Genomic DNA, 54,910 nt, shown 5'->3' with positions numbered 1-54,910 from the left:
ACCGGGAAGGCCGCTTGCCGAGGCGTCCGGAGCACTGGCGGATGGGGAACACCTCGTGCAGCGCCGCCAGGCAGCTCTCGGCCGCACCGCGCGACGAGAACGGACCCACGTAGTCGGCGTCGTCGTCGAGGACCCGGTTGACCAGGGACAGTCGGGGCCAGGGCTCGCGGGTGAGCTTGAGGAACGTCATCTTCTCCGGGTGGCGGGACCGGCGGTTGTAGCTCGGCTTGTGCTCCGCGATCAGCCGCAGCTCGCGCACCTCCGCCTCGAGCGCGGTCGCACAGGTGATCCCGGTGACCGACGCGGCGATCTGCACCATCTCGCCGATCCGGGAACGGGTCTCCGACGCGGTGAAGTAGGACCGGACCCGACGTCGCAGGTCCTTGGACGTGCCGACGTAGAGCACGCGGGAGCGCTCGTCGCAGAACATGTAGACACCGGGCGCATGGGGGAGCCGGTCGGCGAGGTGCCGCTTGCGGCGCTGTGCGGCGGCGACCTTGGAGGAGTAGGTCTGCAGCTCCTCGAGGGTGTGCACGCCGAGGCCGCCGAGCCGCTCCATCATCCCGTGCAGCACGTCGACGGTGGCGCGCGCGTCGGCGAGCGCGCGGTGGTTGGGCGTGGTGCCCGAGCGGAACACCCGCGCCAGCGAGGAGAGCTTGTGGTTGGGCGCCTCGTCGCGGGTGACCACCCGCCGGGCGACCTTGACCGTGTCGAGCACCTCGAAGCCGGGCCACGGGATGTCCTGCTGCTGGGCGAAGTGGCGCAGGAAGCCGACGTCGAACTTCGCGTTGTGCGCGACCAGGACCGAACCTGCGGCGAACTCGAGGAACGCCGGCAGCGCGGCCGTGATCGGCGGTGCGTCGGCGACCATGCCGTTGGTGATGCCGGTCAGCACGGCGATGAACGGCGGGATCGCCGTGTGCGGGTTGACCAGGGTCTGGAACTCGCCGAGCACCTCGCCGCCGCGCACCTTCACCGCGCCGATCTCGGTGATCATCGAGCCGTCGAGCGGGGTGCCCCCGGTGGTCTCCAGGTCGACCACGCAGAACGTGACGTCGCGCAGCGGACGGCCGAGCTCGTCGAAGCTGCGCTGCTGCTCCCACTGCGTGGTCGTCGTGCCGGCCATGTCGCTGACGGTAGGCACCCGGCCCGACACATCGGCGGCGGCGCGCCCGAGGAGCGGGTGGGCCCCCTACACTCGCCGACCGTGCCCGCTCTTCCTGACGACAGCCACCGGTGGCGCTGCGGCGGCTGTGGCAACCTCACGCGGTTCGACGTGACGCGGAACCGCCGGACGACGGAGTACTGGCACTTCGACCTCGCGGGCGAGCGCCGGGTCGAGGACACCGAGCTGCTGGCCGAGACCGTGGACACCGTCCGGTGCCGGTGGTGCGGCCGCGACGACGCGATCGAGCTGATCAGGCGACAGGACGTCTAGGCAGCGGCCGTCCGAGGAGATCAGCCCCTCTCGAAGAGCAGCCAGTCGCCCTGGCGATCGGTGATCGTGAAACCCGGGGCGTCCGCCATGCGCTCGGCAGCCTCGCCGTCGGCGTCGACGATGACGACGTCGACGTGGGAAAGGGCGCCGGACGGGTCGTCGTGGTCGATGAACTCGAGGTAGGCGCGCTGGTCGGACCGGTCGAACGCGTCGATGGGGTCCAGGACCCACAGCGTGGCGCCGTCCGCGGCCAGGGCCTCGGCCAAGGGCTCCGGCGCCAGGACGACCTTGTCGCCGGCCGCGTTCGCGAGGGACCCGACAACGTCGGCGTCCACGCCGAGCAGCGCACCGCTGCGGGGGAGCACGACCGCCGTCGCGCCCGCCGCGGCGCAGGCCAGAGCGACCGCCGCGAGCCGGCCCTGCTGCCCGGCCCGGGCCGCGGGTCCCCGCGAGGCGCCGAGCGCCGCCGGAGCGACCGTCCACATCAACAGCCAGATGCCGTTCCGGGCCGCTCCGATCGTCGCGACCGTCAGGCCGGCGAGCACCACCCACTCCCAGAGCGGCAGGCCGCGCCGTACGGCGAGCCAGAGGAGCACGACCCCGGCGAGGACCAGGGCCACGTCGAACGGCGCCGTCGGGCTCAGCCGCGCCCACAGGCCGGTGTGCTGGCGCGCGGCCTCGTTGGTGGCGACGCCGACGTAGTAGCTGACGGTGCCCAGTCCTTCCGGTGTCGCGAGCACCGCGACGGCGGTCGCGCAGCCCACCGCGAGGGTCTCGACCGGTCGCGTCCGCAGGCGGGAGAAGAGCAGGTAGGCGCCCGACACCGCGACCCCCAGCAGGACGGCGCCGTGCAGGTTCGTCCAGACCGCGACCACCAGCGGGAGCAGCAACACGCCCCGGGTCGGCCTTCGGTGCTGGGAGCGCAGCAGCCAGAACAGTCCGGCGAAGGGGACGAGCGAGAAGAGCTGGAGCCGAACGATGGCAAGACCGGCGACCGAGCCCAGGGCGAAGAGCGGCAGGACGCGTGCCGTGGCGACGTCGGTCGCGCCGTCTGCGCGGGCTCCGAGGGCCAGCAGGACGAGCGCGCCGCCGGCCGCCACCAGCTGCGCGAGCACCAGGACAGGGAGGCCGGCGGAGTGGGTGAGGGACAGCGCGACCTCGGCGGCGACGACGGCGTTCGGCCATCCGCGGGTGTCGGCGGCGGCGAACGGTATGCCGTCCGGCACGGCGCCGTGCTCCCGGATGCGATCGCCCAGCGCGACCAGCCAGAGGCAGTCGGCACCGACCCTGGCGAAGCAGGCGAGGGTGACGACGATCAGGACCACGGAGGCGAGGCACCAGCGGTAGCCCTGAGCAGGCTGCGTCCGTCCTGCCTCGTCGTCGTCCCCCTGAGCGCCCACGTGCAGGGAGCATAGGCGCCCGTGGCCGGGTTGCGGGTTGTGTCGGCACCCCCTGCGACGGTCCTTCACATGACGACGAGGATCGACTGCGATACCTGCGTGGTGCGTGGCCTGGCGTGCCACGACTGCGTGGTGACCGTCCTGCTGGGACCCCCACCTGAGCTGACGATCGACGACGAGGAGCTGCGCGCCCTGGACGTCCTGGCCGACTCGGGGCTCGTGCCGCCGCTGCGGCTCGTCCGGCCGATGAGCGGACCCGAGGTGGAGTCCGCCTGAGCGTCGTCGACTGTCCCGCGCCCGGCCCTAGTCCCGATGGACTAGCCGCGGGCCGTCGAACGGCTCGATTGTCCGCGAGGCCATGTCGCAGCAGAACGCACCGCCCTAGCCTCGGTGAGGAGTGGAGGGTGGATCCGTGGACAAGACCGTCGTGGTCGTGCCGATGTACAACGAGGGCCCGGTCGTCGCTGAGGTCCTTGCCGCCCTGCGTGCCTCGTTCACCCGCATCGTGTGCGTCGACGACGGTTCGGCCGACGACTCTGCCGCCGTCGCCCGGTCCGCCGGCGTTCTCGTGCTCCGTCACTCCGTGAACCTGGGGCAGGGCGCCGCGCTCCAGACCGGTTTCGACTACGTGCTCCGCCACACCGACGCGACGCACGCCGTCACCTTCGACGCCGACGGCCAGTACCGCGTCGACGACGCCGTGGCGATGGTCGAGGTCGCCGCCGCAACGGGCGTCGACATCGTGCTCGGCTCCCGCAACCTGGGTCGCACGGAGGGCCAGCCCGTCGCTCGTCGGATCCTCATGCGGTCGGCGCTCGCCTTCAGCCGCCGCTCCACCGGCCTCGAGCTCACCGACACCCACAACGGCCTCCGGGTGCTGAACCGGAGGGCGCTGGCCGCGATGTGCCTCCGCCAGCGGGGGATGGCCCACGCGTCGGAGATCGAGTCGCGGATCAGGTCCGCGGACCTGTCCTGGCGGGAGCACCCGATCACCATGACCTACACCGACTACACGCGGCGCAAGGGTCAGTCGAACATCAACGCGCTCAACGTGGTGTTCGACCTCGCGGCGGAGCGGATCGGAGCCACGCTGTGATCATCCGGGTCTTCCTGATCGCCAGCATCGGTGCGGCGAGCTGGTGGCTGCTGCAGGGGCGCGCGACCGGGCATCGGCTCGCCGTCACCCGCGTCGGCGCGCTCCTCGTCGCCGCGGCTGCCGTCGTCGCCGTGCTCGTGCCCAGCCTGGTGACCGACGTGGCCAACCTGGTCGGGGTGCGGGAGGGCCCGAACCTGCTCCTCTACGTCCTCATCGTGGTGTTCGCCTTCACCTCGATCGTCCAGGCGGCGCGGCTCCGCGACCTGGACAGTCGCATCGCCCGGCTGACCCGGGCGCAGGCGCTTCTCGAGGTGGAGATGGGCGCGAAGGCGGAGTCGTCCGTCGATGGCTGACCAGACGATCGAGTTCTTCATCCCCTTCTACGGCGATCCGCGCTACCTGCTCGAGGCGGTCGAGAGCCTGCGCGCGATGCACGACCCGGACTGGCGCGTGACCGTGCTCGACGACTGCTACCCGCACGCGGACGTGGACTCGATGCTGGCGCAGCTGGGCGACGCGCGCGTGCGGGTCGCTCGGAACGACCGCAACCTGGGCGCGAACGGCAACTACCGGACCGCCTTGGAGGTCGCCACCGCCGACTACGTCGTCATTCTCGGCGCCGACGACCGCGTCCTGCCGAACTACCTGACCCGGATCCGGTCCGTCGTCGCGGCTCACGAGCCGGACATCGCGCAACCCGGTGCCTCGGTGATCGACGACTCCGGACACCCGCACCTGCCGCTGGGCGATCGTGTGAAGGGTTGGCTGACGCCGCGTCCGCCCGAGCCAAGGGCCTACCGGGGCCAGCTCATCGCGACGTCCCTGCTGACGGGGAACTGGGCCTACTTCCCCAGCCTGTGCTGGCGTCGCGAGACCGTGCAACGACTCGGCTTCCGGCCTTTCCACGTCGTCCAGGACCTTGCGCTCATCATCGACGTCCTGATGGAGGGCGGCACGATGGCCATCGACCCGACGGTCGCCTTCGAGTACCGCCGGCACCGGGCGTCCGACTCCTCCGTCAAGGCAACGACGGGCGAGCGCTTCGACGAGGAGCAGGCCTACCTGCGGGAGATCGCGGTCGAGCTGGACGCCCGTGGTTGGCGCCTCGCAGCCCTGGCGGCCCGCGCACGTCTGACCTCCCGGCTGCACGCCGGGCTCACTGCCGCGGCGGTCGTGCGGAACGACGGCACCGCGGCGCGTCGCCTCCTTCGCAACGCGCTGACATGAGCGACCTCCCACCTGACCAGGCGGGCGGCGGACGCCGGATGACGATCGTCCTCGCCTCGCTCGTCTTCGCGATCTTCGCGCTCACCGCCGCGCCGACGATCAACACCATCGACGTCGAGTCGGTCGACATCGGGGCGTGGACCCTCGCGACGACGGGACATCCCTGGATCGACGACCTCCGCGACGAGCAGCTGCCGCCCAAGCCCGCGCCGAGCGCGCTCTGGACGACGACCAACCCCCGGAACGGCCACGAGGTGATGGCCCGGAGCCTCGGTGCGGTGCTCGTCGGCGTGCCGGCCTACGCGATCGCCGACCGGGTGGTCCCGAACCCGGACGACCGGCTGCCGGTGCGTCCCGGCGGCGTGACGGCCGCGCTGCTCGCAGCGGTCTCGCTGGCGCTCCTCGTCCGGAGCCTCAGCGGGCTCGTGGCCGGCCGTACGCTCGCCTGCGCGGCGCTCGCACTCGCCTTCGCGACACCTTTCTGGTCGATCGTGGGGCACGACCTCTGGCCGCACGCCCTCACCGTGCTCGGCATCGCCGGCATGGCCTGGTCGAGCAGGAACCAGCGGTGGTTCCTGTGCGGCGTCTTCGGAGGGATCGGCGTCCTCGGACGACTTCACTTCGCGTTCCTGGTCGCGGTCTTCGGGCTCGTCCTCGCCTGGCGGCAGCGTGACCCACGGCTCGCCCTCCGCGTGGCCGCCGGGAGCCTGCCGTCCGTCGCGATCTCCGCCGTGCTCAGCCGGCTCTTCTACGGGACGTGGAACCCCAACGGCGGCTACCGCATGGGGGACCTCTCGGGGTGGGCCGGCGCGCAGAGCGCCGTGGACCGGCTGCTCTCGGTCCTAGGAGTGTTCGTGTCGCCGGGCGTCGGGATCCTCGTGTGGACACCTGCCCTGCTGCTGGTGGTCCCCGCTGTCGTGCGGTCCTGGCGGTCCCTCCCGGCGTGGAGCACCGCGCTCCTCGCGGGCGCAGCCGCCTATCTCGCGGTGCAGCTGTGGCTGAACCCGTTCGGTGGGGGCGCCGGCTTCTGGGGCTACCGGATCTCGATCGAGCTCGTGGTGGCGGCGTTCCCCGTCGTCGCGCTGAGCAGCGGCAGGATCGGCGCCGGGGCGCGCGCGGTCCTGCCCGGGCTCGTCGGCGCCCAGGCCGGGATCATCGCGCTCGGCGTGGTGGCCGACCTGGCGATCTACGACGAGGACGCGTGGCACACGAACGTCGTCCTGAGCGCCCTGAAGATCGCCCCCGTCGCCGTGGCGGGGGCCGTGGTGTGCGGGGTCGGTCTTGCCTACTGCGTGCGGGGGATGGCCGGTCAGCTGCCGCCGTCGTGGCTCGAGCGAGAAGGGTGTGACGAGGGCCTCCCTGACACCGCCGGGGCGGGGTTTGGCAGCCGGGAAGGACCCCGCTAAGGTGCTTCGCTAGGTGTCCGTGGAAGTGGGCCGACCGGCTCGCGCGGACACCGCGCTGAGTCCGGACCCGTCCGCGGGCCCGGAGCCGGGGACCCAACCAACCTCTGGGGTGTATCCCGCACGAGGCGCGTGCCGTCCGACCACCCGTCGGCCGGGACGCGAGGAGTGCGGGTAGGGCATGTCGTGCCCGAACCCGTCAGCTCACCCGGTAGGCGTACGACACAAGAGGGGACCGCCAGCACGTGCTGAACGGCCGCAAACGCACGACCGCAGGGCTCGCTGGACTCGCTGTGGCGAGCATCGCCGGACTGACGCTGAGCATCCCGTCGGCCCCCGCGTCCGCTGACCCCGACATCGACGACGTCAAGGCTCGCGTCGACCGCCTCTACCACCAGGCGGAGGTGGCCACCGAGCGCTACAACGACGCCAAGCTCGAGCTCCAGCAGCTCAACACCGAGCTCGGCTCGCTCCAGTCCGACGAGGACCGGCAGGACGACCGGCTCCAGCAGGTCCGCAGCGACGTGCGGGCCTCGATCCTGCAGAGCTACCAGGGCGATGACCTCGGAGCGGCCGGTGGCCTTCTCGACTCCGACCCCAACTCGTTCCTGAGCCAGGTGTCGACCATGTCCACGGTCAACGACATCCAGGACTCGCTGCTGTCGGACTACAACGACCAGCTGAAGGCCTACTCGATCCGGCACGAGGAGACCGAGGCGCGGCGCGACAAGATCGCCGACCTCGAGCAGCAGCTCTCCGACGACAAGGACCAGATCAACTCCAAGCTGGGCCAGGCGAAGTCGCTGCTGAGCCACCTGGAGGAGCAGGAGCGCCAGGAGATCCTCTCGCGCGGCGGCGACCGGCTGCCGTCCGAGGTCCCCGCGTCGGGCCGCGCGGCCGCTGCGGTGCGCTACGCGATGGCGCAGGTCGGCGACGCCTACGTCTGGGGCGCCGCGGGTCCGGACGCGTTCGACTGCTCCGGCCTGACGATGATGGCCTGGGCCCAGGCGGGCGTCTCGCTGCCCCACTCCTCCAGCGCCCAGTACGGCATGGGCACCCACATCGCCGAGAGTGACCTGCAGCCTGGCGACCTGGTCTTCTACTACAGCCCGATCAGCCACGTCGGCATGTACATCGGCAACGGCCTGATCGTCAACGCGGAGAACCCCAGCGTCGGTGTGAAGGTGACCAGCCTCCACGCGATGCCGTACGTCGGCGCGGTCCGCCCTGGCTGATCGCCACGACGCACGCGGAGCCCGGTGGCGTCTCGCCGCCGGGTTCCTCGCTCTGACGGGGCTGCTCGTCCCGCTCCTGTCGGGATGCTCCGGCGACGACCAGTACGTCGCCCCAACCGCGGCGCCGCACAGCGACGAGCCCAGCCCCTCGGCGGCCGCGGACACGCTGCGCTCGCTGGACCGGGCGATCCGCACGCAGGACGCCGGTCGTGCCTCGAGCCTCGGCGCCGACGACCGAGCCGGCGCGCTGCTCGCCGCTCTCGTGCACAACGCGAGCGACCTGCACCTGCGGGCGACCGGGTTCCACTACCTGGCGGAGACCGGCGAGGTCGCCCGCGACGGCGGCTGGACGGCCTCGGTCGAGGTGACCTGGCAGTACGGCGGGTTCGACCGCAGCGCGGGCCGCAGCAAGGTGGACGTCTCCTTCGGCCCCGAAGGCACGACCGTCGTGGGGATCGGCCCCGGTGAGGGCGCGTTCCCGCTCTGGCTGTCCGGCCGGGTCGCCGTGCGCCGTACCGACCGGACCCTCGTGGTCGCCGCGACGAGCGTCAAGGACCCCGACCGCTACGCCCGGCAGGCGCAGACCGCCGTCGCGTCCGTCGCCGACGTCCTCGGGCCGGGCCCCCGGCTGGTCGTCGAGGTGCCGGGCTCGGTCGATGCGCTCAACCAGGCCGTCGGGGCCGCGCCCGGGACCTACAACGGGATCGCCGCGGTCACGGCCGGGTCGGACGGCAGCCAGGCGCCCGGCAGCGCGGTCCACGTCTTCCTCAACCCGGCCGTCTACGGTGCGTTGGGCGCCGTCGCCGCCCAGGTGGTGATGACCCACGAGGCCACGCACGCTGCGACGTACGCCCCGCTGGTGCAGGGCGTCGCGCTCTGGCTGCTGGAGGGGTTCGCGGACTACGTCGCGCTGCACGACACGACGCTGCCGTTCTCCCGGACGGCCGCGCAGGCGATCGCGCTCGCCCGCAAGCACGGCGTGCCGGCATCGCTGCCGGCCGACACCGAGTTCGGCACGCATTCCTCGCAGCTCGGCACCGTCTACGAGGAGGCCTGGCTCGTGTGCGTGACCCTCGCCGACCACAGCGGCCAGCAGGCGCTCGTGGACCTCTACCGCGCCGCGCTCTCGGGACGCTCGCTGGACGCCGCGCTGCGCACCGACTTCGGCTGGACGGTCGGCGAGCTCACCCGAGCGTGGCAACAGCGCCTCGCGAATCTCGCCGGCGTGCCAGAATCGCCGCGTGGCTGAGGACGTGGGGCCGGCCTCGGGCGCCGAGGAGCTCAGCCGCCAGACGATGGTGGTCGCGGTCGGAACCGCACTCCTCGGGGCGGCTGCCTTCCTGCTGATCGCGACGTCGTACGTGCCGTGGCACCCGGTCGCGGGCGGCATGCCCGCCCCGGTCGACCCGTCGTCGGTGTTCACGCAGGCGCAGATCGACCGGGCCGAGGACTATGCCCACGCCGCGCGGTTCTGGAGCCGGAGCTCGCTCGCGGTCTCGCTCGCCGTCGCCCTGTGGCTCGGGCTCGGTCGCCGCGGCCGGGCCCTGGCGGACCGGCTCCGGGGGCCGTGGTGGCTGCGCGTGCTGGTCGTCGTCGCCGCGCTCGAGGTGATCGGACGGGTGGCCACGCTGCCGTTCGCGATCGGCTACCAGAGACGCTCGCTCGAGGCCGGGCTGAGCACGGAGGCGTGGTCGTCCTGGATCGTGGACCTCCTCAAGGGCGAGCTGGTCGCCATCGTCGCGATCGCCGTGCCGGTGCTCGTGGTGGTGGCCTGCGCCCGGCGCTGGACGCGGGCCTGGCCGGCCGTCGTCGGCTCGGTCCTGGCCGCGCTGGTGGTGCTCGGGTCGTTCGTCTACCCACTCGTCGTCGAGCCCCTGTTCAACCACTTCGAGCCGCTGCCGGACGGCCCGCTGCGCACAGCGGTGCTGCGCGTGGCCGCGGAGGAGCACGTGCACGTCGACGACGTCCTCGTCGCGGACGCGTCACGGCGCACGACGACCCTCAACGCCTACGTTTCGGGTTTCGGCAGCAGCAGGCGCGTCGTCCTCTACGACAACCTCGTCGACGACGTGCCGCGCAAGCAGGCGATCTCGGTCGTCGCCCACGAGCTGGGACATGCCGGGCACGACGACGTGCTCATCGGAACGGCTCTCGGTGCCGCCGGCGCGCTGCTGGGCGGCGGGCTGCTGGGCATCGCGATGGTGGTGTGCGAGCGGCGGGGGAGACCCGGAGCCGCGCAGGTCGCGGCCGTGCCGATGGTGCTCGCGCTGGCGGCCCTGGCGGCCGTCCTGTCGACGCCCGTCCAGAACGGCATCAGCCGTCAGCTCGAGACCCGGGCCGACCTGGTCGCGCTGCAGGCGACGAACGCCCCCCAGCCGTTCATCGCGCTGCAACGCAACCTGGCCATCCGCTCGCTGGCGGACCCCACGCCTCCGGCGTGGTCGCAGTGGTGGTTCGGGTCGCACCCCACGGTGCTCCAGCGGATCGCGCTCGCGCGCGGCTTCTGACCCTGGTGGTCACCAGCCCTGGGTGGCGGACTGGTAGAAGCTCACGACCTGCGGACCGAGCACCGCCACGGTGGCGACGATGACGCCTGCGATGAGTGCGATCAGCAGGGCGTACTCCACAGCGGTCGCGCCACGCTCCGCGCTGGACCCGACCGCGTACGAGCCGTCACTGTCGTCGAGATCCATGTCCACGCCCCTGAGCACGTTGCGTCGGCGGCAGCGCGCCGGCCGCGTCACCCAGGGGTACGCGGCCGGCGCGGCTCGCCCGGTTGATCGGTCAGACCGCGTTCGAGACGGTCGTGAACGCGTCGTTGATCTTGCCGCCGAGGGTGGCGACGATCGTGACGATGACCGCCGCGATGAGTGCGACCAGGAGGCCGTACTCGACGGCCGTGGCGCCGCGGGACTCGGCGTCCTGCGCCTTCTCGAGGCGGGCGCCCATCAGGATCTGCAGGTACTGGATCATGCGAATTCCTCCTACGAACGGGACGTGGTGCGTCCCCTGGACCTCGGCGGGCGGACGCCGTCCGGCCGCCGCGGATCGGTCGGGTCGCCCGACTGCGGACGACCCGCGGAAAAGGCGGAATGGCCGCACCCGCAGCTCACGGGGTGCGGCCAGCCGTGGATTCGCGCGACAGCTCAGACTGCGTTGCTGACCGTGGTGAACGCGGTGTTGATCTTGCCGCCGAGGGTGGCGACGATCGTCACGATGACGGCAGCGATGAGCGCAACGAGAAGGCCGTACTCGACGGCCGTGGCGCCGCGAGACTCGGCGCTCTGCGCCTTCTCGAGGCGGGCACCCATCAGGATCTGGAGGTACTGGATCATCGGGGTTTCTCCCTCTTGGTTGTTGTGAAATCTTCGTCCCCGGGGTGATGCCCCGATGGAGAAATCCTGCCTGAGGGAGGCACTCGCACGGATCGGGAGTTCGTGTCGAGCGGGCTAGTCAGTTGTGACTAACGAGCATCCGCGCGCGGTTCAGCGGGCTGAGGGTTGGACCGTCGACAGCAGACCGATGCGCATCGCGGTGACCAGGGCCTGGGCGCGGTTGGCCGCGCCGAGCTTCTGGTAGATCCGCGCGATGTGCGACTTCGTCGTCGACTCGGAGAGATAGAGCTTGCCGCCGATCGCGGCAGCGTTGAGGCCCTCTGCGAGCAGCAGCAGCACGTCGTGCTCACGCTCGGTGAGCGCGGTGGACTCGGCATTCTGGCGGCGCATCATCGCGCCGACCAGGCCGGCGCAGACGAAGGCCTTGGGCGAGACCGCAGCGTGCCGGGCGGTCTTGATGACCTCGGTCGACGGCGCGTCCTTGCCGACGAAGCCCGACGCCCCCGCCTGCATCGCCGCGAAGATCTGCTCGTCGCCGGCGTGCATGGTGAGGACCACGAGGCCCACCGTGTCGCTCTGCTTGCGGATCGTCCGCACGACGTCCAGGCCGGTGCCGTCCTGCATCTGCAGGTCGGTGATCACCACGTCGGGGCGCAGCTCGAGGTAGCGGTTCAGGCCCTCGGTGACGCTGGCAGCCGTGCCCACGACATCGAGGTCCTCCTCCATGTCGATCACCGCGCCCAGCCCGTCCCGGATCAGCTGATGGTCGTCGATCAGCAGGATCGAGATGGGTGCGTTGTCGGTCATCGGACCTCCTGGGTGGTCGTGGCACGCCGCTCGTGGTTGGTGCCGGCGGTACGAGGGGAACGCAGCGCGACCGAGACGGTGAGCCCGCGGCTCGCGTTGTCCCGGACGACGAGCTCGGCGCCGATCAGCTTGGCCCGCTCGTTCATGATCTTCAGGCCGTGGGAGTCGGTGCGCGCCTGCTGCAGGCCGACTCCGTCGTCGCTCACCGTGATCCGCGCCTCGGGGGCGTAGACCTGGCAGCGGACGTCGATCGACGTGGCGCGCGAGTGCTTGACGGCGTTGTTGATCGCCTCCTGGGCGATCCGGAACAACTCGGCCTCGACATCGGGCCGCAGCCGGGTGGGCTGCTCGTCGAGTCGGACGCGGATCGCGATGCCCGACGACTCCGAGAGGTGCCGCGCGATGGCCGAGATCGCACCACCGAGGCTCTCGCTCTCCCCGATGCTGGTGCGCAGGTTCATGACGGACTGGCGGACCTCTGCGACCACCTTGCTGACCCGGTCGCGGAGCATCGTCAGCTGCTTCGCCTGCTTCTCGTCGGCGGGCCGGGCGGCGATGGCGTCGACGAGGTAGCCGAGCGACGCGATGTCCTGCGCGACGCCGTCGTGGATCTCGCGGGCCAGCCGCTGCCGCTCGTCTGCGGTGGCCGCGTCGCGGAACTGCGCGAACAGCAGGGCGGCGTCGAGCTTGACGGCGTCCGCGGTCACGTGGGAGGCGAGCGCACGCAGGTCTGCCGTCGTCGACGCTCCTGCGGAGTCCGGGGGAAGCAGCCCGGCGACGATCGCCTGGTCGCTCACCCGGAACCCGAAGCCCTGGCCGACGCTCACCGGCGCGCGGCGGAGCCGGACGTCGCCGGCGAGCGTCTCGCACGCGGTGGCATCGGAGGGGTCGAGCTCCAGCGTCGACGCGACCGGCGTGAGCTCGCTGCCGCGCGGGACGTAGAGCACCAGTCCGCGGTTCGGTACCCGGTCGCTGATCTCGCTGAGCATCGCCCCGCCGAGTGCCGTCACGTCGAGGCCGGAGCTGAGGCTGCCGGACAGGTCGAGCAGCTGCTTGAGCAGGTGCTGGGCGTCGCGGTAGGGCGCCAGCGGGTCCGGGATGCGGTCACCGGAGAACGTCACACCGGCGATCAGGCTCAGGCCCACGGCCGCCATGGTCCACGTGAAGACCGCGACGCCCTCGTCGCCGTCGAGGTGCCGCCACCACATCAGGCCGATCGCGAGCACGGCCACCAGCTCGATCGCCACCGCTCGCACCATCAGCCGGTAGCCGGACATCGCCGTCGCATACAGGGGCGGGACGACGACGGCCGCGAGGATCGCGGGCGCGTAGCCGATCGTCACGCCGCAGATCACTCCGACGGCGGCGGCCTCGACCATCGGGCTGAGCGTGAGCTCGAGGTCCCGCCTGGTGGCGGTCACACCCTGGTAGATCCAGAGCAGCGCGATGGTGGCGACCCCGGCCAGCCCGTCGGAGTGCAGCCAGAGCATCGGCGCGCCGATGGCCACCAGCGCGAAGAGTCGCGCGGCTGCGACGACGGCGAAGATCTGGCTGCTGGGCATGGTCCCCTCTCCGCAACAACCCTAGCGGCCGTTGAAGGCGTCGATGGCGTTCAGCGCCGCGGGTCCCATGACGACGATGAACAGGCACGGAAGGATGAACAGCACGACCGGGATCATGATCTTCACCGGGACCTGCTGAGCCTTCTCCTCGGCGTACTGGCGGCGCTTGAGCCGCATCTCCGCGGACTGCACCCGGAGCACCTGTCCGATCGCGATCCCGAAGGCGTCTGCTTGCACCATCGCGCTCGTGAAGGCGTGCAGCTCCTCGACCGTGGTCCGCTCGGCCATCGACCGGAGAGCCTCCGACCGGCCCTTGCCGAGCTGCATCTCCTTGAGGACGCGGGTGAACTCCTCGGCGAGCGGGCCCGTGGTGTTGCGGGCGACCTGCTGGACCGCGGCGTCGAAGCCGAGGCCGGCCTCCACGCTGATCGTCAGCAGGTCGACGGCGTCGGCCAGGGTCTTCTTGATCTCCTCGGCACGCTTGGACGCCGTGTTGTAGAGGTAGATGTCCGGCGCGAAGAACCCGATGACCAGCCCCGCGGCACCGATCAGCAGGATCGTGCGGAACGACGCGCCGATCAGGGACGCGTACGCGACGCCGACCAGGGGCAGGACCACGGCCGCGGCGACCTTGAGCGAGACCACCCGGTCGACGGTCCACCCGTGCGGGTTGCCGGCCAGGTCGAGGCGTCGCCGGATCCGCTCGGCCTTGTCGGCGCCGGTGATCCGACGGCCGAGGGCGAGCGCACGCTCCTGCATCGGCTCGAGGATCCGGTCGGCGAACGGCGGGTCGGCCTCGGCGACCATGTTCGGGTCGGCGGCACCGTGGCGCTCGAGCGCCTCGAGCGCGCGGGCCACACCCGTCGACGCCTCGTTCTTCGCCAGGGCCGCGCTGACCGCAGCGATCGCGCCGATCAGCAGGAGGAACGCGAGGAACAGCACCATCACAGATCCACCTTCACGATGCGGAACATCAGGAACGTGCCGATACCCATCCAGAGGATCCCGAATCCGTCGAGCGCCCAGCCGCGCGGGTCGTGCATCAACGGGTCGAGGAACTTCCGGTTGGTCATGAACAGGTAGATCGCGAACAGCGGCGGCAGGCTGCACAGGAGGTAGGCGGAGAGCCGGCCCTCGGCCGAGAGCCCGCGCACGTGGCGGCGCAGCGACTGGCGCTCGCGCATCGTGGCTGCGACGGTGGTGAGCAGCTCGGCCAGGTTGCCGCCGACCTGGCGCTGGATCCTGATGGCCATCACGGCCCAGGCGAAGTCGCGGCTGTCGAACCGCTCGGCCACGCCCTCGAAGGAGTCCTCGAGGTCGACACCGATCCGCGCCTCGACCAGGACCCGCTTGAACTCCGACGCGATCGGCTCCGGGCCCTCCCGCGTGACGGTGTCGACGGCCTGGGCGAGGGAGAGGCCCGCGCTCAGCGCACCCGAGATCAGCTGCAGGACCTCCGGCAGGCTGTCCTGGAACTGCTTGCGCCGGCGGGCGGCGCGGAAGGTCAGGTAGAGGGGCGGGGCGAACGCGCCGAGCACGAGGAAGATCAGCCCCATGATGACGCTGCCGCCTCCGAACAGGAGACCGAGCAGCGCGAACCCGGCCATGACGCCGATGTGGACGAGCAGCCACTCCGAGGGCTTGAACTCGCTGCCCGCGGCACCGAGCCGCCTGGTCAGGCGCTCGTTGAGGCCGCTGTGCCGCTCGAGGATGTCGGCGGCCGCCGCCTTGGCCTGGTCGAGCACCGGCTCGGAGCTCGGTTCGGTCTGCGCGGCGTCCGGGCGCGTCACCCGGCTGTACGCCGCCACCCGGTCCGCGATGCTCATCGGGGCCGGCGGGCCGGGCACCAGCAGCACGGCGACGCCGATCAACCCGACGGCGAGCGCGGCCGTCGCGGCGTACAGCACCCAGGAGGGCACGTCCCAGCCGCCCGAACCGGAGTCGGGCACGGCGACCTGCGTCGAGGACGCGTCGGGCGCCGAGGAACGGTTGATCTGGGCGAGCGCCGTCGCGACGAGGGTCCGGTCACCGGCGGGCAGCCGGATCGAGATCGTCGCCTCCGACGCGTCGAAGCCGTCGGGCAGCGGCGCGGTCACGAGGATCTGGCTGGCCAGGATGTCCGCCTCGTGGGCGAAGGCCTGGGTCAGGGCGTCGCCGCTGGAGTCGATGACGCTCCCGTGCCCGGCGTCGGTCATCGAACGGAGCGCGTCCAGGGCGCTGCCCGTCTGACCGAGAGAGACGACGTCGACGAGGGCGTCGGCGTCGTCGATCGTCGAGGCGACGTCGTCGATGCTCGCGGAGCTGCCCGTGTCCGCGCCGTCGGAGAGCACCAGGATCGACCGCTGACCGGAGTCGCCCGCGGCGGTGACGGCGGCGTCGACGCCATCGTAGAGAAGCGTGCCCTTGCTCAGGTCGAGGCCCTTGACGACGTCCTCGGCGGCACCGCGGTCGGTCGTGGGCGCGAGCGCGGTGGTCACCTCGCTGTCGAAGGTCACGATGCCGACCTCGACGTCGGACGGCACCGCCGACAGGTACGCGAGGGCCGCGGCCTTGGCGGCGTCGAACCGGCCACCGCGCGCCATCGACGAGCTGGTGTCGATCGCGAGCACCGCGGTCCGGTCCACGACCCCACCCGTGCCGGCCGGCGTCGCGGTCGAGTCCAGGTGATCGCCCTCGAGCGAGGCGGAAACGCCGCCCAGGTCCACCTCGGTGCCCGGCGGCACGCTGACGAGAACCCGGATCTTGCCGCCCGAGCTCTCCACGTGGGCCACCGACGCGCCTCCGTCTGGCGCGGCGGCGCTCGGTGCGGCGCCGAGGGCGAGCGGGGCGAGGAGCGCGACGGCGGCGGCCAGAGCGCGGGCGGCGCGCCTCATCGGTGCTCCGCCCGGAACAGCGACGGGTCGATCGCGACGTTCTGTCCGGCGAGCTTCTCGAGGAACTTGGGCCGCAGCCCGGTCGACCGAAGCCGGCCGAGCACCCGGCCGCTCTCGTCGAAGCCTGCGGAGTTGTCGAAGATGAAGATGTCCTGGAGGGTCACCACCTCGCCCTCCATCCGCTCGACCTCGGTCACGTGGGTGATCCGGCGGGACCCGTCCTTGAAGCGCATCTGGTGCACGATCAGGTCGATCGCCGAGGCCACCTGCTCCCGGATGGCCTTCATCGGCAGCTCCATCCCGGCCATCATCACCATCGTCTCGATCCGGGACAGCGTGTCGCGGGGGCCGTTGGAGTGCACGGTGGTGATCGAGCCGTCGTGGCCGGTGTTCATCGCCTGCAGCATGTCGAGCGCGGACGCGTCCCGCACCTCGCCGACGACGATGCGGTCCGGCCGCATCCGGAGGCTGTTGCGGACCAGGTCGCGGATCGTCACCGAGCCCTTGCCCTCGATGTTGGCCGGGCGGGACTCGAGCCGCACCACGTGGTCCTGCTTGAGCTGGAGCTCCGCGGCGTCCTCGATGGTGACGATGCGCTCGTCGGAGGGGATGAACGAGGACAGCACGTTCAGCGTGGTCGTCTTTCCCGCGCCGGTGCCGCCGGAGACGATCACGTTGAGGCGGCCGCGCACGCAGGCTTCCAGGAAGTCGGCGGTCGAGGGCGTGAGCGAGCCGAACGTGATCAGGTCGTTCACCGTCAGCGGGTCGGTGGCGAACTTCCGGATGGTCAGCGCGGAACCGTCGATCGCCAGCGGCGGAACGACTGCGTTCACACGGCTGCCGTCGGGAAGCCGGGCGTCCACCATCGGGCTGGACTCGTCGACGCGCCGGCCGATGCGCGACACGATCTTGTCGATGGTCCGGCGCAGGTGCGCCTCGTCCGCGAAGTGTGCCTCCGCCTTCTGCAGGCGGCCCGACTTCTCCAGCCAGACGTCGGCGTAGCCGTTGACCATGACCTCGGAGACCTCGGGGTCGCGGAGGTAGGGGTCGATCGGGCCGTAGCCGAGGATGTCGTCGCTGATCTCGGTGGTGACCCGCACCCGGTCGGCGGTGCTGATCGGGCGGTCCTGGGAGGCCATCACGTCCGACAGGACCGTCCGGACCCGCTGCTCCAGGTCGTCCTGGTCCATCTCGGCGTCGTAGAGGTGTGGTCCGAGCTGCTTGAGCAGCTCGTCGTGCACGCTCGACTTCAGGTCCTCGATCCGGTCCTCCTGCGCCGCGAGGACCCGCCGCTGCGGAGAGCGCGTGTCGCCGTTCGTCGTCGCCGCTGCACGGACCGAGAGCGGGCCGGGGGCCTTCTCCTTGGCCGGCTCGGGCGCCTCGTCCGCGGTCGGCTCGGTGAGGACCTCAGGAGTGCCGTCGGCTGTGTCGGCGGTGTCCGCGGTGTGCCGACCCTCGGCCGCCGCCTCGCGCCGCGCGGCGTCCAGCCGCTCGGACAGGCTTGCCATCATTTCCTCCCGCGTCGGAAGAGACCGCGGGAGCGGGAGGCCTCGGTCGTGTCGGACTTGGTGGTGGGGAGCGCGACAGGATCGCCGGTCAGGGTGCTCGCGAGCTGGAGGAAGGCGGTGCTGGCGGGGTGGTCGGGCTTGGCCACGAGGATCGGCGTACCGGTGTTGGTGGAGGCCGCGACGTCGGTTGCCGACGAGACCTGGGAGGCGACCGGCATCCCGAGGATCGTCTCGACCTTCTCGATGCTGATCCCGACCGCGTCGTCGGCGCGGTTGAGCAGCAGGTGCCGGTGGCCGCGGGCGATGTCCAGCATGTCCATCGTCTCGAGGGCGACCTTGACGTTCTTGAGGGTCGGTACGTCGAGCGTCGCGACGATCACGCACTCGTCGGTCTCGTCGAGGGCGGTCAGGGTCGCGTCGTCGAAGGACGGCGAGGTGTCGACGACGACGTAGTCGAAGCCGTCGCGGAGCGCGCGCAGGATCCGGGAGATCAGCAGCGGGGTGACCCGCTCGCGCACGTCCGGGTGGGCCGGCGCGGCGAGGACCGTCAGCGAGTCCTCGTGCCGGGTGAGCAGCGCCTCGATCATCGCGAGGTCCACGGAGTCCTCGGAGCCGACCGCCTGCTCGATCGAGTGCGTCGGGAACAGCTGCATCGTGATGGCGACGTCACCGAAGGCGAGGTCCAGGTCGACCAGGCAGACCTTGCGGGCGCCGTGCTCGGCCAGAGCCAGCGCGAGGTTGACCGAGGAGGTCGTCTTGCCGACGCCGCCCTTGGGGGAGAAGACGGTGACGATCCGGCCCTGCGTGCGCGCGCCGCCCGGACCGCGCAGCGCCTGGTGCAGCTGCTGGGCGCGCTCGATGGCCTTGGTCAGGCCCTTCTCGTCGTCGCCGGCGACCACGTCCCGGACGCCGGCGTGCATGGCCCGGCTCAGCAGCTCGGCGTCGAAGCGCTCGCGGACGAGCACGACGCTGATCGTCGGCCGGGTGACCCGCAGGTCCTCGGCCGTGGACAGCGCCACGTCGAGGGCCACCGACGGGCCGAGCGCGGCGACGTACTCGCCGGGGTGCTGGTCCAGCCAGGCGTGCATGCGGTCGAGGGACGCCACCGCGTGTGAGCCGGCAGGCATCGCCTGCTGCAGGTTCTCGATGACCTGCGTGTCGGCTTCGATCAGTACGGGCATGTCAGGTTCGCCTCACTCGAGCAGGTTGTCCTTGGTGACGCCGCTGTCCTTCTTGACCTTGCTGGCGTCGTTGAGGAGGGCGGCGGTCAGCTCGCCGTCCTTTTCCGCGTAGCGGACCTGCTCCGCCTCGCGCTGGGTGACCGCGATGGTCAGCAGCTGCTGGATCTCGCCGTCGCTCCCACTGCTGCTCTCGGACGTCCCGTCGCTCGCGAGGGTCGTGGCCGTGCCCGCTGCGAGGACCGTCACCCGGTCGAGGAGCGTGTGGGTCGAGAGCGGCTGGTTGCCCTCGTCGAGGTCGGTGAAGATCAGGGCGACCTGGGCGCCGGGGCTGAGGAACTTGCCCACCCGCCCGTCGTCGTTGACGAGGATCGAGATGGCGATCTTGCCGTTGGGGATGGGCAGCGTCGCGGCGGCCTCGACGTCCTGGACCGCGCCGAACTTGGCGGGGATCAGCTGCTCACCGGAGTACAGCGTGGTGAGGGCGACCTCGCCCTGGAACGGGTCCGAGTCCTGGCTCGCACCGTCGAGGACCTGCGTCTTGGCGACGGCGCTCTTGACGACCTTCCCGGCCGCCAGGGCGTCGTCGATGCTCTCGCCGGGCTGGATCGTCTTGCCCGGCGCGACCGTCAGCACCTCGACCGAGTCGTACTTCTTCGCGGCCCGGTCGTCCGCGCCCTTGGCGTAGACGAAGACCAGTGCGACGCCGAGCGCGGCGATCACCGCAGCCACGACCAGCAGCAACCTTCGACGGTTCATCAGAGCCCTCCCGCTCCCCATGCCGAGCTCTCCGGCGCTCCCACCGGTCGGCTCGTGGACGCGCTCCGTGTCCGGAGCGGGCGACGCTCCCCAGCGACGCATCGGCGACGCTAGCGGAGCAAATCGGCGCTGCGGAGGGTTTGTCGCCAAAGATGGCCGACCGCTTTCTCACCATGGCCCGAAAGGACTAGACCGCGGTCCTGGGGCTCCCGCTCCGGATCGCGGGAACCCGCATCAGTGCTGGTAAAGCGCCGAGATCTCGTCGCGGCACTCGCGCATCACGACGTTCCGCTTGAGCTTCAGGCTGGGGGTGAGCTGGCCGCCCTCCTCGGTCCAGTCGTGGGGGAGGATCTCGAACTTCCGGATCGACTCCGCCTTGGAGACCGCCTGGTTGGCGTCGTCGATCGCGTCCTGGACCGCCGAACGGAGATCGGGGTCGTCGACGAGCTCGGGGAGGTCCGCCTTCTTGCCGTGCTGCTCCGCCCAGGCGGGCAGGGCCTCCTCGTCGATCGTGACGAGCGCGGCGATGAACGGCTGACCGTCGCCGACCACCAGGCACTGGCTGACCAGCGCGTGGGCGCGAACCCGATCCTCGAGGACAGCCGGCGCCACGTTCTTGCCGCCCGCCGTCACCAGGATCTCCTTCTTGCGACCCGTGATCCGCACGAACCCCTCGTCGTCGACCTCGCCGACGTCGCCGGTGTGGAACCAGCCGTCGGCATCGATCGCCTCGGCCGTCGCCTCGGGGTTCTGCCAGTAGCCCTTGAAGACCTGGCCACCGCGGAACGCCAGCTCGCCGTCGTCGGTCACCCGCACCGTCGTGCCGGGCAGGGGGCGTCCGACACTGCCCACCTTCTGCGCGTTGGGAAGGTTCGCCGTCAGCGCGGCCGTGGTCTCGGTCAGGCCGTAGCCCTCCAGGACGGTCAGGCCGATGCCGCGGTAGAAGTGGCCCAGGCGCTCGCCCAGCGGCGCGCCGCCCGACACGGCGAACTGGCACTCGCCACCGAGAGCGTCGCGCAGCCGGCCGTAGACCAGCCGGGAGAACACCGCGTGCTGCGCCCGGACCGCCAGCGACGGTCGTCCCGCGTCGAGGCCTTGCGAGTAGGCGATCGCGACCTCGGCCGCGCGGTCGAAGATCTTGCCCTTGCCGTCGGCGGTGGCGTTCTGCGAGGCGGTGTTGAACACCTTCTCGAACACCCGCGGGACGGCCAGGATGAAGGTCGGCTTGAAGGACTGCAGCTGCGGCAGGAGCGTCTTGATGTCGGCGCTGTGGCCCATCCGCGTGCGCGACTTCACCGCGCCGACCTGGATGATCCGCGCGAACACGTGCGCGAGCGGGAGGAACAGCAGGGTCGAGGCACCTTCGGTCCGGAACAGCCGGTCCAGCTCGTGGACCGCGACGCAGAGCTCGGTCTGGAAGTTCCCGTGGGTCACCATGCAGCCCTTCGGCCGCCCCGTCGTGCCGGAGGTGTAGATCAGCGTCGCGAGGTCGTCCGGCCCGGCAGTCTGTCGGCGCTTCTCCAGCTCCTCGTCGGTGATGTCGGCGCCGAGGCGTTCGAGCACGTCCACCCCGTTGTCGGAGAACGACCAGACGTTGTGCAGGGACTCGATGTCGGCGCGGGCGGTCGCGATCTTGGCCTGGTGGCCGGCGTCCTCCGCGACCACGGCCTTCGCCCCGGAGTCGGAGAGGATCCACGCGATCTGCTCCTCCGAGGAGCTCTCGTAGATCGGGACCGTCACGGCTCCGGCGAACCAGATCGCGTAGTCCAGCAGCGTCCACTCGTAGCGGGTCCGCGAGATCAGGGCGACCCGGTCGCCGGCGCCGATGCCCGCCGCGATCAGCCCCTTGGCGACCGCGGACACGTCGGCGAGGAAGTCAGCGCAGGTGACGTCCTCCCAGTCCGTGGACCCCTCGACCGGCCGGCTGAACTGGACCGCGGTCGGCGCCTCCTCCGCGTTGCGGACCACGTCGTCGGTCAGGTTCCCCGTCGTCGGGACGTCGACGGTCTGCGGTGTGGAGTACTCGCGCACCCCGGCAGGCTATCCCTTGCGGCAGAGGCGTCGCCCCGGTGTCCGGGGGCGTTCCGGTAGCCTGCCGCCCATGGCCGAGCAGACGTCCTCGTCGATCGTGATCGACGCTCCCGCAGTGGATGTGATGGCCGTCATCGCCGACTTCGCGGCCTACCCGGAATGGGCGAAGGGCGTCACGACGGCGGAGGTCAAGGCTTCCTTCGACGACGCCGACCCGGCCGCCGCAGGACGCGCCCGTGAGGTGTTCTTCGCGCTGGACGTCTCGCCGATCAAGGACGAGTACACGCTGTCCTACGTGTGGGAGGGCGACCGGCAGGTCACCTGGACCCTGGTGCAGGGCAAGATGCTGCGCTCGCTCGACGGCGCCTACATCCTGCGTGAACGATCGCCGGGCTCCACCGTGTCGACGGAGGTGACCTACCGGCTCGCGCTGGACGTCTCGATCCCCCTGATCGGCATGCTCAAGCGCAAGGGCGAGAAGATCCTCATCGACACGGCTCTGAAGGGCCTGAAGAAGCGCGTCGAGTCCGGGCGCACGTCTTCCGGCGCCTAGGCGCGAGGTGGAGAGGGGTGTGCCGGGCTTGCGCGTCGTGCTGTTCACCGGCAAGGGCGGGGTCGGCAAGTCGACCGTCGCCGCGGGCACTGCTGCGCTCGCGGCAGCCCGTGGTCACCGCACGCTGATCCTCTCGACGGACGCCGCCCACTCCCTCGCCGACGCCTACGGCGCCCCCGTGCCGGGCGCCGAGCCCACGCGCATCGCGGAGAACCTCTACGTCCAGCAGGTCGACGCGCAGCAGCGCTTCGAGCGGTCCTGGGCCGACATCCAGCGCTACCTGCTGTCCGTCCTCGACGCCGCGGGCATGGACCCGGTCGCAGCGGAGGAGATGACCGTCATCCCCGGTGCCGAGGAGGTGCTGGCGCTGCTCGAGCTGCGGCTCCAGGCGCGCTCCGGCCGGTGGGACGTGATCGTGGTCGACTGCGCCCCGACAGGCGAGACGCTGCGGCTGCTCGCACTGCCCGAGGCGCTCGGCTGGTACATCGAGCGGCTCCTCCCGATCCAGCGGCGCCTGGTGAAGGCGCTGCGGCCCGTCCTCAACCGAGCCGCCGGCGTGCCGATGCCCGGCGACTCCGTCTTCGAGGCGATCACCCGGCTGCACAGCGAGCTCGACGAGGTCCGCGAGCTGCTGTCCGGCCCGGAGGCGAGCGTCCGCCTGGTGCTCACCCCCGAGACGGTCGTGCTCGCCGAGGCCCGGCGGGCCTACACGAGCCTGTCGCTCTTCGGCTACCGGGTCGACGGCGTCGTGGCCAACCGGATCTTCCCCGACCAGCCCGGCGACGGCTGGCGCGACGGCTGGGTCGCGGCCCAGCGCGAGGTGCTGACGGAGGTCGGTGAGTCCTTCGACGGCCTCCCGGTCTGGCGCTCGGAGTACCTGCCTGCCGAGCCGGTCGGGGAGCAGGCGCTCGCCGACCTCGCCGCACGCCTGTACGGCGACGACGACGCGCTCGCCGCACCGGTCGGTGCCGGCCCGTTCCGGGTGTCCACCTCGAGCGACGGGGGAGCCGTGCTCCGCCTCGCCCTGCCGTTCGTCACCCGGGCCGAGGTCGACCTCGCCCGCAACGGCGACGAGCTCGTGCTCACCGTCGGCTCGCACCGCCGGCTGCTGACCCTGCCCGCGGGCCTCGCGCGGCTGCGCGTCGCGGGCGCAGGGGTGGTCGACGGGGAGCTGCGCGTCCGGTTCCGCGAGCCCGAACCCGACCTCGAGCCCGCCCGGGCGGGAGGCCGGCGATGAGCGACGACCACGAGAACGAGGGGTCCCGGCCCGGGGAGGAGCCCGAGGTGGGCAGCGTGGCCGAGGAGGCCGCGAAGCTGTTCGGCGCCCTCGCGGACCTGGCCCGCGACCGCGGCGGCGACCTCGGCGGAGGGCTCGGGGGGCTCGCCGGCCAGGCCGCAGCGATGGCCCACGAGGTCAACGACCACATCGCGACCGGCAGCGCGGAGTGCCGCTACTGCCCGATCTGCCGGGTCGTGCACGTCGTGCGCGAGACCTCCCCGGAGGTCCGCGAGCACCTGCTCACGGCCGCCTCGTCGCTGCTCCAGGCCGCGACGGGCCTGATGGAGACCCTTCCCCCCAAGGAGGGGGACGCGGGCGGCACCGCCCGCGGACCGGAGGTCGAGCGGATCGACCTCGACGAGACCGACGGCCCGGAGGACCTGACGTGAGCGCGCCGACCAGCACCGTGACCTGCGGCATCGACATCGGCGGGACCAAGATCGCCGGCGCCGTGGTCGACGCCGGCGGCATCGTCGTGGCCGAGTCACGGGTGACCTCGCCGGCGACCGACCCGGACGCGATCGGCGCGGCGGTCGCGGGCCTCGTCACCGAGCTGTCGACGGCCATGCCCCAGGGCCACCCGGTGAGCGCGGTCGGCGTGGGCGCCGCCGGCTACATCGACGCCGACCGCTCGACGGTCCTCTTCGCTCCCAACATCGCGTGGCGCGACGAGCCGCTCGGCGCCGACCTCGCTCGGCGTACCGGCCTGCCCGTGGTCATCGAGAACGACGCGAACGCCGCCGCGTGGGGCGAGTTCCGGTACGGCGCCGGCGGCGACGTCGACGACCAGCTGATGGTGACCGTCGGCACCGGCGTCGGCGGCGGGGTGATCATCGACGGCCGGCTGCTGCGCGGAGCGTTCGGCGTCGCGGCCGAGATCGGCCACCTCTGCATCGTCCCCGAGGGCCGGCTCTGCGGCTGCGGCAACCGCGGCTGCCTCGAGCAGTACGGCAGCGGCAGCGCACTGGTCCGTGAGGCGCGCGAGGCGGCGGCCGGCAGCTCGCTGCTCGCCCGCGAGCTCGTCGACCGCGCGGGCGGCGACCCTGCGGCGATCACCGGGCCGCTGATCACCCAGGCGGCGCAGGAGGGCGACCGGTTCGCGGTCGAGCAGCTCGAGCGGATCGGCCACTGGCTGGGGCACGGCATCGCGTCCCTCGTCGCGGTCCTCGACCCCGCGGTGATCGTGATCGGCGGGGGCGTGAGCGAGGCGGGCGACCTGCTCCTCGACCCGATCCGGGAGACCTTCGAGCACGAGCTCACCGGGCGCGGCTACCGCCCGCAGGCCGAGATCAGGAGGGCCCAGCTCGGTAACCGGGCCGGGGTGATCGGCGCGGCCGACCTGGCCCGGGTCTGACGAGGCCGGGGCGGCGCTGATGCTGGTCGGGGTCGACGTCGGCGGCACCAAGGTCCTCGCCGTCGAGCTCCCCTTCGCGGGCCCGGACGTGATGCCGGTGCGGACGGCCGAGCGACCGATGCCGGGTCGCGACGCGCCCGACTCGGTCGTCGAGGACGCCGTCGTCGGCGCCGTGCTCGAGCTGGCCGCCGGGCGGCCGATCGAGATGGTCGGCGTCTCGGCGGCAGGCCTGGTCGACAGCAGGGACGGCCGGATGAAGTTCGGCGCGCACGTGCCGTGGCGCGACGCCCCGCTCCGCGACCGGCTCGAGGACCGGCTGTCGCAGCACCTCCGCCGGCCGGGCACCCCGACGCACCGGGCGGGCCGGACTCCGCTGCCGCGGATCCTGCGGCCCGGTCCGGCGGTCGTGGTCGACAACGACGCCAACTGCGCGGCGTACGCCGAGCTGGAGGCGGGCGCGGCCAGGGACGTCGACTCGGCGCTGCTGATCACCGTCGGCACCGGCATCGGCGGCGCGCTGGTGCTCGACGGGCAGGTCGTGCACGGCCACCAGGGCTTCGCCGGCGAGTTCGGCCACATGCGGCTGGTGCCGGACGGGCGGCCGTGCGAGTGCGGGCTGCACGGGTGCTGGGAGCAGTACTGCTCCGGCCGCGCGCTCGAGCGCGCCGTACGGCTCAGCCTGGGGCCCGACGTCGCCGGCAAGGACGTCGGCGCGATGGCCCGCGCCGGTGACGAGACCGCACGCGACGCGATCGCGAGCATCGGCACCTGGCTGGGGGTCGGCGTCGCCGCGCTGGTGTCCGCCTTCGACCCCGAGCTGGTGATCGTCGGCGGCGGGGTCTCACGCGACGGCGACCTGCTGCTCGGACCCGCACGCGAGGCGCTCGCGGCGAACCTGCAGGCGACCGCCTACCGGGAGGTCCCGGAGATCGTGCCCGCGGCGTTCGGGCCGGAGGCCGGCGCGGTCGGCGCCGCGCTGCTGGTCCGTGCGGTCACACGCGGGCGCCGTCGTCCCAGGGGTCCCTGGGCGACCGCGGCGTCCGGAACACCAGGTAGAGGAAGCCTCCGACGAACGCCCCGGCGAGCAGCAGGCCGCCCCACTCGGGAAGGCTGAGCTGGAGGGCCACCACCAGCAGCATGACGACGGGTGCGCCGAGCACGCCGCACCAGGCGAGGAGTCGGTCGGCCGGCGGGCGGGGGATCGGCGGGGCGGTCGGCGGGACGTACGCCTCGTCGGGGTCGCGCCACAGGTCGGAGAGCTCCTCCTCGTCGTCGGCGTCGTCGTAGGGCGGCCGCTCCGGCTCCGGCGCGCGCACGGTCGCCTCGTCCTCGGGCTCCAGCCGAGCGCGATCGCCGTAGTTGTCGACGATCGCCTTCCAGACGTCGTCGTCGTCTCGCTGCACGGCGCCCAGACTACGTCCCAGCGGTCGCGGTGGCAGCGGATGTGGGTCAGCCGGCGGTGACCCGTGCGACGAACTCGGCCGAGCGGTCGAAGATCGTCTGGGCGTCGTTGTCCAGGGTGGCCACGTGGTAGGAGTCCGGCAGCGGGACGACGGTGACATCGGTGGACGAGACGCCCGCCTCGATCAGCGGCTGGGACGCCTCGTCGACGACGTGGTCGTCGGCGGAGCGGAAGTAGATGATCGGCGCGGTCACCGACGGCAGGTCGGCGAGCAACGGCCGCCACGCCTGGATCAGGGAGTGGATCGCCTTGAGCGGCGTGCGGGTGTAGCCGTGCTCGTCGACGCCCTCCTTCTTGATGTCGTTGGCGATCGCCGGGAACGACGGCACCAGGTGCTTGAGCACGGGCAGCAGCCGCACGTCGAGCCGCTTGGTCGCGACCGCCGGGTTCACCAGCATCACGCCGGCCACGTAGTCGGCGTGATCGGCGGCCAGCCGGAGCACCAGCGCGCCGCCCATGGAGAGCCCGCCCAGCACGACGGCGTCGTGCGTCGCGTGCATCTCCTCGAGGACCGGGTCGAGGTGGTCGACCCACTGCTGCCAGACGTGCCGGTTGAGGTCCTGCCAGGTCGTGCCGTGCCCGGGCAGCAGGGGTACGGCGACGCCGTACCCCTGCGCCGCGAGGTGCTCGCCCCACGGCCGCATCGACGCGGGTGACCCGGTGAAGCCGTGGCTCAGCAGCACGCCGATCCGCTTGCCGCCGGTGAGCTCGGGTCGGGCCTCGGCGCTGAAGGCCGTGTTGACGTCGGTCATGGCGCGATTGTGCCGCAGACCGTGGTGGGACCGGCGGGCGAACCGGCGGTGCAACGGCGCGTCGACGGGCACTAGGCTGCACCTCAGGTCCGGGCCCAACCGAGAGGTGCGAGCGTTGTTCTACTACTTCTTGAAGTTCATCGCGCTCGGTCCGTTCCTGAAGGTCGTGTTCCGCCCGCACGTCGAGGGCGCCGAGAACGTGCCCGCCGAGGGCCCGGTCATCCTGGCGTCCAACCACCTCTCCTACGCCGACTGGCTGTTCATGCCGCTGGTCATCCCGCGGCGGGTCACCTACGTCGCGAAGTCGGAGTACTTCACCGGCAAGGGCGTGGGCGGCTGGCTCAAGAAGACGTTCTTCTCCGGCACCGGCCAGGTGCCGATCGACCGCGCGTCCGGCAGCGCGGCGGCGGGAGCGCTCAAGACCCAGCTCGGGCTGCTCTCCGACGGCGAGGTGTGCGGGATCTTCCCCGAGGGCACCCGGTCGCACGACGGCCGCCTCTACCGCGGCAAGACCGGCGTCGCCCGCCTGACCCTCGAGTCGGGCGTACCGGTGATCCCGGTCGCCGTCGTGGGCACCGACACGATCGCGCCTCCGGGCAAGAAGTTCGGCCGCCTGGTCCGCCCGCACGTCCGGTTCGGGCAGCCGCTCGACTTCAGCCGCTACGCCGGCATGGAGAACGACCGCTTCATCCTGCGGTCGATCACCGACGAGATCATGTACGAGATCATGCGGCTCTCCGGTCAGGAGTACGTCGACATGTACGCCTCCCGCGCCAAGGAGGAGTCCAAGAAGGCCGTCGCCACGGACAAGGGCGACGAGCAGCGGAAGCTGGCCTCCTGACCCACGGCGTGCGCATCGCGATGGGCTCCGGCCAGGCGGCGGTCGCCGTCGAGAGCAGGATGTTCCGCGCGCTGGCGGTGCTGCGGGTCATCGTGCTCGCGAACGCGGTGGGATGGACGATCTACCGCCACAGCTTCGAGCGGCCCGCCCTCGGCTGGGCCTGCATCGGCGTCATGGTCGCGTGGACGTTCGTCTCGACCTGGGTCTACGCCGCGCCGGTGCGACGTACTCCTGCCGTGGTCGCGCTCGACCTCGGGATCGCGATGGCGGTGCTGCTGGCGACGCCGATCGTCAAGGGCGCCGACTTCTCCGCGACCGTGCCGGGATTCTGGATCAACGGTGCCGTGCTGGCCTGCGCGATCAGGTTCGGCTGGATCGGTGGCGGGGTTGCCGGCGGGATGCTCGGTGTGACCGACATCCTGCTGCGCGCCCACCCCGGCTCCAACGACTGGAGCCACCTGTTCCTGATCCTGCTGGCCGGGACGATGGTCGGGTTCCTCTGCCAGTCGTTGCAGGAGATGGCGGCCGAGCGCGACCAGGCACAGCGCGAGGCGGCCGCCGCGGCTGAGCGCGCCCGACTCGCACGGGTGGTGCACGACGGAGTGCTGCAGGTGCTGGCGCTGGTCCAGCGGCGCGGCGGCGAGCTCGGTGGCGACGCGGCGGAGCTCGGCCGGCTCGCCGGCGAGCAGGAGCACGCGCTGCGGAGCCTGATCCGGACGCAGGACTCCGTCTCGGCCCGGGCCGCGTCCGCGACAGGCACCGCCGACCTGGCGGCAGCGCTCGCCGCGTTCGACGCGCGGCCAGGGGTCCACGTGGCGCTGCCGGGCGTCGAGGTCGAGCTGCCGGCCGCTGCCGTCAGCGAGCTGGTCGCCGTCGTCGGCGCCTGCCTCGACAACGTCACCCGCCACGTCGGCGAGGGCGCGGCGGCGTGGGTGCTCCTCGACGACCTGGGCGACCGGGTCGAGCTGTCGGTGCGCGACGAGGGCCCGGGCATCCCGGACCGGCGGCTGGCCGAGGCCGAGGCCGACGGGCGGCTGGGCGTCCGCGAGTCGATCCGCGGCCGGGTCCGCGACCTGGGCGGTACGGCGACGCTGGTCACCGGACCGTCGGGGACCGAGTGGGAGATCGTGGTCCCGAGATGACGATCCACACCTCCCATCCCTTCGCCGATCCCGAACCGGACCCCGCGCGGCGGTTCCGCGGCCGGATCGGTGGCGCGGTCACGCTCTGGACGGCCGGCGACGACACCGAACGCGCCGGGCTCACGGTGACGTCGCTGATGGTCGCGCTCGGGCCGGTCCCGTCGGTGCTCGCGCTGCTCGACCCGGATGCCGACCTCACCGCGGTGCTGCGGGAGACCGGCCGCGCCGTCGTCCAGCTGCTGACCTGGCCCGACCGGCAGCTCGCCGAGGAGTTCGCCGGCACGGCGCCCGCGCCGGGCGGTCCGTTCCGGCAGCGCGCGTTCGTGGCGTCGGCCTACGGGCCCCGGCTCGCGGACGCCTCGACGTGGGCCGAGGTGTCGCTGACCGGGGAGCGGGAGGTCGGCTGGTCGGTCGAGGTGGCGTGCTCCATCGACTCGGTCGCGATCGGCGGCGAGGACGAGCCGTTGCTGCACCGTCGCGGCCGGTTCCACCGCGGATAGCCGTCGCATAGGGTCCTCAGCCATGGACGAGCCTCGGGTGCGGGTGATGGTCGTCGACGACCACCCGATGTGGCGCGACGCCGTCGAGCGCGACCTGGAGGCGGCCGGGTTCACCGTCGTCGCGACGGCGGCGACGGGGACCGAGGCGGTGAACCGCGCGGCGGCCGCGCGCCCGCAGGTCGTCGTACTCGACCTGCAGATCCCGGAGCCCAACGGCGTCGAGGTGACCGCGGCGGTGCTCGGCGCGGACCCGTCGGCGCGGGTGCTGATCCTGTCGGCGTCGGGAGAGCAGGACGACGTGCTCGAGGCGGTGAAGGCGGGCGCGACCGGTTACCTCGTGAAGTCCGCGTCGCGCGAGGAGCTGGTCGACGCCGTGCGCCGCGTGGCCGAGGGAGACAGCGTCTTCACGCCGGGGCTGGCGGGGCTGGTGCTCGGGGAGTTCCGGCGGATGCAGACGCCGGAGACGCCGCCGGGGGAGCAGCTGACGACGCGGGAGACCGAGATCCTCAAGCTGGTCGCGAAGGGGCTGTCCTACAAGCAGATCGCCGAGCGGCTGGTGCTGTCGCACCGGACCGTGCAGAACCACGTGCAGAACACCCTGCGCAAGCTGCAGATGCACAACCGGGTGGAGCTGACGAGGTACGCCATCGAGCAGGGCCTCGATGACTGAGGACGCGACGGCGCTGCTCGAGGTCGCCGACGAGCTCTACGGCCTGCCGCTCCCGGACTTCACGCGCGCGAGGGACGCCCGGGCCAAGGAGCTCAAGGCGGACGGACAGGCTGCCCTGTCGCAACGGGTGAAGGCGCTGAAGAAGCCGAGCACCGCGGCCTGGATCGTCGACCTGCTCGTACGGCGGGAGACGGCCCAGGTGGAGCAGGTGCTGAGCGTCGGCGCGGCCCTGCGCGACGCGCAGGCGGCGATGTCGGCGGGCGAGCTCCGCGCGCTGACCAAGCAGCGTCGCCAGGTCACCGCCGCGGTGACCCAGCAGGCGCGCCGGCTGGCCTCCGACGAGGGATTCCGGGTGACCGAGGCCGTCGCCGAGCAGGTCGAGGCGACGCTCACCGCGGCGATGGTCGACGCCGAGTGCGGGCGGGCCGTGCGCAGCGGGCTGCTCGTCGCCCCCCTGTCGACGACCGGGGTGGAGCCGGTCGATCCGGGCGTGCTCGCCGCCGCGCTCGCGGTGCCCGACGCCCTCGGCTTCGCGGCGACGTCACGCGAGGCACCCGTGCCCGAACCGGCGGAGCTGCACGTCGTACCCGATCCCGACGCCTCGGCCAAGGCGGTCCAGGCCGCCGAGGAGCGGCTGGCAGCGGCGGAGGAGGAGTACGAGGCCGCGCACGCCGCCCACGCCGAGGTGGCCGCCGACGTGGACCGGCTGTCCGCCCGCTCGCTGCAGCTGCAGGCCGAGCTCGACGAGCTGCGCCGCCGGCTCTCCGACCTCGAGGAGCGGCTCGACGAGGTCGACGAGGAGCAGGCCGAGGCCGAGGAGGCCCGCGACGAGGCCGCCGCCGTGCTCCGCACCGCCACCGCCGACCGCGACGCCGCCCGCGCCGCCCGCGACCGCCTGACCTGAGCCTGCAGGTTTCCCAAGGGATGTCGGGAAACCTGCGCTCCCCGATGGTTGTACGCCGTGGGAGGCGCCGCGTTCCCTACATCCCTTGGGAAACCAGCAGCCCGTCAGCCGGCGCGGACGATGTCGAGGATCCGCTGGTCGATCCAGGTGAAGTCGTCGCCGACGCGCATCTCGTAGTTCTCGGCGCCCACCCACGCCGGGAAGTCGGCGCGGCCCTGGGAGACGGCGTAGGCGTCGAGCTCGGCGCGCAGCGCGTCGTCGACCGGGACGCGGGCGTCCTCGTCGGTGGCGGTCAGGTAGAGCTCGTGCAGGTCGAGCAGCCGCTCGAGCTCGGGGATCGGCTCGGCGTGGTCGTCGACGCGCAGGTCGACGGCGACGTCGTCGAAGCCGCCGTAGCCGGCGCCCTCGCGGACGACGAGCACCGCCGCGGACTGGCGGCCTCGGCTGTCACCGCCGGCCGCATCGCCGGCCCGCAGCGCGGCGAGCAGCCGCCGCTCGAGCGGCTCGTCGGCGTCGCTGGCGAGCCAGGCCGCCTCCATCGCCTCGACGACGTCGGAGCCGGTGAGGATGTTGCCCTGGATGGCGTAGCCCTCGCCGGTCAGCCCGCCCGCCCAGTCCAGGCACGCGGTTCCGGTGTGGCTCGCAGAACCGCCGTCGACGTCGACGATGCCGACCTGGCGGTGGTCGCGGCCCTCGTCCTCCTCGAGCAGCCGCTGCAGCGCGACCGACGCCGTGGCGCCCTCGTCGAGGTGGGACAGCGCGAGGCCCTTGTAGGCGACGTTGGCGAGGGCCTGGGTCGCGATCGCGCCGACGCCGGCGACGGCAGCGGGGACGGCGGATCCCACGCCGAGGAACTTGGAGGCGACGGCGACTCCCCAGGACTCCCCGTCGGCGGAGCGGGCCACGATCGAGAACGTCATGGCTCCAGGCTAGTGGGGCGGTACGGGTGACCCGGGGCGCCCGGCATCGCTAGGCTCGCGGTGTTGAACGATCCAACTGCTGGAGGAGGCCGGATGCGGGTCGGAGTGCTCACCGGGGGCGGCGACTGCCCGGGGCTGAACGCGGTGATCCGGGCGGTGGTCCGTCGCGGGGTCAAGGAGTTCGGGTTCGAGTTCGTCGGGTTCCGGGACGGCTGGCGGGGTCCGCTCGAGGGCGTGACGATGCCGCTCGGCATCGAGCAGTGCCGCGGCATCCTGCCTCGAGGCGGCACGATCCTCGGCTCCTCCCGGACCAACCCGTTCGCCGTCGAGGGCGGCGTGGAGCGGATCACCGCGAACCTGGCAGCCGCGGGCGTGGACGCGCTGGTCGCCATCGGGGGCGAGGACACGCTGGGCGTCGCCACGAAGCTGTCCGAGCAGGGCGTGCCCGTGGTCGGCGTACCCAAGACGATCGACAACGACCTGTCCGGCACCGACTTCACCTTCGGCTTCGACACCGCGGTCAACATCGCGACCGAGGCGATCGACCGGCTGCACACGACCGCCGAGTCCCACCACCGGGTGCTCGTGGTCGAGGTGATGGGCCGGCACGCGGGCTGGATCGCGCTGCACGCCGGGATGGCCGGCGGCGCGAGCGAGGTGCTGATCCCGGAGCAGCCGTTCGACATCGACGCCGTCTGCGCGCGCGTGGAGACGCGGTTCCAGACGCAGTACGCCCCGATCATCGTCGTCTCCGAGGGCGCCGTCCCCGCCGACGGCACCGGGATGACCATGCAGAGCGGGGAGAAGGACGCGTTCGGCCACGTCCGCCTCGGCGGCATCGGCGACCGGCTCGCGAAGGAGATCGAGGACCGGACCGGCAAGGAGGCGCGCGCGGTCGTCCTCGGCCACGTGCAGCGCGGCGGTACGCCGACCGCGTTCGACCGGTGGCTCGCGACCCGGTTCGGGCTGCAGGCGATCGGCGCCGTCGCCGACGTGGAGTACGGCGTCATGGTCGCCCTCCGCGGCACCGACATCGTCCGGGTGCCGCTCAGCGAGGGGACCGGCGAGCTCAAGCTGGTCGGGCCGTCGGAGTACGCCGAGGCGCAGGTCTTCTTCGGCTGAGGAAATCCCCGACGACGAGTGCGGTCAGCACGGTGTCGTCGACACGGCGACCGGGTGTCGACTGTCGCCATGCACGCGCTCCGGGCCCCTGTGGCATTCGACGGCACCCGCTTCCTCCCTGGAGGAGCCACCGTCCTCGTCGAGGGGGACACGATCGCCGGCGTCGAGCCGGCGGCGTACGACGTCCCCGCCGACTGCTCCGTCATCACCTACACCGGCACCCTGCTTCCGGGTCTGATCGACGCGCACAGCCACCTCGTCTCGGACGGCAGCCTCGGTGCGCTCGAGCGCGCTGGTGTGGCGAGCGTCGAGGAGGTCGACGCGCAGATCGAGCGGTCGCTCGTGCAGCAGGCGGCGTACGGCGTGACGACCGTCCTGGATCTCGGCGACGTCGGCTACCGGACCCTCCCGTTCCGGACGCCGGCACCCGGACGACCGAGGGTCGTCGCGTCCGGGCCGCCGATCACGATCACCGGCGGCCACTGCCACTTCCTCGGCGCGGTCGCCGACGGTCCCGACGAGATCCGGGCCGCCGTCCGCGAGCACCACGAGCGCGGCGTCGACGTGATCAAGGTGATGGCCAGCGGCGGCTTCCTGACGCCGGGCACGGACATGATGGGTGCGCAGTACGGCGCCGAGGACCTCCGCGTGCTCGTCGACGAGGCGCACCGGCACGGGCTCGGCGTACGGGCGCACGCGCACTCGGTCCGTGGCATCGAGGAGGCGCTCGCCGGCGGCGTGGACGCGATCGAGCACTTCACCGGCATCTGCGAGGACGGCGCGGTGCTGTCCGACGACCTGCTCGGCCGCGTCGCTGCTGCAGGTGTCCAGGTCGACCCGACGATGGGCAACGACTTCTCGCTCATCCACACCCTGCCGCCGCCCCCGCCGCAGGTCCTGGAGGTGCAACAGCGGCTCGGCCTGGACATGCAGGCGTTCTTCGAGCAGCGCTACGGCCACCTCGGACGGATGAGGGACCACGGGCTGACGGTCGTGCCCGGCGTCGACTCCGGCGCGATGCCGCTGAAGGGCCACGGCAACCAGTGGCTCGCCGTCACGGACCTGGTCAAGGGGGGCTACCCGGTTGCGGAAGCGCTCATGACGGCGACCGCCGGCACCGCCGACGCTCTCGGGGTCGGTGACGTGACCGGGTCGATCCGTCCCGGCCTCGCCGCCGACGTGCTCGTCGTCGACGGCGACCTCCGGGCCGAGCCGGACGCGCTGGGGCGGCGCACAGCCGTCTGGGTGCGGGGCGAGTCGGTCATCCCGGCCTGAGGTCCACGACCAGCGCCCGGTGGTCCGAGAGCGGCATCCGGCAGGCCTCGGTCCCACCGACGCGTACCGCACCCTCGCCGGCGTCCAGCAGCACGTGGTCGAGCTGCTCGACGGGCTCGTCGGCGGGAAAGGTGGGGTGGCGGGCGAGCGACGTCATGCCGGTCGCGCGCTCGGCCCGCTCGGCCGACATGTTCAGGTCGCCGGTCAGGAGCAGGGGTCGCCGTACGCCGCCCAGCGCGTGACGCAGGTGGCGGAGCTGGCCGGTGTTCCACCAGCGGAGGAACGACAGGTGGGTCGTGGCGACGACCAGCGGTCCGAGGGGTGAGTCCAGCGACGCAGCGACCGCGACCCGGGGCTCGTCCCGCACCAGCGTCGGCCGCAGCCGGCCGTCGAACCACATCGGCACCCGGGTCCGGAGCGCCGGCAGCCGGACCACCTGCCAGGCCGTCACCGGGCAGCGGCTGAGCAGCGCGATGCCGTACGCCGCGTCGTCCGGCTGCTCGTCGCCGGTGGCCGCGGTCCAGGTCGCGCCGGGGCTGCCGGCGAGGGCCGCGACGAAGCGGTGGTCGACCGCCCCCATCGCCTCGGCCGCGACGGCGGTGAGGTCCGCCATCTGGGAACGGGGCTGGTTGCGGTCGACCTCCTGCAGCGCGAGCACGTCGGGGTCGAGGTCGCGGACCGCGGCGCGCAGCACCTCCACGTCGACCTGCTGGTCGTGCTGCGAGCGCCCGTTGAGGATGTTGAACGTCACCAGCCGCATCGGCTGGGCGGTACCCACCGTCCGCCGACGGCATGCGCCCACGTGCCGCGGGTACCGGACGCTTCGCCATGACAGACACCCAGCAGGGACTCCGCGAGGCGCTCAAGGTGGTCGCCGTCGCCCTCAAGTCCGGAGAGGCGCCGTTCGCGCTCGCGGGCAGCTACGGCCTGTGGGCGCGCGGCGGACCCGAGCCCGAGCACGACGTCGACTTCATGGTCGCCGAGGAGGACGCGTCGCGCGCCCAGGGCCTGCTCGCCGACGCCGGGCTGCACGTCGTGCAACCGCCCGAGGACTGGCTGTTCAAGGTGTACGTCGACGACGCGATGGTCGACGTGATCTACCGCGCCCGCAGCAGGCCGATCGACCGCAGCCGGTTCGACGACGTCGACCAGATCGAGGTCGAGTCCGTGCTGATGCCCGTGCTCTCCGCCACCGAGCTGATGGCCGACCGGCTGAACGCGATGGAGGAGCACGCCTGCGACTTCGGCCGCGTGCTGCCCGTCGCGCGTGCGGTCCGGGAGCAGGTGGACTGGGCGCTCGTGGCGGAGGAGAGCAAGGAGAACCCGTTCGCCACCGCCTTCCTCTTCCTGCTGCGGCAGCTGGGCGTCGTCGCGGCTCCCTGACCTGCGACGTGTGCCAGCATGGCGTCCGTGCTGAGCGAGGCGTTCCCCTGGCGTGGCCGCACGGTGCGATGGGAGCGGATGGGCTCCGGTCCCGCTGTCGTGTTCTGCCATGGCACGCCGTGGTCGTCCGAGCTCTGGCGACCGTACGCGGAGGCCCTGGTCGGTTCCCACACCGTCTACCTGTGGGACATGCCGGGTTACGGGGAGTCGTCGAAGCACTCGGAGCACCCCGTCTCCCTCGACGTGCAGGGCGAGCTCTTCGCTGATCTTCTCGCCCACTGGGGCCTCCGCTCGCCGCACGTCGTCGCGCACGACTACGGCGGGGCAGTCGCCCTACGGGCTCACCTGCTCCAACGGGCTCGGTTCGCCTCGCTCGCACTGGTCGACGTGGTGGCGCTGGCGCCCTGGGGTTCGGACTTCTTCCGATTGGTCCGGGAGCACGCCGACGTGTTCGGCGCAGTCCCACCGCCGATCCACGAGGGCATCCTGCGTTCCTACATCGCCGGCGCCAGTCATGTCGGCCTGACCGAGGAGGCCATGGAGATGCTGGTGTCGCCGTGGCGTGGCGCTGAAGGGCAGGACGCCTTCTATCGCCAGATCGCTCAGGCGGACCAGCGCTACACCGACGAGGTCGAGCCCCGATACCCCGAGATCGACCTTCCGGTGCTGGTGGTGTGGGGACGGGAGGACACCTGGATCCCGGTCGACCGAGCTTCTCGGCTGGGCGAGCTCATCCCGGGGGCACGGACCACGGTGGTGGAGGGCGCCGGGCACCTGATCCAGCTCGACCAGCCGGCAGCACTCGCGGCCCATCTGTGCCGATGGCTCGGCGAGCAGGCGAGCCCGGACCCCTCCGCGCACTGACCGGTTCCGAGACAGGCAGGTGTCAGTCCGCGGCCGCGCGCTCCTCGCGGAGCCTCGGCTCGGTGCGGTTGGCGGGACGGATGCCCTGCTTGTCGGCGTAGAACGCGCGGACGAGGTCCATGTCGGCGACGACGTCGCCGGTCGGGTGGAACATGGGGCCCATCCCGAGGGTTCGGGTCGGGCCGTCGACGAAGCCCAGCGAGATGGGAAGCCCGGTCTGCTGGGCGATCCGGTAGAAGCCGGGCTTCCAGAACTCGCCGCTGCCGCGGGTGCCCTCGGGAGCGATGACGAGCATGAACGACTCGTGACCCTTGGCCTCGGCGAGCAGGGCCCGGATCGTCGCGCCGGGGTTCTCGCGGTCGAGCGGGATGCCGCCCGTCTTCCGTAGCGCCCAGCCGGTCGGACCCTTGAACCACGTGTGCTTGACCAGCACCTGGGGGCTCTTGCCGTTGCCCCAGGCGATGAGGAGCATCGCGACGAAGTCCCAGGCGGACGTGTGCGGTGCGCCGACCATGATGCCGGCGTCCGGCACCGTGCCGACCAGTCGCCAGCGCGCGGCCCGAACGATCCCTCGCGCCAGCGCGCGCCGGACGATCACTCGCTGACCGTGTCGGCGTGGCGGTGGACGACGCGCCACTCGCCGCCTTCGCGGCGGTAGACCTGCGTCGCGCGCAGCGTGTAGGTGCGGGGCTCGCCGTCGACGGAGGCCGAGGTGTGCTCCAGACCCGCCGTGTAGGCCATGTCGCCCACGACGCAGCAGGACTGGAGCTCCAGGGCGAAGGACGTGCAGTCGGAGAAGGTCTCGCCGAGGCCGTCGAAGAGCGCGTCGAGCTCCTGCTGACCGATGGCACTGCGCCACGCGCCCAGCACGCTGACCGGCTCGTTGCTAGACCAGAGCGCGCGCCGCGGTGCGAGGTCACCGTTGTGCATGGCACGCTCGGCCTCGCAGAGCGGTCCCTCGACCCAGGCGCGGAACTCCGTCTCGTCCGTCGAGGTCATCGGCGTCCTCCGGGTGCTCGTGTTTCGTGAACTCTACGCCCGCGACGGGTCCACGGGACGGCGCTGGCTCGGTGCGGGAGCGGCGGTCGCCGTACCCTAGGGAGGTGAGCATCCCGTCCCTCGAGCAGCTGCACGCCATCGGCGCCCGTCAGCAGCCGACCTACGACGACCCCGCGGCACTCGCCGCGGCCGTCGAGCGGCTGCGTACCCTGCCGCCGCTGGTCTTCGCGGGCGAGTGCGACGAGCTCAAGGGCAAGATCGCGGCGGTCAGCCGTGGCGAGGCGTTCCTACTCCAGGGCGGCGACTGCGCCGAGACGTTCGCCGGCGCGACGGCCGACAACACCCGCAACAAGCTGCGGGTGCTGCTGCAGATGGCGGTCGTGCTGACCTACGCCGCCTCGGTGCCGGTCGTGAAGGTCGGCCGGCTGGCCGGGCAGTACGCCAAGCCGCGCTCCAGCAACGACGAGACCCGGATCGTCGACGGCCAGGAGGTCACCCTCCCGGCCTACCGCGGCGACGCCGTCAACGGCTACGACTTCACGCCCGAGTCGCGGATCCCGGACCCGCAGCGGCTGCTCGAGGTCTACCACTCCTCGGCCTCGACGCTGAACCTCGTGCGTGCCTTCACCACCGGCGGGTACGCCGACCTGCGCCAGGTGCACGCGTGGAACTCGGAGTTCGTGCGCAACAGCCCGGCGGGCACGAAGTACGAGGCGATGGCCGCCGAGATCGACCGAGCCCTGACCTTCATGAAGGCGATCGGCGCCAACCCCGACGAGTTCCACCGGGTCGACTTCTACTCCAGCCACGAGGCGCTGCTGCTGGAGTACGAGCACGCGATGACGCGGATCGACTCCCGCACCGAGCAGCCCTACAACGTCTCGGGCCACTTCGTGTGGATCGGCGAGCGCACCCGGCAGCTCGACGGTGCGCACGTGGAGTACTTCCGCCACATCCGCAATCCCATCGGCGTGAAGCTCGGCCCGACCGCGACGGCCGACGACGCCCTCGGGCTGGCGCGGGCGCTGAACCCGGAGAACGAGCCCGGCCGGCTGACCTTCATCACCCGGTTCGGCGCCGAGAAGATCCGTGACGGCCTGCCGTCCCTGGTCGAGAAGGTCACCGCCGAGGGTGTCGACGTCGCGTGGATCTGCGACCCGATGCACGGCAACACCTTCCCGACGTCCAACGGCTACAAGACCCGCCGGTTCGAGGACGTGCTCGGTGAGGTGCAGGGCTTCTTCGACGTGCACCGCGCCCTCGGCACCGTGCCCGGCGGCATCCTCGTCGAGAACACCGGCGACGACGTCACCGAGGTGATCGGCGGTGGTGAGGAGCTCGACGAGCACGGCCTCGCGCACCGCTACGAGTCGGTGGTCGACCCTCGGCTCAACCGCGTGCAGTCGCTCGAGATGGCGTTCCTCGTCGCGGAGATGCTCCAGCGCTCCTGAGCCTTCCCAGCCACGTCCCGCGGGCCTACGCTCCGGGACATGCGACTCCTACGCGCCCTTGCGGTCCTGGTGCTCGGCCTCACCCTCCCCCTGCTCGTCGCCGGCCCGGCCAGTGCTGCCAAGGTCGTCGACGTCGATCACATGTCCTTCACGCCACAGACCGTCCGGATCACGGTCGGCCAGGCGGTCAAGTGGACCTTCAACGACTCGGTGGCGCACACCGTGACCCCCAACCACGGCTCCTGGGGCAGCGGGGTCAAGACGGCGGGCCAGACCTTCCGGCACGTGTTCCGGTCGGCGGGCACGTTCCGCTACCACTGCAGCATCCACCCGGAGATGACCGGCAAGGTGGTGGTGCGGGCCGCACGGCCGCACCCCGCCGGGATCAGGTCGGCCGGCCACATCGTCGCCGACTAGTTTGCCGCTGCTCCTACCGGGCACCGGGCAGGCATGACGAGCCCCACTGACGAGCCCATCCCGGAAGCGAACGAGGCGGACGTCGCCGAGCAGGCGCAGGACGCCGACCCGGTCGGGGACGACGAGGACTACCCGCACCTGGCCGAGGAGGACGAGGAGGACTACCTCGACGTCGAGGACGACGAGGAGGAGTAGCGTCCGGGCCATGTACCGGACGCTGGTCGCGCTGGCAGCGGCCGCCACCGTTGGGAGCCTGTCCCTCTCGGCGCCCGCCACCGCGGGCGTCAGCACCGACACCGTGTCGATCTCCAGCTTCTCCTTCGCCCCGGAGGCGCTCCGGGTCGCCCAGGGCGCGACGGTGACCTGGACCAACCTGGACCCGACGCTCCACACCGTCACCTCCGACGTCGGCCTGTTCGACACCGGGGACATCGCGGCCGGCGGCGGCACCGCCTCGCTGACCTTCGACTCCGCGGGCCGGTTCCGCTACCACTGCATGCATCACTCCTTCATGAGGGCGAGCGTCGTCGTACCGCTCGTCGTCGACGGGGGTTCTGCTGCGGACGGTTGGAAGCTCCGCTGGGCCACCGGGGCCGCTCCGGACGGCGTCGCCTACGACGTGCAGTTCAGGAAGGCGGACGCCAAGACGTGGCGCAACCTGCGGCAGGACACGACGCACGCGGGCGGCAAGCTGAACCCCTCGGCGCCTGGCGACTACGTCGTCCGCGCTCGTACGTCGAACACGGCGCTCGGCGAGGAGTCGGGATGGTCGCCGAAGGTTCCGCTGACGATCAGCTGAGGCCCGCGCGCGGGCGGCTTGCCGGGTGGGCGAGGATGCTGGGGTGATCGATCTCCGCTCCGACACCGTCACCAAGCCGACCCAGGAGATGCGGGCGGCGATGGCCGCGGCCGAGGTCGGCGACGACGTCTACGGCGAGGACCCGACGGTGACCGCGCTCGAGGAGCGTGTCGCCGCGCTGCTCGGCAAGGAGGCGGCGCTGTTCACGCCGACCGGGTCGATGGCGAACGTCCTCGCCGTCGGGCTGCTGGTCGCGCCGGGCCAGGAGGTCCTCTGCGAGGCGCGGGCGCACATCGCTCGGGCCGAGCTCGGCGCCCACGGCGCGATCACCGGACTCACCATGCGCACCTGGCGCGACCGCCGGGGGCAGATCGACCTGGCCGCGATCGACGAGATGCTCTCGCCGGACCTGGGGCCGTTCTTCGTGCGCACCGCGGCGCTCTCGGTCGAGAACACCCACAACTTCGCCGGCGGCGCCGTGCTCCCGCTCGAAGACCTGCGCGCGTTGCGGTCTTACGCCGACGAGCACGCGGTCGCCGTGCACATGGACGGGGCGCGGGTCTGGAACGCGCACGTCGCGACCGGCACGCCGCTGGAGGAGTACGGCGCGGTGGCCGACGTCGTCTCGGTCTGCCTGTCCAAGGGGCTGGGCGCGCCGGTCGGCTCGCTCCTCGCGGGCCCGGCGGACGCGATCGCCGAGGCGCGGGTGCGCCGCAAGCGGCTCGGGGGTGGGATGCGTCAGGTCGGCGTCCTCGCTGCGGCGGGGCTGCACGCGCTCGACCACCACCTCGAGCGGCTCGCCGACGACCATGCGCACGCCCGGCTCCTCGCCGAGGCGGTCGGCGTCGACCCCGCGACGGTCGACACCAACATCGTCGCGGTCGACTCCGACGACGCCCTCGGCATGGTCGCCCGGGCGAAGGAGCACGGCGTCCTGATCGGCGCCGTCGGCTCCAAGACCGTCCGGCTGGTCACCCACCTCGGAGTGAGTCGTGACGACGCCGAGACGGCTGCGAAGGTGCTCGCCTCCCTCTAGCGTCCTTCCATGTTCACGATGGCGCAGATCGATGACTTGCATGCTCGACTCGGTCGCGCCGACTCGTTGGGTGACTACCTGCGGGGCCTGGCGGCCGCCGGCGTCGTCCGGTTTGAGTCGCTCGTGAGCGATGGCCGCTCGGAGTTCTTCAGTGCCGACGGTCTGCGGGTCGTCTCGCCGGCGCACCACGAGGTGCTCCAGGTGGCCGAGGTGAGCGACAGAACCACCTTCCTGGAGCACCTCCGCCGTCACAGTGCCGGCGAGACCTCGTACCTCGAGATGTCCAAGAGCTTGGCGGACAGCGGTGTCGAGAAGTGGGTCGCGGACACAACGGCGCTCACCATGAGCTATCTCGATCGCGCAGGGGTGGTCCTCCTGGTGGAGACGATCGAGTAGTCATCGCTCTGCGGAAGTAGCGTGCGGAACCGCGCACGCCGAGCGGCATGGTCGGGCGCTTCGCCCCGACAGCGGCGTTTTGCCAGTAAAGAGCGAAGCGTTCAGCAGGCCGCCCACTCTCGGAAGGACGCTCGCTCGGCTGTGTCCCGGGTCATTGGGAGGTGCAATTTGCGGCGCTCGTCGAGGCGCTGGCTCTGCGGCGTGCCGCGCGAGCCACCTGCCACAGCACGGCACCGCCCATCAGGAACGTCCCTGCCAAGACCAGGATCAGGACGCCGGGAAGCGAGTCTCGGTCGAGGAATCCGAGCACCATGAAGACCGCGCCCAGACTCAAGTACGCCACCGCGGAGATCTGCTGCTTGCGCGGAGCCGCCAGCACACGCTTTGCAGCTTTCATTGGCACGTGCTCTAGCCGCTTCGCTCCGACGTGATCGCCTCGACGCATGTCGAGGATCTCCGCGGCTTGTGACGGCAGACCAACGGCTTGTAGGAATTCTGCAATCCCGCTGCGACCGGGCGTTTCCTGCACAATCGCGAGCGCGCTTCGCACGGTGGATGGATCCGCATAGCTCGAGAGTGCGTCGATTAGACGGTTCTCGCGTTCGCGATCCAAGCGACCCACCTCTCCGAGGGTCTGCCAGACGGGGCCAAGCACAGCGAGCGCTGCCGCTCCCTCAGCCCAGTCGACTCGCAATAGTGCGGTGTCGCCGAGTTTCCACATGGCGAACGGATGGACGGGCTGACCCTCATGACTCGAGAGAGAGCGTAGAGCGGCCAAGATCTTAGGGACGGACCACGAGGCATCGGCCGCAGGGACCATGAAGTTCCAGCCGTCACGACCAGCTACGCACAAGCACGGCCCGGCCAACCGCGCGGTGTTGTCGAATGCCAACTGCGTGCCGTCGTACCCGATCACGGGGGCTCTTCCTAGCCGCGCCGGTCGGATTGTGCGCCCTGGGAGGTCGACGATCGTTCTCAGTGCGAAATCGATGCCGTTGATGTTCGGGTCGGTTCCCAGCAGAGCGGCGGCCACCAGTTCCGGAGCTCCTCCGAACGTGGACGCGATCATTCCGGCGACGGAATCAAGCGCTGGACCTTCGCCGTCGTTCCTGCGCCACGCCAGGCGCTCACCGTCCTCGGACCGAGCGACGACCGCAAATGTCTCCGATGTGGTCAGGAACTGGATCTGCGGTCGATCTGGGAGGAGCCGGGACACGTCTCCGGCGTCGAGCGCCGCAGCAACCCATCCGGAGGGATCTGTCGGACTGACTCGCCCAGTAGCGACGTGCCCTTCCAGCGCGGAGACGGCCTCGAGCTGACTGGCGCGCACCAACCACAGACTTGCTTTCAATTTCACCCGAGACCTCCCAGCGAATCCTGACACGACCAGAAGGTCGGAGAGGGCGGAACGACGGACATCGCCGGTCGCCTCCGAGAGCCGACCCCGGACTCAGATCGGGGTATCGCGGTCCCGCGTGACGGGTTCACCGGTTCGACCAATCCCTCCTTAATGAACCGCGCGGTCTTCGGCATGAGCGAGCGCAGCGATCGTCGCGCCGCGAACTCGCGCGGAGTGGGCCCGATGTGTTGCGCCGACATTCGAACACATGTACTATTGGCGTAGGTGCCGGACACGATGCCCCGTAAAGGCTGGACGATCGGACCTAGTGCTGCATTCGGGTTTCCCGCGAGGCGTGTGACAGCTTCCCGCTCTCGGCGGCGCGACGTCATTCGACAGCGCGCGCCGGGAGGAGGCCCGCTATGGACGACCACCATGGGCCAGCCGGGCATCCGGTGCTGGCGGCACTGGGCTCGGCGCGGGCTGCATTGAAGGACGTCCGGGACGTGCAGCCGACGTTCATGACCACGACCGCGAAGCGGCAGGCGCTGCTGGAGGTGACCGCGCTGCAAGCGCAGGTCGCAGAGCTGCGGAGTCGACTGCTCGCCTCGGCCGGCGACGTGGCCGAGGACGACGGAGCCCGGGACGTCGGCGCGTGGGTCTCCCAGCACACCCGGTGCGACCTGCGCACCGGACGCGCCGACGTGGACCTGGCCACGGCGCTGGACCGCAAGTGGTCGCGGCTCGCGGCCGGTATGGCCGACGGCACCGTCTCACCGGCACAGGCAAAGGTGATCGTGGACGCCCTCGATGCGCTGCCGGCCGACCTGTCGTCGGGGATGGTCGGTCGGGCCGAGGAGATGCTGATCGGCTGATGCGCACAGTTCAAGCCCCACGAGCTGCGCATGCTGGGCAGGCGGATCCTGGCCTACCTCGATCCTGAGGCCGGAGCTGAGACCGACGCCAAGCGACTCGAGCAGGAGGAGCAGACCGCGCGGGACAAGATGCGGCTCACCTTCAAGCCCCAAGGCGACGGCACCACCCGGATCACCGGCCTGCTCCCCGACGCATCCGCCACCAGGCTCAGGACCTATCTCGAGGCCTACACCTCACCGCGCAACCCGGCGAACACCCCGGCTGGAGCGGGGGACGCCGACCGGATCCCTTACCCCCGGAAGCTCGCGCAGGCGCTCTGCTCGTTGTTGGAGCACCTGGATCCGAGGAAGCTGCCCGAGCACGGCGGGGACGCCACCACCTTGATCGTCACCATGACGCTGGACCAGCTGCGCGGCGGTCTCGCCACCGCATCGATCCTCGACGGCACCGACCCCGCCCTGGGACCCAACCTCTCGGCAACCGAGGCCCGCCGGCTGGCCTGCACGGCCCAGGTCATCCCAGCGGTCCTGGGCAACCAAGGCGAGATCCTGGACCTCGGGCGGGCCGACCGGCTGTTCCGACCACCTCAGCGAAGAGCGCTGCGACTACGGGACAGGCGATGCCGTGCCAAGGGCTGCAACCACCCCGCCATCTGGTGCGAAGCCCACCACCTCACCCGCTGGGTCGACGGTGGCAACACCAACATCGACGACGGCGTCCTCCTCTGCCCCTGGCACCACCACCGCGTGCACGATTCCCGCTACGAGTACGAGCTCCTCGGCGACGGAGACCTCGTCATCCGCCGCAAGCGCTGATCAGCCAGTCTCAGCTGGTCGAGCCGGTGAGGTCGAGCTCGCTGATGGGGGTGAAGTCCTTGCCGAGCGGCCCGGCGCCGGGCGGGGAGACCGAAACGATCTCGAGCTGCAGGTGCGAGGTCTCGCCGGCCTGCACGGGGACGGTCTGCATCCGGCGGTCGCTCGCGAGCTGCTGCTCGACCGTCGTGCCGTCGTCGAGGACCCACCGGACCGAGGTGACCCGGCGGTTGAGCCGGTAGCCGTCGTAGCCGGGATAGCTCTTCGCGTAGCCGTTGACGAGCCCGACCTCGGTCAGCGTGACCGGCTGCGCGAACGTGATCGTGATCGCGGTGCCCGATGCGTCGCCGTCGACGCGCCAGCAGGTCGTCGGGTCGCCGTCGGTGAGGTGCGCGGCCTCGAACGTCACGGGGGCGCCGGTGCGGGCGTCGGTGCTGGCGGCTGCGGTGCCCGGGACCTGGACCCGCCGGACCACCGACGCGAGGTCGCGGGCCGGGCCGGCCGCCACCGTCGCGGTGCTCGCCGGAGCGCTGCTGGTGGGCGCCGGCGACGACGTGGTCGGGCCACTGTTGCTCGGCACCCGCTGCGGCTGGGACCGGTGGCCGGGGTCCTTGGCGGTGCTGTCGTCGTCGCCACCACCGAGCACCACCACGAGGGCGATGCCGACGACCAGCACCGCGGCGAGGCCGAGCACCGCCCACAGGAGCCACGGCGCAGCCCCGCGGCCGGACGGTCGCTGCGGCGGCGCCGGCGGCGGCACCGGCGGGCCGACCGGTACGACGGCCGTCGGGGGCGCGGTCGGCCGCGGCCCGGGCGGGCTGTCGACGTACAACGGGTAGCGGGTGGGCGGCGGCGTCACCGGAGGACCGGCCGGTGCTGGCGGAGCGGGCGGCGGGGGAGGCGCCGCGGGCACGCCCTCGTGGCGCCCGGGGATCGGCTGCCCGCAGTTGGTGCAGAACCGCCCGACGCCGAGCGCAGCGCCGCAGTGCAGGCAGTGCATGGGGCCCCCGGGGAACAGGCGAGAGTCGGTCAGGGGGTCACGGTAGTCGGTTCCGCGGGCTTGCGACCCATCATCGGCGGCAGCTGCCGCACGGCCTGGGCGAGCGCTCGCAGCTCGGGGCCGTGCAGCGACTGCGGTCCGTCGCAGAGCGCGACCTCGGGGTCGGGATGCACGTCGACCATGAGGCCGTCCGCGCCCGCGGCGATCGCGGCCCGCGACAGCGGCACGACCAGGTCCCGCCGGCCCGAGGCGTGCGAGGGGTCGACCACGACCGGCAGGTGGCTCTCGATCTGCGCGATCGGCACTGCCGAGACGTCGAGGGTGTTGCGCGTGGTCGGCTCGAAGGTACGGATGCCGCGCTCGCAGAGCACGATCTCGAGGTTGCCGCGCTGGGCGACGTACTCCGCCGCCATCAGCCACTCCTCGATGGTCGCGGTCATTCCGCGCTTGAGCAGCACCGGCTTCCCGGCCTCGCCGACCGCCTCGAGCAGCCCGGAGTTCCCCATGCTCGCCGACCCGACCTGGAGCATGTCGGCGTGCTCGCACACGACCTCGACGTCACGCGGGTCGACCACCTCGGTGACGACGGGCAGGCCGAGGCTCTGGCCGACCGCGGCGAGGATCTCGAGGCCGCGGACGCCCAGCCCCTGGAAGGCGTACGGCGAGGTGCGCGGCTTGAACGCGCCGCCACGCAGCACGGTGGCGCCGGCTGCTCGCGCCATGGTCGCGGCCTCGAGCGTCTGGTCGGGGCTCTCGACGGCGCACGGGCCGGCGATGAAGGTGAACGTGGCGGGGCCGATCGGGACCTGGCGCCCGGGGCGGCCCACCCAGACCGTCGACCGGTCGGGGTGGTGCTGGCGGCTGACCAGCTTGTAGGGCACCGAGATCCGGTACACCGCGGCGACGCCGCGCATCGCGCGCAGGTTGAGGTGGTGGAAGCTGTCGATGTCGCCGACCAGACCGATGATCGTGCGGTCCACGCCGACCGACACGAACGCCTCGCCGCCGACGGCCTCGACGCGCTCGACGACGTGGGACACGTCCTCAGGCGTGGCGCCCGGCAGCATCACCACCACCATGTCCGGAGCCTAGGGGAGCGGGTCTCCCGGGGCCTTCGAGATTCGCGATCCGGACGGCGCTCTCTCGGCGCTCAGACGGCGATGTGCGGCACCTCGGCCTCCACCCGCCGCCGCGGCACCAGCTCGACGACGAGCATCGCGGTGAGCACCAGCAGCCCGCCGACCAGCATCCGCGCGCTGAGGCCCTCGCCGCCGAGGAGGACCGCGAAGAACGCGGCGAAGACCGGCTCCATGCTCATGATGATCGCGCTCCGCGTCGCCGGCAGGTGCGCCTGCGCCCAGGTCTGCGCGAGCATCGCGGCCGCGCCCGCGACCAGGGCCATGTAGACCAGCGACAGCCAGTCCGTCCCGCGGTCGGGCAGCACCACGCCCGGCGACCCGGTCACCAGAGCGGCGACGAGGCAGATGCCGGCGATGACGAGCACCTGGAGCACCGACATCCCGAGCGCGTCGGCGGGCCGCGACCAGGCACCGAGGCCGACGATGTGCACGGCGTACAGGATCGCGGCGACGAACGTGATGGCCTGGCCGTAGCCGACCGAGAAGCCCTCGAGGGTCAGCACCCCCAGCCCTCCGGTCGCCAGCGCGACGGCAGCCCAGGTGAGCGCGGTGATCCTGGTCTTCAGCACGACGGCTGCGATGACCGGGGTGGCGACGACGTACAGGCCGGTGATGAATCCGGAGACGCTGGCCGGCGTGTGGGCGAGTCCCGCGGTCTGCAGGATCTGCGCGACGCCGTACACCCCGCCGAGGAGCAGCGCCCGCCGCCGCGTCTCCGGCGCCAGCCGCGGAATCGCGCGCGGCGCGACGGCGAGCATCGCGAGGCCGGCGATCGCGAACCGGACGGCCAGGAAGTCGACGGTCGGCACCCGGTCGAGCAGGTCCTTGATGAGGAAGAACGTGCTGCCCCAGCTCGCCGTCATGGTGAGCAGGGCGACCGCCGCGAGCAGCGACGTACGCCGACCGGGCCGGTCAGACGACATAGAGGGTGATGGTCGTCCCCTTGGGCACCATCTCGCCGGCGGGCGGGTTGGTGCTGTAGGCCCGGTCGCCGGTGAAGTAGATCTGCGCGTGCTCGACGTTCACGTCGAACCCGAGGCCCTCGAGCTCGGCGACCGCGTCGTCGGTGGACTCGTAGAACACCGACGGGACCTTGACCAGCTCCGGGCCCTGGGAGACGACGAGGTGCACCTCGTCACCCTTGAACAGGGTGCCGTCGGCCGGGTCCTGGCTGATCACGTCGCCCTCGTCGACGGTGTCGCTGTACCGCCGGTCGGTGACCGTGACGTCGAGGCCGCGACCCTCCAGCACGCTGGTCGCGTGGTCGGCGCTCTTGCCCGTGAAGTCGGTGACCTTGATCGGCTTGCGGCCCCTGCTCACGACCACGTCGACGCCGGTGCCGGGCGGGAGCCGCCTGGCCTCCTTGGAGCCGAAGGCGGGGTCGGTGCTGATGATCCGGCCCTCGGGCATCGACTCCGACCACGCCTCGGTGGTGCGGCCGATCACCATCTTCACGTCGTCGAGCTTCGCCTCGGCCTCGTCGACGGTCAGGCCCGCGAGCTTCGGGACGTTGTAGCGCTCGGGTCCGAGCGACAGGGTCAGCGTCACGGTGTCGTCCGGCAGGATCCGCGCACCCGCGCCCGGGTCGCTGCTGATGACGTCGCCCTTCTTGACGCTCTCGGAGTAGGCCGCGTCGCCGTAGTCCACCTCGAGACCCGCGTCGTCGAGCTTCTTCTCGGCCGCGGCCTTGGTCAGGCCGACGACGCTCGGGGTGGTCGTGTAGCGGGCCCAGCCGAACCAGTAGGCACCGCCGCCGACGAGGGCGGCCACCAGGACGGCGACGACCACCAGCAGCAGCGGCCGCCGGCTGCGGCGCGGCGGGGTGCCCGACGGGCCGGGGTACGGCGGGGCGGGCGGCCCGGCGACCGGGTCCGCGCGGTCGATCGCGGTCGTGTGGTCGCGCACCGGCACCGGCGGGACCGCGGGGCGCCGAAGCTGCTCGATCGGCTCGGGTGTCGTGTCGCTCGACGTCTCGGCGAACCGCGCGCCGACCGGCATCAGGTCCTCGACCAGCTCGGGGTCGTCCTGGACACCGGAGTGCAGGGCCTGCGCCACCCGCCGGACGTGGTGCAGCAGCACGCCGGCGTCGGCCGGCCGGAGGGTGCGGTCGCGGGCCGTCGCCCGCGCGACCAGCGCGTCGACGTACGCCGGGATGCCGGGATGGCTCACCGAGGGCGCGGGCACGTCGTTGTGGACGTGGCGGTAGGCGACCTGGATCGGTGTCTCACCAGTGTGCGGCTTCCGCCCGGTCAGCAGCTCGTAGAGGATCACGCCCGCCGCGTAGACGTCGGCGCGCGCGTCCGCGATGCCGTCGGTGACCAGCTCGGGCGCGAGGTAGGAGACCGTGCCGATGAGCACGCCCTGCGTCGCGGTGTGCTGGGTGTCGGCGCTGACCGCCTTCGCGAGACCGAAGTCGGCGACCTTGATCCGGCCGTCGTCGGCGATGAGCACGTTCTCGGGCTTCACGTCGCGGTGCACGAGACCGGCGCGGTGGGCCGAGGCCAGCGCGGACAGCACCGGCTCGAGCAGCGCGAGCGCGCGCTCGGGGGACATCGGGGCTTCCTTGGCGATCGTGTCGCGCAGCGTGTGGCCGGGCACGAGCTCCATGGCGAGAAAGACGACAGCCCCGTGGGCTGTGTCATCGGTGCCCTGGTCGTAGACCGAGACCACGTTGGGGTGCGAGAGCCGCGCCGCGGCGCGCGCCTCGCGCACGAACCGGGCCGCGAAGGCCTCGTCGCCCGAGGTGGCGTCGCCGAGCCCCGCGTGCATGATCTTCACGGCGACCGTCCGGTCGAGGCGCAGGTCGTGGGCCTCGTAGACCGAGGCCATGCCGCCGCGGGCGATGCGGGAGTCGATGCGGTAGCGGCGGTCCAGCACCCGCCCGATGTGCGGGTCCTGCTCCGCCGCTGGCTGCGGGACGCGGCCGGGGGCGCGCGTGTCGTCGTGCACAGCCACCCTCCTGCGCATCTCGTCGGTCTCCGGTCGGGGAAGTGTCCGGAGGGCCCCATCGTACGGGGGAGACGCGGCCTGACCCCGCACCACGCCGCCCCGCGGTGTCGTGGCGCCGTGCGTCAAGATGGCCCCATGAACGAACCCCGCCTTGCCGACCACGACCTCGGAGCGCTCGTCGACGAGTGGCTGGACTGGGACGCCGCGGCCGCTCGGATCGGCGTCACGCCCGCCAAGGTGCGCACCATGGTCCGCGACCACGAGCTCGCCGCCGCCGTACCGGGGGAGAAGGGCGCGCCCGCGGTCCCGGCACTGTTCCTCGACGACGAGGGGCTGCCGGTCAAGGGCCTGCCGGGCCTGCTGACGACGCTGCACGACAACGGCTTCGACGACCGGGAGTGCATCGCCTGGATCTTCCTGGACGCGGACCTGCCGGGCCGGCCGATCGACGCGCTGCGCGAGAACAGGGGCACGGAGGTCAAGCGCCGCGCCCAGGCGATGGGCTTCTAGGTGACCGGACGGCCGCGCTGGCTGACTGCTCGGGTCGCCGGCGGCGGCTCCACGCTCGTCGCCGCGGTCACGCTGCTCGCGTGGTGGCTGGGCAGCCAGGGCGGCACGACGACCGCGGACCAGCCCGCGCCGACGCCGGCGCCGACGGCGTACGTCTCCAGCACGATCGCGCCACGGTCCACGGCCCTGCCGCCGAGCCCGACGCCGACGGTCGAGCCGCGCAGCGGGCTGCCCTACGTCGACCTGGCCGCGCTGCCGCCCGAGGCCGCGGAGACCATCCACCTGATCGACAGCGGCGGCCCGTTCCCCTATGACGAGGACGGGACCACGTTCGGCAACTACGAGGGGTTGCTCCCGGCCGAGCCGTCGGGGTACTACAGGGAGTACACGGTCGAGACGCCCGGCTCCTCGGACCGGGGCGCGCGACGGATCATCAGTGGTGGCGACGGCCAGCTGTACTGGACCGCCGATCACTACGCATCCTTCGAGGTGATCAGGAGGGCCACTCCATGAGCGGACTGGCGGCAGTCCTGGCGGGGCGGCACGAGCCGGGGGTGCACCGGTGGCACTCCGCGCTCCACGTCCCGGACGTGCAGCACGCGGTCGAGCACGCGGGCTGGGTGTTCGGCTACGTCGACGGCGTACCACTGGACGAGCGGCGCGACGTCCTCGTCGCGATCGGCGACGCGCTCGGGTTTCCCGAGCACTACGGCGGCAACCTGGACGCCCTCAACGACTGCCTGCGCGACCTGGACAAGCCGACCGTGCTGCTGTGGGACGCCTGGGGCCCGTTCGCGCGCGAGCACGAGGACGCGTTCGGCCGTATCTGCGGAGTCCTCGGCAGGCGCGACGAGAGCGACCTCGCCCTCGAGGTGCTGCTGCGCGGCCCCGGTCCCGAGGACGGCCTCGCCTCCCTCGACTGAGGTCAGAGGGTCCGCTGGGTCGCGGCGCCCGCGAGCTCGGTGAGTACGCCGATCGCGCGCTCGTCGAAGAGCCCGCCCGCGTCGTGCAGCGCGCGGACCGCCCGGTCCGCGAGCCGGCCGATCATCGCCTCGACCTGGTCGAGCGCGCCGGAGCCCTCGATGATCGTGCGCAGCTCCGCCACCTCGTCGGCGTCGAGCGCCGTGCCGAGCGCTGCGTCGAGCCGCTCGGCCTGGGCCGGGGGAGCGCCGTCGAGAGCCAGGGCGACGAGCACCGTGCGCTTGCCCTCGACGAGGTCGTCGCCGGCGGGCTTCCCGGTCGTGTCCGGGTCGCCGAACACGCCGAGCAGGTCGTCGCGCAGCTGGAAGGCCTCCCCGAGCGGCAGGCCGAACCCGGTGAGCGCCGCCATCGTCGCGTCGTCAGCACCGGCGAGCGCGGCGCCGACGTGCAGCGGCCGCTCGATGGAGTACTTGGCGGACTTGTAGCGCAGCACCGTCATCGCCGTCGCCAGGTCCGCGCTGCCGCGCGCCTGCACGGACACGTCGAGGAACTGGCCGGCGATCACCTCGGTGCGGCACAGGTCGAACACCTCGAGCGCGGCTGCGGTCCGCTCCCACGGGAAGCCGGAGCGGCGCAGCAGCTCGTCGGCCCAGGTGAGCAGCAGGTCGCCGAGCAGGATCGCGGCGGCAGCGCCGTACTGCTCCTGGTCGCCGCGCCAGCCGGCAGCCGCGTGCTCGGCCGCGAAGCCGCGGTGGGTGGCGGCGCGGCCGCGACGGGTGTCGGAGGCGTCCATCAGGTCGTCGTGCACGAGCGCGCTCGCGTGCAGCAGCTCGAGCGCGGCGCCGGCCCGGCCGATCGCCCCGGCCGACCCGCCGTCCGGTGTGCCCGCCACGGCGGCGTACCCCCACTGGCAGAAGGCGGCACGGAACCGCTTGCCGCCGGAGACCACGGCGCTCGCCTCGTCGACCAGCCGGGCGGCGTCGTCGCCCAGCGGCGCGAGGACGGCGGCCTGCCGGTCGAGGAACGCGTCGAGCTCCGACTGGACCTCGGCGCGGAACGCAGTCTGGTCCCACGCCGCGTCGCTCATGCCCCGAACCCTAGTGACGCCGCGGTGCGGACCGCCCGGCGGGACCGGTGCCCCGCCACCTAAACTCCCGGCCATGGCTACCGGTCGAGGACGTTCGCTGGGGGAGCTCATCCGCTCCGGCAACCGCTCCTTCTCGTTCGAGTTCTTCCCGCCCAAGGACGAGGCGGGGGAGGAGCAGCTCTGGAACGCCATCCGGGCGCTCGAGCCCTACCGTCCGACGTTCGTGTCGGTGACCTACGGCGCCGGTGGCACCAACCGCGACAAGACGGTCGCCATCACCGGCCGGATCGCGCGCGAGACCTCGTTGATCCCGATGGCGCACCTCACCTGCGTGGGCCACACCCGCGAGGAGCTCGGCGAGATCCTCGACTCCTACGTCGAGGCCGGCGTCTCGCACGTGATGGCGCTGCGCGGGGACCCCAAGGAGGGCCCGCGCGCCGACTGGACCCCCACGGTCGGCGGTCTCAACTACGCGGTGGAGCTCGTCGAGCTGGCCCGGGCGCGCGGCGACTTCCGCGTCGGTGTCGCCGCGTTCCCCGAGGGTCACCCGAGCGCGGCGTCGCTGGACGACGACGCCGACGTGCTCTGCGCCAAGGCCGCGGCCGGCGCGGAGTTCGCGGTCACCCAGATGTTCTTCCGCGCCTCGGACTACTTCGGCCTGGTCGAGCGGGTCCGCGACCGCGGCGTGGACATCCCGATCCTGCCCGGCATCATGCCGATCCTGAACCTGAGCGCCATCCGTCGCCAGGGCGAGCTGATCGGCACCAGCGTCCCCGACGACGTCGTCGCCCGGATCAGCGCCTTCGACGGCGACCCCGCCGCCGTCCGCGCCGAGGGCATCAAGATCGCCGCCGAGCTCTGCGAGGAGCTCCTCGACGGCGGCGCCCCCGGCCTGCACTTCTACACCCTGAACCGCTCCAAGGCCACGCTCGAGATCTTCGAGCAGCTGCAGATCACGGTCTGACGTCGAACCTCGGGTTCGAGCACGTCGAACCTCGGGTTCGAGCACGCCGAACCCCGGGTTCGATCACCTCGAACCGTCAGTTGGGGTCGGGCTCGGAACCCGCGCGAACTGACGGCTCGACGTGCTCGAAGTGACGGCTCGACGTGCTCGAAGTGACGGCTCGACGTGCTCGAAGTGACGGTTCGACGTGCTCGAACTGAGGGTTCAACCAGCGGGGCCGACGAGCTGGGCGACGAGGGCGGCGGACTGGGCGACGTAGGGGATGCCGGAGCCGGGGGCGCCGTGGGCGCCGGCGACGTACACGCCGGGGACGGGGGTGCGGGGGCCGATCCGCTGGGTGAGGGTGCCGCGGCCCTGCCAGAGCACACCGACGGGGGAGCCGCGCCACAGCTCGACCTGGTCGAGCGGACTGCGGTCCACGCGTACGACGACCTGCTCCCGCACGTCGATCTTGTGCCGGGCGAGCGCGTCCACGAGGTCCTCGGCGATCTTGCCGCGGCCCTGGACGGTCAACGTGCTGTGGCCCTCGGGCGCGGTGCCGCCGGTACGGACGACGAGCAGCGGCTCGTCGTGGATCACCAGCTCCGGAGGGAGGTCCGGCGCCTCGCCCTCCAGTCCGAGGTGCGCGACGACGGGAGGGATCGCGGGCATGGTCCGCTCGACGTGCCGCGCGAGTGCCGGGAGCCGCCGCGGGTCGATCGCGACCACGACGACGTCGGCGTCGTGGGTGCCCTCGCCCGTCGCGACCCCGACGGCCCGGCCGTCGCGCACCACGACGTCGCCGGCCTCGGCCCCGGTGACGACGGTGACCCCCCGGGTCGCGAGCCGCGCGGTCAGGAGGTCGGCGACCCGCCCCGTGCCCCCCGGCACCCGCCATGCGCCGAAGCTCTGCTCGAGGTAGTTCGGGACGCCCGCCCATGCCGGCACGTTGCGCGGATCGTGGCCCTCCGCCACCAGCGGGTAGGCGGCGACGAGCGCCAGCCGGTCGTCGCGCAGGTCGCGGCGCAGCCGCTTGTGCAGCGTCTCGCGGGTGCGGATCAGCGCGGTGAGCTCCGGCCCCGGGTCGGCCGGGTCCCACGGTGCCTCGACGTAGCTGCGGCGCAGCACGTCCCACACCGGCGCATAGGTGTCCACGTGGCGCGCCCACGCCTCGCCCAGGCCCTTGCCGAGCTCGTCGAAGGCCGCGACCTGGGCGCCGCGGGAGCCGCCCGGCACCCGTACCGCGCTGCGGTCGACGAACCGGTGCTCGCGGATGACCTCGAGCGGCTCGAGCTCGCCGCCGAGCTCGGTCTCCAGCGGGCGGCCGGTCTTGCGGAACAGGTCGCGCAGGGCGGCGGGCAGC

The 54,910-nt window shown here is 72.1% G+C and carries 58 protein-coding genes, 1 pseudogene and 1 riboswitch (2 of these 60 only partly in view); of the genes and pseudogenes, 34 read left to right on the top strand and 25 right to left on the bottom strand.

Going from position 1 to position 54,910, the window contains the following annotated elements:
- Positions 1-1,126, bottom strand: partial view of a DEDD exonuclease domain-containing protein gene (locus ABD709_RS07240; protein ID WP_344773783.1) — the 5' portion only. Its footprint begins 569 nt before the window's first position; 1,126 of the gene's 1,695 nt are visible here — the first part of the coding sequence; the start codon lies at positions 1,124-1,126; the stop codon falls past the left edge of the window.
- Positions 1,127-1,207: 81 nt separating this feature from the next.
- Between ABD709_RS07240 and ABD709_RS07235 the strand changes: the two genes are divergently transcribed.
- Positions 1,208-1,438: a hypothetical protein gene (locus ABD709_RS07235; protein WP_344773781.1), complete on the top strand. Its 231-nt coding sequence runs from the start codon at positions 1,208-1,210 to the stop codon at positions 1,436-1,438.
- Between the two features lie 20 nt (positions 1,439-1,458).
- Here ABD709_RS07235 and ABD709_RS07230 read toward each other — a convergent pair whose 3' ends face one another.
- Positions 1,459-2,838, bottom strand: a complete 1,380-nt coding sequence (locus tag ABD709_RS07230; protein ID WP_344773779.1) for a hypothetical protein — start codon at positions 2,836-2,838, stop codon at positions 1,459-1,461.
- Between the two features lie 69 nt (positions 2,839-2,907).
- On the opposite strand from ABD709_RS07230, the gene ABD709_RS07225 reads away from it, so the two are divergent.
- The 8 genes from ABD709_RS07225 to ABD709_RS07190 all read left to right on the top strand — a co-directional run bounded on the left by ABD709_RS07225 (position 2,908) and on the right by ABD709_RS07190 (position 10,306).
- Positions 2,908-3,114 (top strand): hypothetical protein, encoded by a 207-nt coding sequence (locus ABD709_RS07225; RefSeq protein WP_344773777.1) that lies wholly within the window; start codon positions 2,908-2,910, stop codon positions 3,112-3,114.
- Positions 3,115-3,250: 136 nt separating this feature from the next.
- Complete coding sequence (locus ABD709_RS07220) at positions 3,251-3,934, top strand: glycosyltransferase family 2 protein (protein WP_344773775.1); 684 nt, start codon at positions 3,251-3,253, stop codon at positions 3,932-3,934.
- Positions 3,931-4,287 (top strand): DUF2304 domain-containing protein, encoded by a 357-nt coding sequence (locus ABD709_RS07215; protein WP_344773773.1) that lies wholly within the window; start codon positions 3,931-3,933, stop codon positions 4,285-4,287. The genes ABD709_RS07220 and ABD709_RS07215 overlap by 4 nt, the downstream gene beginning before the upstream one ends.
- On the top strand, positions 4,280-5,161 hold the full coding sequence (locus ABD709_RS07210; RefSeq protein ID WP_344773771.1) for a glycosyltransferase family 2 protein: 882 nt from the start codon (positions 4,280-4,282) through the stop codon (positions 5,159-5,161). Before ABD709_RS07215 ends, ABD709_RS07210 begins: the two co-directional genes overlap by 8 nt.
- Positions 5,158-6,567, top strand: coding sequence for a hypothetical protein (locus tag ABD709_RS07205; protein WP_344773769.1), 1,410 nt, complete (start codon positions 5,158-5,160; stop codon positions 6,565-6,567). The genes ABD709_RS07210 and ABD709_RS07205 overlap by 4 nt, the downstream gene beginning before the upstream one ends.
- Positions 6,568-6,610: 43 nt before the next feature.
- Positions 6,611-6,797, top strand: a riboswitch (cyclic di-AMP (ydaO/yuaA leader).
- A 60-nt stretch (positions 6,798-6,857) separates the two neighbouring features.
- Positions 6,858-7,799 (top strand): C40 family peptidase, encoded by a 942-nt coding sequence (locus tag ABD709_RS07200; protein ID WP_344773767.1) that lies wholly within the window; start codon positions 6,858-6,860, stop codon positions 7,797-7,799.
- Between the two features lie 262 nt (positions 7,800-8,061).
- Complete coding sequence (locus ABD709_RS07195; RefSeq protein ID WP_344773765.1) at positions 8,062-9,048, top strand: hypothetical protein; 987 nt, start codon at positions 8,062-8,064, stop codon at positions 9,046-9,048.
- The gene (locus ABD709_RS07190) at positions 9,041-10,306 is read left to right on the top strand and encodes a M48 family metallopeptidase (RefSeq protein WP_344773763.1); all 1,266 of its coding nucleotides are present in this window, start codon (positions 9,041-9,043) and stop codon (positions 10,304-10,306) included. Before ABD709_RS07195 ends, ABD709_RS07190 begins: the two co-directional genes overlap by 8 nt.
- A 9-nt stretch (positions 10,307-10,315) precedes the next feature.
- Here the strand turns inward: ABD709_RS07190 and ABD709_RS07185 are convergent, their stop codons facing one another.
- The 11 genes from ABD709_RS07185 to ABD709_RS07135 all read right to left on the bottom strand — a co-directional run bounded on the left by ABD709_RS07185 (position 10,316) and on the right by ABD709_RS07135 (position 21,852).
- A complete protein-coding gene (locus ABD709_RS07185) occupies positions 10,316-10,492 on the bottom strand; it encodes a Flp family type IVb pilin (RefSeq protein ID WP_344773761.1) in 177 nt (58 codons plus the stop codon).
- A gap of 91 nt (positions 10,493-10,583) precedes the next feature.
- Entirely contained in the window at positions 10,584-10,772 is a 189-nt protein-coding gene (locus ABD709_RS07180) for a Flp family type IVb pilin (RefSeq protein WP_344773759.1), read from the bottom strand.
- Positions 10,773-10,945: 173 nt separating this feature from the next.
- Complete coding sequence (locus ABD709_RS07175) at positions 10,946-11,134, bottom strand: Flp family type IVb pilin (RefSeq protein WP_344773757.1); 189 nt, start codon at positions 11,132-11,134, stop codon at positions 10,946-10,948.
- Positions 11,135-11,284: 150 nt separating this feature from the next.
- Positions 11,285-11,941, bottom strand: coding sequence for a response regulator (locus tag ABD709_RS07170; RefSeq protein WP_344773755.1), 657 nt, complete (start codon positions 11,939-11,941; stop codon positions 11,285-11,287).
- Positions 11,938-13,503: a sensor histidine kinase gene (locus ABD709_RS07165; protein WP_344773753.1), complete on the bottom strand. Its 1,566-nt coding sequence runs from the start codon at positions 13,501-13,503 to the stop codon at positions 11,938-11,940. Before ABD709_RS07165 ends, ABD709_RS07170 begins: the two co-directional genes overlap by 4 nt.
- Positions 13,504-13,524: 21 nt before the next feature.
- Positions 13,525-14,448, bottom strand: coding sequence for a type II secretion system F family protein (locus ABD709_RS07160; protein ID WP_344773751.1), 924 nt, complete (start codon positions 14,446-14,448; stop codon positions 13,525-13,527).
- On the bottom strand, positions 14,448-16,376 hold the full coding sequence (locus ABD709_RS07155) for a type II secretion system F family protein (RefSeq protein ID WP_344773749.1): 1,929 nt from the start codon (positions 16,374-16,376) through the stop codon (positions 14,448-14,450). Before ABD709_RS07155 ends, ABD709_RS07160 begins: the two co-directional genes overlap by 1 nt.
- Positions 16,373-17,884 (bottom strand): TadA family conjugal transfer-associated ATPase, encoded by a 1,512-nt coding sequence (locus tag ABD709_RS07150; RefSeq protein ID WP_344773748.1) that lies wholly within the window; start codon positions 17,882-17,884, stop codon positions 16,373-16,375. The genes ABD709_RS07155 and ABD709_RS07150 overlap by 4 nt, the downstream gene beginning before the upstream one ends.
- Positions 17,884-19,065, bottom strand: coding sequence for a CpaE/TadZ family protein (locus ABD709_RS07145; protein WP_344773747.1), 1,182 nt, complete (start codon positions 19,063-19,065; stop codon positions 17,884-17,886). Before ABD709_RS07145 ends, ABD709_RS07150 begins: the two co-directional genes overlap by 1 nt.
- 12 nt (positions 19,066-19,077) lie before the next feature.
- Positions 19,078-19,821, bottom strand: a complete 744-nt coding sequence (gene cpaB / locus ABD709_RS07140) for a Flp pilus assembly protein CpaB (RefSeq protein WP_344773745.1) — start codon at positions 19,819-19,821, stop codon at positions 19,078-19,080.
- A gap of 234 nt (positions 19,822-20,055) precedes the next feature.
- On the bottom strand, positions 20,056-21,852 hold the full coding sequence (locus ABD709_RS07135; RefSeq protein WP_344773743.1) for an AMP-dependent synthetase/ligase: 1,797 nt from the start codon (positions 21,850-21,852) through the stop codon (positions 20,056-20,058).
- A gap of 70 nt (positions 21,853-21,922) precedes the next feature.
- Between ABD709_RS07135 and ABD709_RS07130 the strand changes: the two genes are divergently transcribed.
- Genes ABD709_RS07130 through ABD709_RS07110 form a run of 5 tightly spaced genes read left to right on the top strand, consistent with a single transcriptional unit; the run spans position 21,923 to position 26,152 of the window.
- On the top strand, positions 21,923-22,405 hold the full coding sequence (locus ABD709_RS07130; protein ID WP_344773741.1) for an SRPBCC family protein: 483 nt from the start codon (positions 21,923-21,925) through the stop codon (positions 22,403-22,405).
- 19 nt (positions 22,406-22,424) lie between these two features.
- Positions 22,425-23,642, top strand: coding sequence for an ArsA family ATPase (locus ABD709_RS07125; RefSeq protein WP_344773739.1), 1,218 nt, complete (start codon positions 22,425-22,427; stop codon positions 23,640-23,642).
- Positions 23,639-24,073: a hypothetical protein gene (locus ABD709_RS07120; RefSeq protein WP_344773737.1), complete on the top strand. Its 435-nt coding sequence runs from the start codon at positions 23,639-23,641 to the stop codon at positions 24,071-24,073. Before ABD709_RS07125 ends, ABD709_RS07120 begins: the two co-directional genes overlap by 4 nt.
- The gene (locus ABD709_RS07115) at positions 24,070-25,038 is read left to right on the top strand and encodes an ROK family glucokinase (RefSeq protein ID WP_344773735.1); all 969 of its coding nucleotides are present in this window, start codon (positions 24,070-24,072) and stop codon (positions 25,036-25,038) included. The genes ABD709_RS07120 and ABD709_RS07115 overlap by 4 nt, the downstream gene beginning before the upstream one ends.
- Before the next feature lie 19 nt (positions 25,039-25,057).
- Positions 25,058-26,152 (top strand): ROK family protein, encoded by a 1,095-nt coding sequence (locus ABD709_RS07110; RefSeq protein WP_344773733.1) that lies wholly within the window; start codon positions 25,058-25,060, stop codon positions 26,150-26,152.
- Between the two features lie 335 nt (positions 26,153-26,487).
- Here ABD709_RS07110 and ABD709_RS07105 read toward each other — a convergent pair whose 3' ends face one another.
- The gene (locus ABD709_RS07105) at positions 26,488-27,252 is read right to left on the bottom strand and encodes an alpha/beta hydrolase (RefSeq protein ID WP_344773731.1); all 765 of its coding nucleotides are present in this window, start codon (positions 27,250-27,252) and stop codon (positions 26,488-26,490) included.
- Positions 27,253-27,367: 115 nt separating this feature from the next.
- Between ABD709_RS07105 and ABD709_RS07100 the strand changes: the two genes are divergently transcribed.
- The 5 genes from ABD709_RS07100 to ABD709_RS07080 are packed head-to-tail and all read left to right on the top strand — an operon-like array spanning position 27,368 to position 31,309.
- Positions 27,368-28,093: a lysophospholipid acyltransferase family protein gene (locus ABD709_RS07100; protein WP_344773730.1), complete on the top strand. Its 726-nt coding sequence runs from the start codon at positions 27,368-27,370 to the stop codon at positions 28,091-28,093.
- Positions 28,094-28,101: 8 nt separating this feature from the next.
- The gene (gene macS / locus ABD709_RS07095; protein WP_344773728.1) at positions 28,102-29,235 is read left to right on the top strand and encodes a MacS family sensor histidine kinase; all 1,134 of its coding nucleotides are present in this window, start codon (positions 28,102-28,104) and stop codon (positions 29,233-29,235) included.
- The gene (locus tag ABD709_RS07090; RefSeq protein WP_344773726.1) at positions 29,232-29,735 is read left to right on the top strand and encodes a flavin reductase family protein; all 504 of its coding nucleotides are present in this window, start codon (positions 29,232-29,234) and stop codon (positions 29,733-29,735) included. The genes macS and ABD709_RS07090 overlap by 4 nt, the downstream gene beginning before the upstream one ends.
- 22 nt (positions 29,736-29,757) lie before the next feature.
- On the top strand, positions 29,758-30,405 hold the full coding sequence (locus ABD709_RS07085; RefSeq protein WP_344773724.1) for a response regulator: 648 nt from the start codon (positions 29,758-29,760) through the stop codon (positions 30,403-30,405).
- Positions 30,398-31,309: a hypothetical protein gene (locus ABD709_RS07080; RefSeq protein WP_344773722.1), complete on the top strand. Its 912-nt coding sequence runs from the start codon at positions 30,398-30,400 to the stop codon at positions 31,307-31,309. The genes ABD709_RS07085 and ABD709_RS07080 overlap by 8 nt, the downstream gene beginning before the upstream one ends.
- A gap of 104 nt (positions 31,310-31,413) precedes the next feature.
- Here ABD709_RS07080 and ABD709_RS07075 read toward each other — a convergent pair whose 3' ends face one another.
- Positions 31,414-32,229: a DUF1028 domain-containing protein gene (locus ABD709_RS07075; protein WP_344773720.1), complete on the bottom strand. Its 816-nt coding sequence runs from the start codon at positions 32,227-32,229 to the stop codon at positions 31,414-31,416.
- A 93-nt stretch (positions 32,230-32,322) separates the two neighbouring features.
- On the opposite strand from ABD709_RS07075, the gene ABD709_RS07070 reads away from it, so the two are divergent.
- Both ABD709_RS07070 and ABD709_RS07065 read left to right on the top strand, forming a co-directional pair.
- Positions 32,323-33,351, top strand: coding sequence for a 6-phosphofructokinase (locus ABD709_RS07070; protein ID WP_344773718.1), 1,029 nt, complete (start codon positions 32,323-32,325; stop codon positions 33,349-33,351).
- A gap of 69 nt (positions 33,352-33,420) precedes the next feature.
- Complete coding sequence (locus tag ABD709_RS07065; protein ID WP_344773716.1) at positions 33,421-34,626, top strand: amidohydrolase family protein; 1,206 nt, start codon at positions 33,421-33,423, stop codon at positions 34,624-34,626.
- Here ABD709_RS07065 and ABD709_RS07060 read toward each other — a convergent pair.
- On the bottom strand, positions 34,613-35,386 hold the full coding sequence (locus ABD709_RS07060) for an endonuclease/exonuclease/phosphatase family protein (RefSeq protein WP_344773714.1): 774 nt from the start codon (positions 35,384-35,386) through the stop codon (positions 34,613-34,615). The two genes, ABD709_RS07065 and ABD709_RS07060, sit on opposite strands and share 14 nt — an antisense overlap.
- Before the next feature lie 68 nt (positions 35,387-35,454).
- Between ABD709_RS07060 and ABD709_RS07055 the strand changes: the two genes are divergently transcribed.
- Together ABD709_RS07055 and ABD709_RS07050 are read left to right on the top strand one after the other, a co-directional pair.
- A complete protein-coding gene (locus tag ABD709_RS07055) occupies positions 35,455-36,009 on the top strand; it encodes a hypothetical protein (RefSeq protein ID WP_344773712.1) in 555 nt (184 codons plus the stop codon).
- A gap of 18 nt (positions 36,010-36,027) precedes the next feature.
- Positions 36,028-36,873 carry an alpha/beta fold hydrolase gene (locus ABD709_RS07050; protein WP_344773710.1) on the top strand — a complete coding sequence of 282 codons (846 nt, stop codon included), beginning with the start codon at positions 36,028-36,030 and terminating at the stop codon, positions 36,871-36,873.
- Positions 36,874-36,895: 22 nt separating this feature from the next.
- Here the strand turns inward: ABD709_RS07050 and ABD709_RS07045 are convergent, their stop codons facing one another.
- The gene (locus tag ABD709_RS07045; RefSeq protein WP_344773708.1) at positions 36,896-37,471 is read right to left on the bottom strand and encodes a 1-acyl-sn-glycerol-3-phosphate acyltransferase; all 576 of its coding nucleotides are present in this window, start codon (positions 37,469-37,471) and stop codon (positions 36,896-36,898) included.
- On the bottom strand, positions 37,468-37,872 hold the full coding sequence (locus ABD709_RS07040) for a YybH family protein (RefSeq protein ID WP_344773706.1): 405 nt from the start codon (positions 37,870-37,872) through the stop codon (positions 37,468-37,470). Before ABD709_RS07040 ends, ABD709_RS07045 begins: the two co-directional genes overlap by 4 nt.
- A gap of 104 nt (positions 37,873-37,976) precedes the next feature.
- On the opposite strand from ABD709_RS07040, the gene ABD709_RS07035 reads away from it, so the two are divergent.
- From ABD709_RS07035 to ABD709_RS07010, 6 genes are read left to right on the top strand one after another with little or no spacing between them, the layout of a single operon-like run.
- Entirely contained in the window at positions 37,977-39,323 is a 1,347-nt protein-coding gene (locus ABD709_RS07035; protein ID WP_344773704.1) for a class II 3-deoxy-7-phosphoheptulonate synthase, read from the top strand.
- 39 nt (positions 39,324-39,362) lie between these two features.
- Positions 39,363-39,740: a plastocyanin/azurin family copper-binding protein gene (locus tag ABD709_RS07030; protein WP_344773702.1), complete on the top strand. Its 378-nt coding sequence runs from the start codon at positions 39,363-39,365 to the stop codon at positions 39,738-39,740.
- A 33-nt stretch (positions 39,741-39,773) separates the two neighbouring features.
- Complete coding sequence (locus tag ABD709_RS07025) at positions 39,774-39,935, top strand: hypothetical protein (RefSeq protein WP_344773700.1); 162 nt, start codon at positions 39,774-39,776, stop codon at positions 39,933-39,935.
- A gap of 10 nt (positions 39,936-39,945) precedes the next feature.
- Positions 39,946-40,539, top strand: coding sequence for a plastocyanin/azurin family copper-binding protein (locus ABD709_RS07020; protein ID WP_344773698.1), 594 nt, complete (start codon positions 39,946-39,948; stop codon positions 40,537-40,539).
- A 43-nt stretch (positions 40,540-40,582) separates the two neighbouring features.
- Positions 40,583-41,575, top strand: coding sequence for a threonine aldolase family protein (locus ABD709_RS07015; protein ID WP_344773696.1), 993 nt, complete (start codon positions 40,583-40,585; stop codon positions 41,573-41,575).
- Between the two features lie 9 nt (positions 41,576-41,584).
- A complete protein-coding gene (locus ABD709_RS07010; protein ID WP_344773694.1) occupies positions 41,585-41,971 on the top strand; it encodes a DUF1398 family protein in 387 nt (128 codons plus the stop codon).
- Positions 41,972-42,122: 151 nt separating this feature from the next.
- On the opposite strand, the gene ABD709_RS07005 is transcribed toward ABD709_RS07010, so the two are convergent.
- The gene (locus ABD709_RS07005; protein ID WP_344773693.1) at positions 42,123-43,301 is read right to left on the bottom strand and encodes a hypothetical protein; all 1,179 of its coding nucleotides are present in this window, start codon (positions 43,299-43,301) and stop codon (positions 42,123-42,125) included.
- 431 nt (positions 43,302-43,732) lie between these two features.
- Between ABD709_RS07005 and ABD709_RS07000 the strand changes: the two are divergent.
- Positions 43,733-45,001 (top strand): annotated as a pseudogene (locus ABD709_RS07000) (HNH endonuclease signature motif containing protein).
- Between the two features lie 10 nt (positions 45,002-45,011).
- Here the strand turns inward: ABD709_RS07000 and ABD709_RS06995 are convergent.
- The 4 genes from ABD709_RS06995 to pknB form a co-directional block, all read right to left on the bottom strand.
- On the bottom strand, positions 45,012-45,998 hold the full coding sequence (locus tag ABD709_RS06995) for a discoidin domain-containing protein (protein ID WP_344773691.1): 987 nt from the start codon (positions 45,996-45,998) through the stop codon (positions 45,012-45,014).
- A 29-nt stretch (positions 45,999-46,027) separates the two neighbouring features.
- Positions 46,028-47,077 (bottom strand): 3-deoxy-7-phosphoheptulonate synthase, encoded by a 1,050-nt coding sequence (gene aroF / locus ABD709_RS06990; protein ID WP_344773689.1) that lies wholly within the window; start codon positions 47,075-47,077, stop codon positions 46,028-46,030.
- A 71-nt stretch (positions 47,078-47,148) separates the two neighbouring features.
- Positions 47,149-48,060, bottom strand: coding sequence for a DMT family transporter (locus tag ABD709_RS06985; protein ID WP_344773687.1), 912 nt, complete (start codon positions 48,058-48,060; stop codon positions 47,149-47,151).
- Positions 48,050-50,086, bottom strand: a complete 2,037-nt coding sequence (pknB, locus tag ABD709_RS06980) for a Stk1 family PASTA domain-containing Ser/Thr kinase (protein WP_344773685.1) — start codon at positions 50,084-50,086, stop codon at positions 48,050-48,052. The genes ABD709_RS06985 and pknB overlap by 11 nt, the downstream gene beginning before the upstream one ends.
- Positions 50,087-50,221: 135 nt before the next feature.
- On the opposite strand from pknB, the gene ABD709_RS06975 reads away from it, so the two are divergent.
- Genes ABD709_RS06975 through ABD709_RS06965 form a run of 3 tightly spaced genes read left to right on the top strand, consistent with a single transcriptional unit; the run spans position 50,222 to position 51,519 of the window.
- A complete protein-coding gene (locus tag ABD709_RS06975) occupies positions 50,222-50,596 on the top strand; it encodes an Rv2175c family DNA-binding protein (RefSeq protein ID WP_344773683.1) in 375 nt (124 codons plus the stop codon).
- Positions 50,597-51,109: a guanyl-specific ribonuclease gene (locus ABD709_RS06970; RefSeq protein ID WP_344773681.1), complete on the top strand. Its 513-nt coding sequence runs from the start codon at positions 50,597-50,599 to the stop codon at positions 51,107-51,109.
- On the top strand, positions 51,106-51,519 hold the full coding sequence (locus tag ABD709_RS06965; RefSeq protein WP_344773678.1) for a barstar family protein: 414 nt from the start codon (positions 51,106-51,108) through the stop codon (positions 51,517-51,519). Before ABD709_RS06970 ends, ABD709_RS06965 begins: the two co-directional genes overlap by 4 nt.
- 2 nt (positions 51,520-51,521) lie before the next feature.
- Here ABD709_RS06965 and ABD709_RS06960 read toward each other — a convergent pair whose 3' ends face one another.
- Positions 51,522-52,604 carry a polyprenyl synthetase family protein gene (locus tag ABD709_RS06960; RefSeq protein ID WP_344773676.1) on the bottom strand — a complete coding sequence of 361 codons (1,083 nt, stop codon included), beginning with the start codon at positions 52,602-52,604 and terminating at the stop codon, positions 51,522-51,524.
- Positions 52,605-52,677: 73 nt separating this feature from the next.
- Between ABD709_RS06960 and metF the strand changes: the two genes are divergently transcribed.
- Positions 52,678-53,568, top strand: a complete 891-nt coding sequence (gene metF / locus ABD709_RS06955) for a methylenetetrahydrofolate reductase [NAD(P)H] (protein ID WP_344773674.1) — start codon at positions 52,678-52,680, stop codon at positions 53,566-53,568.
- Between the two features lie 204 nt (positions 53,569-53,772).
- Here metF and ABD709_RS06950 read toward each other — a convergent pair whose 3' ends face one another.
- A protein-coding gene (locus ABD709_RS06950; RefSeq protein ID WP_344773672.1) for a phytoene desaturase family protein crosses the window boundary here: on the bottom strand, positions 53,773-54,910 show its 3' portion. 173 nt of this gene lie beyond the right edge of the window; only the last 1,138 of its 1,311 coding nucleotides appear in the window; its start codon lies off the right edge, out of view; its stop codon occupies positions 53,773-53,775.

This window comes from Nocardioides panacisoli (genome assembly GCF_039537325.1).
Taxonomy (GTDB): Bacteria; Actinomycetota; Actinomycetes; order Propionibacteriales; family Nocardioidaceae; genus Nocardioides; species Nocardioides panacisoli.
Note: the sequence above shows the minus strand (reverse complement) of the source record. Positions and strands in the feature narration are given on the sequence as shown.

Bases quoted from the DNA above. Each gene is read 5' to 3' on its own strand.
- ABD709_RS07075 (WP_344773720.1), bottom strand. From the start codon at position 32,229: ATGACGTTCTCGATCGTGGCCCGCTCCGCCGACGGGGAGTCCTGGGGA.
- ABD709_RS06960 (WP_344773676.1), bottom strand. From the start codon at position 52,604: ATGAGCGACGCGGCGTGGGACCAGACTGCGTTCCGCGCCGAGGTCCAG.
- ABD709_RS07030 (WP_344773702.1), top strand. From the start codon at position 39,363: ATGCGACTCCTACGCGCCCTTGCGGTCCTGGTGCTCGGCCTCACCCTC.
- ABD709_RS06995 (WP_344773691.1), bottom strand. From the start codon at position 45,998: ATGCACTGCCTGCACTGCGGCGCTGCGCTCGGCGTCGGGCGGTTCTGC.
- metF (WP_344773674.1), top strand. From the start codon at position 52,678: ATGGCTACCGGTCGAGGACGTTCGCTGGGGGAGCTCATCCGCTCCGGC.
- ABD709_RS07160 (WP_344773751.1), bottom strand. From the start codon at position 14,448: ATGGTGCTGTTCCTCGCGTTCCTCCTGCTGATCGGCGCGATCGCTGCG.
- ABD709_RS07080 (WP_344773722.1), top strand. From the start codon at position 30,398: ATGACTGAGGACGCGACGGCGCTGCTCGAGGTCGCCGACGAGCTCTAC.
- ABD709_RS07020 (WP_344773698.1), top strand. From the start codon at position 39,946: ATGTACCGGACGCTGGTCGCGCTGGCAGCGGCCGCCACCGTTGGGAGC.
- ABD709_RS06965 (WP_344773678.1), top strand. From the start codon at position 51,106: ATGAGCGGACTGGCGGCAGTCCTGGCGGGGCGGCACGAGCCGGGGGTG.
- ABD709_RS07040 (WP_344773706.1), bottom strand. From the start codon at position 37,872: ATGACCTCGACGGACGAGACGGAGTTCCGCGCCTGGGTCGAGGGACCG.
- ABD709_RS07085 (WP_344773724.1), top strand. From the start codon at position 29,758: ATGGACGAGCCTCGGGTGCGGGTGATGGTCGTCGACGACCACCCGATG.
- ABD709_RS06985 (WP_344773687.1), bottom strand. From the start codon at position 48,060: ATGTCGTCTGACCGGCCCGGTCGGCGTACGTCGCTGCTCGCGGCGGTC.
- ABD709_RS07055 (WP_344773712.1), top strand. From the start codon at position 35,455: ATGACAGACACCCAGCAGGGACTCCGCGAGGCGCTCAAGGTGGTCGCC.
- ABD709_RS07150 (WP_344773748.1), bottom strand. From the start codon at position 17,884: ATGGCAAGCCTGTCCGAGCGGCTGGACGCCGCGCGGCGCGAGGCGGCG.
- ABD709_RS07050 (WP_344773710.1), top strand. From the start codon at position 36,028: ATGGCGTCCGTGCTGAGCGAGGCGTTCCCCTGGCGTGGCCGCACGGTG.
- ABD709_RS07060 (WP_344773714.1), bottom strand. From the start codon at position 35,386: ATGCGGCTGGTGACGTTCAACATCCTCAACGGGCGCTCGCAGCACGAC.
- ABD709_RS07065 (WP_344773716.1), top strand. From the start codon at position 33,421: ATGCACGCGCTCCGGGCCCCTGTGGCATTCGACGGCACCCGCTTCCTC.
- ABD709_RS07090 (WP_344773726.1), top strand. From the start codon at position 29,232: ATGACGATCCACACCTCCCATCCCTTCGCCGATCCCGAACCGGACCCC.
- ABD709_RS07070 (WP_344773718.1), top strand. From the start codon at position 32,323: ATGCGGGTCGGAGTGCTCACCGGGGGCGGCGACTGCCCGGGGCTGAAC.
- ABD709_RS07130 (WP_344773741.1), top strand. From the start codon at position 21,923: ATGGCCGAGCAGACGTCCTCGTCGATCGTGATCGACGCTCCCGCAGTG.
- ABD709_RS07205 (WP_344773769.1), top strand. From the start codon at position 5,158: ATGAGCGACCTCCCACCTGACCAGGCGGGCGGCGGACGCCGGATGACG.
- ABD709_RS07185 (WP_344773761.1), bottom strand. From the start codon at position 10,492: ATGGATCTCGACGACAGTGACGGCTCGTACGCGGTCGGGTCCAGCGCG.
- ABD709_RS07155 (WP_344773749.1), bottom strand. From the start codon at position 16,376: ATGAGGCGCGCCGCCCGCGCTCTGGCCGCCGCCGTCGCGCTCCTCGCC.
- ABD709_RS07210 (WP_344773771.1), top strand. From the start codon at position 4,280: ATGGCTGACCAGACGATCGAGTTCTTCATCCCCTTCTACGGCGATCCG.
- ABD709_RS07175 (WP_344773757.1), bottom strand. From the start codon at position 11,134: ATGATCCAGTACCTCCAGATCCTGATGGGTGCCCGCCTCGAGAAGGCG.
- aroF (WP_344773689.1), bottom strand. From the start codon at position 47,077: ATGGTGGTGGTGATGCTGCCGGGCGCCACGCCTGAGGACGTGTCCCAC.
- ABD709_RS07180 (WP_344773759.1), bottom strand. From the start codon at position 10,772: ATGATCCAGTACCTGCAGATCCTGATGGGCGCCCGCCTCGAGAAGGCG.
- ABD709_RS07010 (WP_344773694.1), top strand. From the start codon at position 41,585: ATGTTCACGATGGCGCAGATCGATGACTTGCATGCTCGACTCGGTCGC.
- cpaB (WP_344773745.1), bottom strand. From the start codon at position 19,821: ATGAACCGTCGAAGGTTGCTGCTGGTCGTGGCTGCGGTGATCGCCGCG.
- ABD709_RS07120 (WP_344773737.1), top strand. From the start codon at position 23,639: ATGAGCGACGACCACGAGAACGAGGGGTCCCGGCCCGGGGAGGAGCCC.
- ABD709_RS07225 (WP_344773777.1), top strand. From the start codon at position 2,908: ATGACGACGAGGATCGACTGCGATACCTGCGTGGTGCGTGGCCTGGCG.
- ABD709_RS07025 (WP_344773700.1), top strand. From the start codon at position 39,774: ATGACGAGCCCCACTGACGAGCCCATCCCGGAAGCGAACGAGGCGGAC.
- ABD709_RS07170 (WP_344773755.1), bottom strand. From the start codon at position 11,941: ATGACCGACAACGCACCCATCTCGATCCTGCTGATCGACGACCATCAG.
- ABD709_RS06975 (WP_344773683.1), top strand. From the start codon at position 50,222: ATGAACGAACCCCGCCTTGCCGACCACGACCTCGGAGCGCTCGTCGAC.
- ABD709_RS07105 (WP_344773731.1), bottom strand. From the start codon at position 27,252: ATGACCGACGTCAACACGGCCTTCAGCGCCGAGGCCCGACCCGAGCTC.
- ABD709_RS07165 (WP_344773753.1), bottom strand. From the start codon at position 13,503: ATGCCCAGCAGCCAGATCTTCGCCGTCGTCGCAGCCGCGCGACTCTTC.
- ABD709_RS07145 (WP_344773747.1), bottom strand. From the start codon at position 19,065: ATGCCCGTACTGATCGAAGCCGACACGCAGGTCATCGAGAACCTGCAG.
- ABD709_RS07110 (WP_344773733.1), top strand. From the start codon at position 25,058: ATGCTGGTCGGGGTCGACGTCGGCGGCACCAAGGTCCTCGCCGTCGAG.